Source organism: Tabrizicola sp., assembly GCF_041913445.1.
GTDB lineage: Bacteria > Pseudomonadota > Alphaproteobacteria > Rhodobacterales > Rhodobacteraceae > Tabrizicola.
Window position 1 is genome coordinate 1 of the sequence record NZ_JAYSFG010000008.1, and the last position, 54,590, is coordinate 54,590.

54 protein-coding genes (1 of these 54 running past the window's edge) are annotated in these 54,590 nt (G+C 67.4%); 36 read left to right on the forward strand and 18 right to left on the reverse strand.

Annotation, left to right across the window (positions count from 1 at the left end; translation table 11 throughout):
• The 6 genes from ACE3Q6_RS10860 to ACE3Q6_RS10885 all read left to right on the forward strand — a co-directional run.
• Window positions 1–562: ABC transporter substrate-binding protein (locus ACE3Q6_RS10860; RefSeq protein ID WP_374432229.1), on the forward strand; the 562-nt coding region annotated here is incomplete at its 5' end.
• A gap of 51 nt (window positions 563–613) precedes the next feature.
• Window positions 614–1,483, forward strand: a complete 870-nt coding sequence (locus ACE3Q6_RS10865) for a branched-chain amino acid ABC transporter permease (protein ID WP_374432235.1) — start codon at window positions 614–616, stop codon at window positions 1,481–1,483.
• Window positions 1,484–1,487: 4 nt separating this feature from the next.
• Complete coding sequence (locus ACE3Q6_RS10870) at window positions 1,488–2,468, forward strand: branched-chain amino acid ABC transporter permease (protein ID WP_374432240.1); 981 nt, start codon at window positions 1,488–1,490, stop codon at window positions 2,466–2,468.
• Complete coding sequence (locus ACE3Q6_RS10875) at window positions 2,461–3,204, forward strand: ABC transporter ATP-binding protein (RefSeq protein ID WP_374432244.1); 744 nt, start codon at window positions 2,461–2,463, stop codon at window positions 3,202–3,204. The genes ACE3Q6_RS10870 and ACE3Q6_RS10875 overlap by 8 nt, the downstream gene beginning before the upstream one ends.
• Window positions 3,197–3,898 (forward strand): ABC transporter ATP-binding protein, encoded by a 702-nt coding sequence (locus ACE3Q6_RS10880; RefSeq protein ID WP_374432249.1) that lies wholly within the window; start codon window positions 3,197–3,199, stop codon window positions 3,896–3,898. Before ACE3Q6_RS10875 ends, ACE3Q6_RS10880 begins: the two co-directional genes overlap by 8 nt.
• Window position 3,899: 1 nt before the next feature.
• Window positions 3,900–4,685 (forward strand): class I SAM-dependent methyltransferase, encoded by a 786-nt coding sequence (locus tag ACE3Q6_RS10885; protein ID WP_374432254.1) that lies wholly within the window; start codon window positions 3,900–3,902, stop codon window positions 4,683–4,685.
• A 1-nt stretch (window position 4,686) separates the two neighbouring features.
• Here ACE3Q6_RS10885 and ACE3Q6_RS10890 read toward each other — a convergent pair whose 3' ends face one another.
• Both ACE3Q6_RS10890 and ACE3Q6_RS10895 read right to left on the reverse strand, forming a co-directional pair.
• Complete coding sequence (locus ACE3Q6_RS10890; RefSeq protein ID WP_374432259.1) at window positions 4,687–5,574, reverse strand: LysR family transcriptional regulator; 888 nt, start codon at window positions 5,572–5,574, stop codon at window positions 4,687–4,689.
• A gap of 104 nt (window positions 5,575–5,678) precedes the next feature.
• Window positions 5,679–6,554, reverse strand: coding sequence for a dioxygenase (locus ACE3Q6_RS10895; RefSeq protein WP_374432261.1), 876 nt, complete (start codon window positions 6,552–6,554; stop codon window positions 5,679–5,681).
• Between the two features lie 255 nt (window positions 6,555–6,809).
• Here ACE3Q6_RS10895 and ACE3Q6_RS10900 point away from each other — a divergent pair, with 255 nt between their 5' ends.
• The 3 genes from ACE3Q6_RS10900 to ACE3Q6_RS10910 are packed head-to-tail and all read left to right on the forward strand — an operon-like array spanning window position 6,810 to window position 8,900.
• Window positions 6,810–7,196 (forward strand): hypothetical protein, encoded by a 387-nt coding sequence (locus ACE3Q6_RS10900; protein WP_374432262.1) that lies wholly within the window; start codon window positions 6,810–6,812, stop codon window positions 7,194–7,196.
• Window positions 7,193–8,044 (forward strand): alpha/beta fold hydrolase, encoded by an 852-nt coding sequence (locus ACE3Q6_RS10905; protein WP_374432263.1) that lies wholly within the window; start codon window positions 7,193–7,195, stop codon window positions 8,042–8,044. The genes ACE3Q6_RS10900 and ACE3Q6_RS10905 overlap by 4 nt, the downstream gene beginning before the upstream one ends.
• The gene (locus tag ACE3Q6_RS10910) at window positions 8,037–8,900 is read left to right on the forward strand and encodes a 3-keto-5-aminohexanoate cleavage protein (RefSeq protein WP_374432264.1); all 864 of its coding nucleotides are present in this window, start codon (window positions 8,037–8,039) and stop codon (window positions 8,898–8,900) included. The genes ACE3Q6_RS10905 and ACE3Q6_RS10910 overlap by 8 nt, the downstream gene beginning before the upstream one ends.
• Window positions 8,901–9,023: 123 nt before the next feature.
• Here the strand turns inward: ACE3Q6_RS10910 and ACE3Q6_RS10915 are convergent, their stop codons facing one another.
• From ACE3Q6_RS10915 to ACE3Q6_RS10925, 3 genes are read right to left on the reverse strand one after another with little or no spacing between them, the layout of a single operon-like run.
• Window positions 9,024–9,662, reverse strand: coding sequence for an HAD family hydrolase (locus ACE3Q6_RS10915; RefSeq protein WP_374432265.1), 639 nt, complete (start codon window positions 9,660–9,662; stop codon window positions 9,024–9,026).
• Complete coding sequence (locus ACE3Q6_RS10920; protein WP_374432266.1) at window positions 9,643–12,132, reverse strand: ATP-binding protein; 2,490 nt, start codon at window positions 12,130–12,132, stop codon at window positions 9,643–9,645. Before ACE3Q6_RS10920 ends, ACE3Q6_RS10915 begins: the two co-directional genes overlap by 20 nt.
• Window positions 12,129–12,884 (reverse strand): winged helix-turn-helix domain-containing protein, encoded by a 756-nt coding sequence (locus ACE3Q6_RS10925; protein WP_374432267.1) that lies wholly within the window; start codon window positions 12,882–12,884, stop codon window positions 12,129–12,131. Before ACE3Q6_RS10925 ends, ACE3Q6_RS10920 begins: the two co-directional genes overlap by 4 nt.
• Before the next feature lie 217 nt (window positions 12,885–13,101).
• Between ACE3Q6_RS10925 and ACE3Q6_RS10930 the strand changes: the two genes are divergently transcribed.
• From ACE3Q6_RS10930 to ACE3Q6_RS10940, 3 genes are read left to right on the forward strand one after another with little or no spacing between them, the layout of a single operon-like run.
• Entirely contained in the window at window positions 13,102–14,130 is a 1,029-nt protein-coding gene (locus ACE3Q6_RS10930; protein ID WP_374432268.1) for an ABC transporter substrate-binding protein, read from the forward strand.
• Window positions 14,131–14,189: 59 nt separating this feature from the next.
• On the forward strand, window positions 14,190–16,346 hold the full coding sequence (locus ACE3Q6_RS10935) for an ABC transporter permease (RefSeq protein WP_374432269.1): 2,157 nt from the start codon (window positions 14,190–14,192) through the stop codon (window positions 16,344–16,346).
• Between the two features lie 10 nt (window positions 16,347–16,356).
• Window positions 16,357–17,406: an ABC transporter ATP-binding protein gene (locus ACE3Q6_RS10940; protein WP_374432270.1), complete on the forward strand. Its 1,050-nt coding sequence runs from the start codon at window positions 16,357–16,359 to the stop codon at window positions 17,404–17,406.
• A 101-nt stretch (window positions 17,407–17,507) separates the two neighbouring features.
• Here ACE3Q6_RS10940 and ACE3Q6_RS10945 read toward each other — a convergent pair whose 3' ends face one another.
• From ACE3Q6_RS10945 to ACE3Q6_RS10965, 5 genes are all read right to left on the reverse strand, one after another.
• Window positions 17,508–18,506 carry a cytochrome d ubiquinol oxidase subunit II gene (locus ACE3Q6_RS10945; RefSeq protein ID WP_374432271.1) on the reverse strand — a complete coding sequence of 333 codons (999 nt, stop codon included), beginning with the start codon at window positions 18,504–18,506 and terminating at the stop codon, window positions 17,508–17,510.
• 5 nt (window positions 18,507–18,511) lie between these two features.
• Complete coding sequence (locus tag ACE3Q6_RS10950) at window positions 18,512–19,891, reverse strand: cytochrome ubiquinol oxidase subunit I (RefSeq protein ID WP_374432272.1); 1,380 nt, start codon at window positions 19,889–19,891, stop codon at window positions 18,512–18,514.
• Between the two features lie 237 nt (window positions 19,892–20,128).
• On the reverse strand, window positions 20,129–21,046 hold the full coding sequence (rbsK, locus tag ACE3Q6_RS10955) for a ribokinase (RefSeq protein WP_374432273.1): 918 nt from the start codon (window positions 21,044–21,046) through the stop codon (window positions 20,129–20,131).
• Window position 21,047: 1 nt separating this feature from the next.
• The gene (locus tag ACE3Q6_RS10960) at window positions 21,048–21,500 is read right to left on the reverse strand and encodes an RbsD/FucU family protein (protein WP_374432274.1); all 453 of its coding nucleotides are present in this window, start codon (window positions 21,498–21,500) and stop codon (window positions 21,048–21,050) included.
• Between the two features lie 21 nt (window positions 21,501–21,521).
• Window positions 21,522–22,571 (reverse strand): ABC transporter ATP-binding protein, encoded by a 1,050-nt coding sequence (locus tag ACE3Q6_RS10965; protein ID WP_374432275.1) that lies wholly within the window; start codon window positions 22,569–22,571, stop codon window positions 21,522–21,524.
• A 287-nt stretch (window positions 22,572–22,858) separates the two neighbouring features.
• Between ACE3Q6_RS10965 and ACE3Q6_RS10970 the strand changes: the two genes are divergently transcribed.
• From ACE3Q6_RS10970 to ACE3Q6_RS10985, 4 genes are all read left to right on the forward strand, one after another.
• Window positions 22,859–24,487, forward strand: a complete 1,629-nt coding sequence (locus tag ACE3Q6_RS10970; RefSeq protein ID WP_374432276.1) for an extracellular solute-binding protein — start codon at window positions 22,859–22,861, stop codon at window positions 24,485–24,487.
• 190 nt (window positions 24,488–24,677) lie between these two features.
• Window positions 24,678–25,781, forward strand: a complete 1,104-nt coding sequence (locus tag ACE3Q6_RS10975) for a carbohydrate ABC transporter permease (RefSeq protein ID WP_374432277.1) — start codon at window positions 24,678–24,680, stop codon at window positions 25,779–25,781.
• Window positions 25,782–25,792: 11 nt separating this feature from the next.
• Window positions 25,793–26,758, forward strand: a complete 966-nt coding sequence (locus tag ACE3Q6_RS10980) for a carbohydrate ABC transporter permease (RefSeq protein ID WP_374432278.1) — start codon at window positions 25,793–25,795, stop codon at window positions 26,756–26,758.
• Window positions 26,759–26,843: 85 nt separating this feature from the next.
• Window positions 26,844–27,299: an RbsD/FucU family protein gene (locus ACE3Q6_RS10985; protein ID WP_374432279.1), complete on the forward strand. Its 456-nt coding sequence runs from the start codon at window positions 26,844–26,846 to the stop codon at window positions 27,297–27,299.
• Between the two features lie 18 nt (window positions 27,300–27,317).
• On the opposite strand, the gene ACE3Q6_RS10990 is transcribed toward ACE3Q6_RS10985, so the two are convergent.
• From ACE3Q6_RS10990 to ACE3Q6_RS11005, 4 genes are read right to left on the reverse strand one after another with little or no spacing between them, the layout of a single operon-like run.
• Window positions 27,318–28,058: a creatininase family protein gene (locus tag ACE3Q6_RS10990; RefSeq protein WP_374432280.1), complete on the reverse strand. Its 741-nt coding sequence runs from the start codon at window positions 28,056–28,058 to the stop codon at window positions 27,318–27,320.
• Window positions 28,055–29,530: an FGGY-family carbohydrate kinase gene (locus ACE3Q6_RS10995; protein ID WP_374432281.1), complete on the reverse strand. Its 1,476-nt coding sequence runs from the start codon at window positions 29,528–29,530 to the stop codon at window positions 28,055–28,057. The genes ACE3Q6_RS10990 and ACE3Q6_RS10995 overlap by 4 nt, the downstream gene beginning before the upstream one ends.
• Window positions 29,527–30,615, reverse strand: coding sequence for a M42 family metallopeptidase (locus ACE3Q6_RS11000; protein ID WP_374432282.1), 1,089 nt, complete (start codon window positions 30,613–30,615; stop codon window positions 29,527–29,529). Before ACE3Q6_RS11000 ends, ACE3Q6_RS10995 begins: the two co-directional genes overlap by 4 nt.
• Window positions 30,612–31,424 carry a BtpA/SgcQ family protein gene (locus ACE3Q6_RS11005; RefSeq protein ID WP_374432283.1) on the reverse strand — a complete coding sequence of 271 codons (813 nt, stop codon included), beginning with the start codon at window positions 31,422–31,424 and terminating at the stop codon, window positions 30,612–30,614. The genes ACE3Q6_RS11000 and ACE3Q6_RS11005 overlap by 4 nt, the downstream gene beginning before the upstream one ends.
• 92 nt (window positions 31,425–31,516) lie before the next feature.
• On the opposite strand from ACE3Q6_RS11005, the gene ACE3Q6_RS11010 reads away from it, so the two are divergent.
• Window positions 31,517–32,539 carry an aldo/keto reductase gene (locus ACE3Q6_RS11010; RefSeq protein WP_374432284.1) on the forward strand — a complete coding sequence of 341 codons (1,023 nt, stop codon included), beginning with the start codon at window positions 31,517–31,519 and terminating at the stop codon, window positions 32,537–32,539.
• A 49-nt stretch (window positions 32,540–32,588) separates the two neighbouring features.
• On the opposite strand, the gene ACE3Q6_RS11015 is transcribed toward ACE3Q6_RS11010, so the two are convergent.
• Together ACE3Q6_RS11015 and ACE3Q6_RS11020 are read right to left on the reverse strand one after the other, a co-directional pair.
• On the reverse strand, window positions 32,589–33,551 hold the full coding sequence (locus tag ACE3Q6_RS11015; protein ID WP_374432285.1) for a sugar phosphate isomerase/epimerase family protein: 963 nt from the start codon (window positions 33,549–33,551) through the stop codon (window positions 32,589–32,591).
• Window positions 33,548–34,279, reverse strand: coding sequence for a GntR family transcriptional regulator (locus tag ACE3Q6_RS11020; RefSeq protein ID WP_374432286.1), 732 nt, complete (start codon window positions 34,277–34,279; stop codon window positions 33,548–33,550). The genes ACE3Q6_RS11015 and ACE3Q6_RS11020 overlap by 4 nt, the downstream gene beginning before the upstream one ends.
• 65 nt (window positions 34,280–34,344) lie before the next feature.
• Between ACE3Q6_RS11020 and ACE3Q6_RS11025 the strand changes: the two genes are divergently transcribed.
• A complete protein-coding gene (locus tag ACE3Q6_RS11025; RefSeq protein WP_374432287.1) occupies window positions 34,345–35,856 on the forward strand; it encodes a UxaA family hydrolase in 1,512 nt (503 codons plus the stop codon).
• 142 nt (window positions 35,857–35,998) lie between these two features.
• On the opposite strand, the gene ACE3Q6_RS11030 is transcribed toward ACE3Q6_RS11025, so the two are convergent.
• Window positions 35,999–36,841, reverse strand: a complete 843-nt coding sequence (locus tag ACE3Q6_RS11030) for an amidohydrolase (RefSeq protein WP_374432288.1) — start codon at window positions 36,839–36,841, stop codon at window positions 35,999–36,001.
• 114 nt (window positions 36,842–36,955) lie between these two features.
• Between ACE3Q6_RS11030 and ACE3Q6_RS11035 the strand changes: the two genes are divergently transcribed.
• The 12 genes from ACE3Q6_RS11035 (at window position 36,956) to ACE3Q6_RS11090 (ending at window position 49,269) form a co-directional block, all read left to right on the forward strand.
• Window positions 36,956–37,813, forward strand: coding sequence for a PfkB family carbohydrate kinase (locus tag ACE3Q6_RS11035; RefSeq protein ID WP_374432289.1), 858 nt, complete (start codon window positions 36,956–36,958; stop codon window positions 37,811–37,813).
• Between the two features lie 82 nt (window positions 37,814–37,895).
• Window positions 37,896–38,663 carry an oxidoreductase gene (locus tag ACE3Q6_RS11040; protein ID WP_374432290.1) on the forward strand — a complete coding sequence of 256 codons (768 nt, stop codon included), beginning with the start codon at window positions 37,896–37,898 and terminating at the stop codon, window positions 38,661–38,663.
• Entirely contained in the window at window positions 38,660–39,565 is a 906-nt protein-coding gene (locus ACE3Q6_RS11045; RefSeq protein ID WP_374432291.1) for a MurR/RpiR family transcriptional regulator, read from the forward strand. The genes ACE3Q6_RS11040 and ACE3Q6_RS11045 overlap by 4 nt, the downstream gene beginning before the upstream one ends.
• Window positions 39,562–40,287, forward strand: coding sequence for an SDR family NAD(P)-dependent oxidoreductase (locus ACE3Q6_RS11050; protein ID WP_374432292.1), 726 nt, complete (start codon window positions 39,562–39,564; stop codon window positions 40,285–40,287). The genes ACE3Q6_RS11045 and ACE3Q6_RS11050 overlap by 4 nt, the downstream gene beginning before the upstream one ends.
• Window positions 40,280–41,428, forward strand: coding sequence for a Gfo/Idh/MocA family protein (locus ACE3Q6_RS11055; protein WP_374432293.1), 1,149 nt, complete (start codon window positions 40,280–40,282; stop codon window positions 41,426–41,428). The genes ACE3Q6_RS11050 and ACE3Q6_RS11055 overlap by 8 nt, the downstream gene beginning before the upstream one ends.
• Window positions 41,429–41,431: 3 nt before the next feature.
• The gene (locus ACE3Q6_RS11060) at window positions 41,432–42,346 is read left to right on the forward strand and encodes a sugar phosphate isomerase/epimerase family protein (protein ID WP_374432294.1); all 915 of its coding nucleotides are present in this window, start codon (window positions 41,432–41,434) and stop codon (window positions 42,344–42,346) included.
• A gap of 30 nt (window positions 42,347–42,376) precedes the next feature.
• Window positions 42,377–43,393: an ABC transporter substrate-binding protein gene (locus ACE3Q6_RS11065; protein WP_374432295.1), complete on the forward strand. Its 1,017-nt coding sequence runs from the start codon at window positions 42,377–42,379 to the stop codon at window positions 43,391–43,393.
• 113 nt (window positions 43,394–43,506) lie between these two features.
• Entirely contained in the window at window positions 43,507–44,994 is a 1,488-nt protein-coding gene (locus tag ACE3Q6_RS11070) for a sugar ABC transporter ATP-binding protein (RefSeq protein WP_374432296.1), read from the forward strand.
• A 157-nt stretch (window positions 44,995–45,151) separates the two neighbouring features.
• Complete coding sequence (locus ACE3Q6_RS11075; RefSeq protein WP_374432297.1) at window positions 45,152–46,102, forward strand: ABC transporter permease; 951 nt, start codon at window positions 45,152–45,154, stop codon at window positions 46,100–46,102.
• Complete coding sequence (locus tag ACE3Q6_RS11080; protein WP_374432298.1) at window positions 46,099–47,073, forward strand: ABC transporter permease; 975 nt, start codon at window positions 46,099–46,101, stop codon at window positions 47,071–47,073. Before ACE3Q6_RS11075 ends, ACE3Q6_RS11080 begins: the two co-directional genes overlap by 4 nt.
• Before the next feature lie 13 nt (window positions 47,074–47,086).
• Window positions 47,087–48,163, forward strand: a complete 1,077-nt coding sequence (locus ACE3Q6_RS11085) for a Gfo/Idh/MocA family protein (protein ID WP_374432299.1) — start codon at window positions 47,087–47,089, stop codon at window positions 48,161–48,163.
• Window positions 48,160–49,269, forward strand: a complete 1,110-nt coding sequence (locus ACE3Q6_RS11090) for a Gfo/Idh/MocA family protein (RefSeq protein ID WP_374432300.1) — start codon at window positions 48,160–48,162, stop codon at window positions 49,267–49,269. The genes ACE3Q6_RS11085 and ACE3Q6_RS11090 overlap by 4 nt, the downstream gene beginning before the upstream one ends.
• Here ACE3Q6_RS11090 and ACE3Q6_RS11095 read toward each other — a convergent pair.
• Entirely contained in the window at window positions 49,266–50,117 is an 852-nt protein-coding gene (locus ACE3Q6_RS11095) for a sugar phosphate isomerase/epimerase family protein (RefSeq protein ID WP_374432301.1), read from the reverse strand. The genes ACE3Q6_RS11090 and ACE3Q6_RS11095 overlap by 4 nt on opposite strands.
• A gap of 154 nt (window positions 50,118–50,271) precedes the next feature.
• On the opposite strand from ACE3Q6_RS11095, the gene ACE3Q6_RS11100 reads away from it, so the two are divergent.
• From ACE3Q6_RS11100 to ACE3Q6_RS11125, 6 genes are all read left to right on the forward strand, one after another.
• A complete protein-coding gene (locus ACE3Q6_RS11100; protein ID WP_374432302.1) occupies window positions 50,272–50,751 on the forward strand; it encodes a DUF411 domain-containing protein in 480 nt (159 codons plus the stop codon).
• Window positions 50,752–50,805: 54 nt separating this feature from the next.
• A complete protein-coding gene (locus ACE3Q6_RS11105) occupies window positions 50,806–51,504 on the forward strand; it encodes an SDR family oxidoreductase (RefSeq protein WP_374432303.1) in 699 nt (232 codons plus the stop codon).
• A gap of 54 nt (window positions 51,505–51,558) precedes the next feature.
• Window positions 51,559–52,488 carry an ACP S-malonyltransferase gene (gene fabD, locus ACE3Q6_RS11110; protein WP_374432304.1) on the forward strand — a complete coding sequence of 310 codons (930 nt, stop codon included), beginning with the start codon at window positions 51,559–51,561 and terminating at the stop codon, window positions 52,486–52,488.
• A gap of 11 nt (window positions 52,489–52,499) precedes the next feature.
• Window positions 52,500–53,237, forward strand: coding sequence for a 3-oxoacyl-[acyl-carrier-protein] reductase (fabG, locus tag ACE3Q6_RS11115; RefSeq protein WP_374432305.1), 738 nt, complete (start codon window positions 52,500–52,502; stop codon window positions 53,235–53,237).
• 135 nt (window positions 53,238–53,372) lie between these two features.
• Window positions 53,373–53,606 (forward strand): acyl carrier protein, encoded by a 234-nt coding sequence (locus ACE3Q6_RS11120; protein ID WP_128515501.1) that lies wholly within the window; start codon window positions 53,373–53,375, stop codon window positions 53,604–53,606.
• Window positions 53,607–53,826: 220 nt separating this feature from the next.
• Window positions 53,827–54,590, forward strand: the 5' portion of a protein-coding gene (locus ACE3Q6_RS11125) for an arginase family protein (protein ID WP_374432306.1). Its footprint extends 184 nt past the window's final position; only the first 764 of its 948 coding nucleotides appear in the window; its start codon is at window positions 53,827–53,829; its stop codon lies off the right edge, out of view.

Genomic DNA, 54,590 nt, shown 5'->3' on the forward strand with positions numbered 1-54,590 from the left:
GTATCTGGCGAACGCCAAGGCCAGCGGCGCGGATGCCGTCTACGTCTTCTTCGCGGGCGGCGAGGCGATTTCCTTCGTCAAGCAGTACGACAGCTTTGGCCTGAAGGCCGAGATGCCGCTTTATGGTTCGGGCTTCCTGACCTCGCAGCTTTATGTCGAGGCGGAAGGTCCGGCGGCGGAAGGCGTCATCACCGCGCTGCACTATGTGCCGACGCTGGACAACCCGGAAAACGCGGCCTTCGTCGAGGCGTTCAAGGCCAAGACCGGACGCATCCCGTCGGAATACGCGGTCCAGGGCTATGACAGCGCCCGCGCTTTGGTCGAGGCGGTGAAGGCCGGTGCCACCGACCGCGAAACCCTTGCGGCGGCGCTGCCGAAAGTGGCCTTCACCGGCCCGCGGGGTGAGCTGCGGATTGACCTGGCGACGAACAACATCGTCCAGCCGATCCACGTCTACGAGACCGTCGCCGGTCCCGAGGGCCTGACCCAGAAGGTGCTCGCCACCCTTCCGGCCGAGGCGGACCCGGTCAACGGCTGCGCGATGCCCGTGGCCACGAACTGATCCAACCCGGGGGGCCTGCAGCGGCCCCCCTTCACCCCGGAGGGTTCGACCATGACCGCAGACCTCGGATTCTGGGTGTTGCAGATGCTGAACGCGCTTCAACTCTCGATGCTCCTCTTTCTTCTCTCTGTCGGCCTGACCGTGATCTTCGGGCTGATGCATTTCGTGAACCTCGCCCACGGCTCGCTCTACGCCTTCGGCGCCTATGTCGCGGCCACCTTGGCGGGGGCCTTGGGCTACTGGGGCGGGTTCCTTCTTGCGCCCGTGGCGGTGGCCGCGCTGGGAGCCGTCCTTTACTTCACCCTGATCCGCTCGCAGCGCCGGGCGGGGCCGATGGCGCAGGTGCTGATCACCTTCGGGCTGATCTTCGTGGCCGTCGATGCAACGCGGCTGGTCTGGGGCGACCTGCCCATCGGCATCGCAGTGCCGGAGCTGTTCGAGGGGCAGCTTTCGCTGCTGGGCGTCGAATACCCGATCTACCGGCTGTTCATCATCGCCCTTGGCCTCGCCGTGCTGGGCGTCCTGACCCTGATCCTGACCCGCACGCAAGTGGGGGCGATGATCCGCGCGGGCGTGGACAATGACCAGATGGCCGCCTGCCTTGGGATCAACGTGGAACGTATGTTCTTCCTGGTCTTCGTCGTCGGCTGCGCGCTGGCGGGCCTTGCGGGGGCCGTCGCCGCGCCCGTCCTGTCCGTCACGCCCGACATGGGCTTGCAGATCCTGATCCCCACGCTGATCGTCATCGTCATCGGCGGCCTTGGCAGCCTGAAGGGCGCGGTCGCGGGGTCCTTGATCTTCGGCTTCGTCCAGACCTTCGGCGCGGTCCTGCTGCCCACGCTGAGTTCCGTCCTCATCTATGCGCTTCTCGCGGCGGTGCTTGTCACCCGTCCGCAGGGCCTTCTGCCCGCGAAAGGGTGATCCGATGTTCGCACATACACCGCTTAGAGTGACCACGCTGGCGCTTCTCGCCGCCGGGTCGCTGGCCTATGCCTTCGCCGCCAGGTTCTACGGGCTGGAAATCCTGGCCGAGATCGCGATCCTGGCTATCCTCGTCATCGCTTTGGACCTCGTCGCCGGGTTCGGCGGGATGGTCTCGCTCTGCCACGGCGCGCTTCTGGGTGTGGGTGCCTATGCCTTCACCGTCGCGGCAAATGACGCCGGGCTGACCGCGCTGCCCGCGATGTTGCTCGCCGTGGCGCTGACCTCGGCCCTGTCCTTCGTCATCGGAGCCGTCTGCGCGCGGTCGACGGGCATCTACTTCATCATGGCCACCCTCGCCTTCGGGCAGATGGCCTACAGCTTCGTCTTCCAGTCGCCCCTGTTCGGTGGTGACGACGGCCTCTCCGGTGCCCCGCGCCCGGACCTGAGCGCCCTCGGCATCGACCTGACCGACAGCCGGGCCTTCGCGGTCTATGCGATCCTGCTGGTGGCCATTGCCTACCTTGTCGCCGCCGCCACCCTGCGGTCGGGGCTGGGGCGCAGCCTCGTGGGTCTCCACCACAACGAAAAGCGCCTGCGCGCCCTGGGTCTGACCGTCTGGCGCGCCAAGGCGACGGTCTTCGCCATCTCCGGCGCGCTGGCGGGGCTCGCAGGCTGCCTTGCCGCGCAGCACACGCAGTTCATCTCGCCCGGTCTTCTGTCCTGGACCGTCTCGGGCGAGGCGCTGGTCGTCGTCATCCTCGGCGGCCTCGGCACGCTGGTCGGTCCGCTTCTGGGCGCAATCCTCTTCGTGGTGCTGAAGCACGAGATCTCGGCCATCACCCCCTACTGGCACGCCGTCGTGGGCCTGATCCTGATCGCCGTGGTGATGAGCCGCGCGCCGGGGGTCTTCGGCTTCATCGAGGCCCGCTGGGCCGCCCGCAGCGCCAAACCCGGGATCAAGGAGGCCAAGGCCGATGCTTGAGACGCGCAACCTGACCAAATCCTTTGGCCCGATCCAGGTGACGAAGGGCGTCAGCCTGAAGCTGGAAAAGGGCGAGCGCCGGGTGATCCTGGGCCCGAACGGGGCGGGCAAGACGACGCTGTTCAACCAGCTGGTGGGGGAAATCACCCCGAACAGCGGGACGATCCATCTGGACGGCGCGGACGTCACCGGCCTGCGCGTCGCCGACCGGGCCCGCCGGGGGTTGAGCCGCAGCTACCAGAAGAACACGCTCTTCGACGGGCTGACGATCCGCGAGAACCTCGGCCTCGCCGCCGCCGTCGCGCTGGGGAAGGGCCAGGGCCTCTGGTCCGACCCGCTGCAAAGCGCGGAGGTGCGCGAGACGGTGCGCGAGGTCGCGGCGCAGGTGGACCTTGCGCCTTACCTCGACGCCCGCGTCGACGCGGTCAGCTACGGCATCCGCCGCCAGCTGGAGGTGGGCATCGCGCTGGCCACCCGGCCCAAGGTCATCCTGATGGACGAGCCGACCAGCGGCGTCGGGCCGGAGATGTCGAAGGGCTTCCACCGCCTGTTGAAAGCCCTCCCGCGCGACCTGACGATCCTGATCATCGAACATGACATGGACCTCGCCTTCGACGTGGCCGACACGATCACCGTGCTGAACTACGGCGAGGTGGTCTTCGATGGCCTGCCCGAGGCCGCAAGGGGCAGCCAGCTTCTGAAGGACATCTATCTGGGGGCTTGGGAAGATGCTTGACCTGACAGACCTTTCCTCGGGCTACGGCGAAACGCAGGTCCTGCACGGGCTGTCTCTTAGGGCCGAACCAGGCCGGGTGCTGGCGATCCTCGGCCGCAACGGCGCGGGGAAGTCGACGACGCTGAAGACGATCATGGGCCTGTTGCCCGCCAAGGGTGGCAGCGTGACCTTCGACGGCCAGAAAATCAGCGGCATGACCCCGTTCCAGATCGCCAAGCTGGGCATCGCCTATGTCCCGGAAACCCGCGACATCTTCCGGTCCTTGTCGGTGCGGGAAAACCTCGACCTCGCCGCCCGCCGTTTTCCCTGCCCGCCGGGCGGCTGGACCGTGGCGCGGGTGATCGAGCTTTTCCCCCGCCTTGGCGAACGCCTCGACAACGGCGGCGACCAGCTTTCCGGGGGTGAGGCGCAGATGCTCGCCATCGCGCGGGGCCTGCTGATGAACCCGCGTCTGTTGATCCTGGATGAGCCGACCGAGGGCCTCGCCCCCATCATCGTCAAGCTGATCCACGACAAGCTGGCGGACCTTAAGCGCGAGGGCCTGTCGATGGTGCTGGTGGAGCAGAACTTCGGTTTTGCGACCTCTCTGGCCGACGACGTGGTGGTGGTTTCGAAGGGCAGCATCGTCTGGCAAGGCAGCGCCGAGGCGATCCGGGCGGATACCGAGGCGCAGCACCGCTGGCTGGGGGTCTGACATGACGACCGAGGCGCGCCACGCACATCTCTGGGGCCAGCGCGCCCGCGACTGGGCCGAGGTGCAGGAGGCGATGGTACGGCCGGTTTACCTGGCGGTGCTGGGGACGCTTGATCTAGCTCCGGGGCAGCGGCTTCTCGACATGGGCTGCGGGTCGGGCATGTTCGCAAGCCTCGCCTCTGCGGTCGGGCTGACGGTCGCGGGCATCGACGCCGCCCCGCCGTTGCTGGACATCGCACGGAAGCGCGTGCCCGGGGGCGACTTCCGCAAGGGCGACCTGGAAACGCTGCCCCATGCCGAGGCGAGCTTCGACCTCGTCACCGGCTTCAACGCCTTCCAGTTCGCCGCGAGCCCCGCCCGCGCCCTGGTCGAGGCCGCCCGCGTGGTCCGACCCGGTGGTGCCGTGGTCGTGGTAACCTGGGGCGAGCCGCAGAACATGCCCGCCGCCAGCGTCATCACCGCGCTGCGCCCGCTTCTGCCACCACCACCGCCCAATGCCCCCGGTCCCTTCGCCCTGTCGGACAAGGCGGCGTTGACCGGCTTTGCCGAGGCGGCGGGGCTGCAACCCGAGAGCGTCTTCGACGTGGACAGCCCCTTCACCTATCCCGACCTGCCCACCGCGCTGCGCGGGTTGAACTCCTCGGGCGTCGCGGCGGCGGCGATGGAGCGGGCGGGGGAGGAAGCCGTCAGTGCAGCCCATGCGACGGCCCTTGCGCCCTTCAAGCAGGCGGACGGCAGCTACCACGTCCCCGCGCATTTCCGCTGCCTGATCGCCCGGCGGGCGTAAGTCAGAACGTCTTCCGCGCCACCTTCTGGGCGATGGCCACGAAGTTCCGGACATGCACGCCCTGTTCGTCCAGCCGGTGGTTCACCGACACCCCGGTCTTGGCCAGCGGGTTGACGATGTCGTGGAACCGCACCCCCGTCCGCTGCACCGAGCCCACCGACTGCGGGACGATCGCCACCCCTTCGCCCACCGAGACGAGCGCGATGGCGGTCTGGAAATCCATCGTGAAGACCCTCCGCTTCACCTCGATCCCCAGGGCGGCACAGCTGGTCAGCACGAAATCGGCGAAGGAAGGGCGGGGGAATTCGGGGTAAAGGACAAAGGCCTCGCCCGCCAGCTGACGCAGGTCCACCGGCCCTTTGGGCAGGTCCAAGGTGTCGGGGACGGCCAGGACCAAAGGCTCCTCCCCCAGCTTCCGCGTCGTGATCTCGGCGTCGTCCAGCGCCGGTCGGGCGAAGGCGATGTCGATCTCGCGCCGGATCAGGCTGCGGTGCAGCTGCGCGTTGTTCATCGGGATCAGCGACAGGTTCACGTCCGGGTAGGAGGCGCGGAAGCTTTTCAGGATCGTGGGCAGGATCCCGTAGGTCGCCGACCCCACGAAGCCCACGCGAAGCCGCCCCTCGGCCCCCTGACCGATCCGCCGCACCTCCAGCTTGATGTCGTTGAACTCGGCCAGCATCGCGGTCCCGCGGGCATAGAGCCGTTCCCCCGCTTGCGTAAGGGTGATCGCGTTGCGGCCCCGGTTGAAGAGAAGCGCGCCAAGGTCATCCTCGATCTGCTTGATCTGGCGGCTGAGCGGCGGCTGCGCCATGCCCAAACGTTCGGCCGCGCGTCCGAAGTGCAACTCCTCGGCGAGCGCAATGAAGTACTCCAGCTGCTTGATGTTCATCCGCGTCCCCTCGCGCAGAAACTTAACCCGCCAACGCGCCTTCCCCAAAGGAAAAAGCCGCACCCCGTTTCCAGGGCGCGGCAAGGTCCAACCGGGAGGTTAGATCATTCGGCAGCCAGGGCCGAGGCGGCGGCTTCGGGCTTCAGCGTGAAGTCGAAGCGCAGGTAAAGGTCGGTGCCATGCTCGGGCTTGCCCTTCTGGAAGTTGCCGACCAGGCTGTCCTTCACCGCGAAGACCGAGTCATTGTCCAGCCACTTGGACGAGCTGTCGTAGATCTGGCTGACGAGCGTCCGGTAGCCCTCCTTCGCCACGATGAAGTGCAGGTGGCCGGGGCGGTTCGGGTGGTGGCCCATGTAGCGCAGCAGTTCGCCCGCAGTCTCGTCCGCCGGGATCGGATAGGGCACTGGGCGCAGGGCGCGCAGCGCAAAGTAGCCGTTCTCGTCGGTCTCGAACCGGCCGCGCAGGTTGTAGTCGGGCTGGTCGTGATCGTGGTTCTCGTAAAGGCCGTTCGGCGCGTCTTCCCAGATGTCCAGCGTCACGCCAGCCAGCGGGCGGCCCGAGGTGTCCTTGATGTAGCCTTCCATGAAGACGGTCTCTTCATTGTCGAAGTGCTTCTGCGCGGTCGAGGCGCCATGCGGCAGGACCGGCGGGTTTTCGCGGTAGAAGGGGCCAAGCACGGTGGATTCCGACTCCGACCCAGTGACCGGGTTCGTCAGCATGTCGCACAGGACCTCGACGCCCAGGATGTCGCCCAGCAGGATGAACTCCTGCCGCTTGTCGCTGCAGACGGCGCCGGCGCGGGCCAGGAACATGCAGGCGTCGATGAACTCGGCATGGGTCAGGTTCACGTCCTTGCAGAACCCGTGCAGGTGGCGGATGGCCGCGGTCATGATCTCGCGCTGACGCTCGGTGATCTGGCCGTTCTGGCCCAGCGATGCGACGACCACGTCGGTGACGTTGTCGATGGTAACCTTGCTCATGTGTCCCTCCTCCGGGCGTGGGTCTGATCTGGTGCGGGCTGCCCTGAAGGCCACTCCCTCCCGCCGATGACCCGACTATCCACGCCGTCCGACCCCCCGCCAATGACCGCACGGGTATGGCCCGATACTCCCGCCCCGTGTCCGGCCCCTTGGCCCGGGAAAGGGTATCGCAGGATACCCTGCACGTCATTGCGGGAATGGGCCGGGCGGCGCTTTTTCGGGTCCAGGGCCCCTGTCGGGCCAAGGAGGAACGCCATGCGCGCCACACTGGACAGGATGCAGTCGCGGCTGAACGCGACGCCCTATCTGATCCGACTCGGTCGGCTGTTTTCCGAAACAGTGCTGTTGGAGGTGGACGGGGCGGAATACTACCTGACCTTCCGCGACGGGCGGCTTGAGCAGATCGCCGAGGGCCCCAGCCGCAAGACGCCCTGGCGCTTTGCCCTTCGCACCGATGCCGAGGCGCTGGCGCAGTTCTGGCAGCCCCTGCCGAAGCCCGGTTTCCACGACATCTTCGGCCTGGTGAAGATCGGGCGCGGTCGGATCGACGGCGACATCCTGTGCCTGGTGAAGAACCTGCGCTTCTTCAAGGATTTCATGGCGCTGGGCCGTCCCGATCTGCAAAAGGAGAAACTGGCATGAGCTTCGAGCCCATCACCGGCCGCTACCTGACCGTCACCATCCAGGGCCGCCGCCAGCGGATCCATGTGGAAATGGCGGGCGAAGGCACACCGGTCCTTTGCCTCCACACCGCCGGGGCCGACACCCGTCAGTGGCGGCATGTCCTGAACGATGCGGGCCTGACCAAGGACCACAGGTTCTACGCCTTCGACATGCCCTGGCACGGGAAAAGCCTTCCGCCCGAGGGCTTCCAAACCGACGAATACCTGCTGACGACCGAGGCCTATATCGAGACCGTCCTCGCAGTCTCCCGCGCCCTCGGCCTCGACCGCCCCATCCTTGCCGGTTGCTCGATGGGGGGCCGCATCGCCCTGCAACTCGCGGCGCTCCACGGCGACGCCTTCTCGGGCTTCATCGCCATCGAGGCCTCCGACTTCCAGCCCGCCTGGTACGACATCGACTGGTTCCACCGCCCCGATGCCCACGGCGGCGAGATGGGGGCGGCGCTCGTCTCGGCCAACATCAGCCCCCACGCGCCAGAGGCCGAACGCTGGAACACGCTGTGGATGTTCATGCAATCCGGCCCCGGCGTCTTCCGGGGCGACCTGTCCTTCTACACCCGCGACGACAGCCTGATCGGACGCCTTTCGCGGATCGACACTACCCGCACCCCCGTCCACCTTCTCGTCGGCGCCTATGACCTGACCTGCACGCCGGAGGACGCCCGACGCACCGCCGCCGCCATCCCCGGCGCCACCTGCACGGTGATGGAGGAACTGGGCCATTTCCCGATGTCCGAACACCCCGCCGCCTTCCGGCCCTTCTTCGCCGACGCGCTGGCCCGCATGAAAGTCGCCGCCCATGTCTGACGCCGCCGGAAAACCCTGCATCATCTGCGTGGCCATCACCGGGTCGCTGCCGACCAAGGAGAACAACCCCGCCGTCCCGATCACCATCGCCGAACAGGTGGAATCGACCCACGAGGCTTTCGAGGTCGGCGCCTCCATCGTCCACGCCCATGTCCGCGACGACGAGGGCAAGCCGACCTCGGACCCCGATCGCTTTGCGCGTCTGATGGAGGGGATCCGCCAGCACTGCCCCGGCATGATCGTGCAGCTTTCGACCGGCGGCCGGTCCGGCGCGGGCAAGACGCGGGGCGGGATGCTGCCCCTGCGGCCCGACATGGCCTCGCTTTCCGTGGGGTCGAACAACTTCCCCACCCGCGTCTATGAAAACCCGCCGGACCTGGTGGACTGGCTGGCGGCCGAGATGAAGACCTACGGCGTCATGCCGGAGATCGAGGCCTTCGACCTCTCGCACATCCTGAAGGCGCATCAGATGTGGCAGGCGGGCCAGATCACCGCGCGGCCTTACGTGCAGTTCGTCATGGGCGTGAAGAATGCCATGCCCGCCGATCGTGAGGTGTTCGACTACTATATCCGCACGGTCAAACGCCTGTTCGGCGCGGACGCGCCCTGGTGCGCTGCGGGGATCGGGCAGAACCAGATCACCCTGAACGACTGGGCGGTCTCCTCTGGCGGCCATGCCCGCACGGGGCTTGAAGACAACGTCCGCCTCGACCGCGACCGCCTTGCCCCGTCCAACGCCGCACTTGTGCGCCGCGTAGTGGATCTGTGCGAGCGCTACAACCGTCCCGTGGCCGACTGGCGGACTGCCCGCGCCATTCTGGGGATTGCCCCTGCTATGGTAGAGGATGCTGCATGAAGAAGGTCTAGCCAAACGCCGCGGCGGCCCTTTACGGCCTCCCGCGCGACGGCATGCAGATCGCGGCCGGTGGCTCGGCTCTTGCGGCATCCCTGAGCGCTGATCGCCGCCGCTGGCCCCGCATCAGGCGGCGAGCATGGCCAGAAGCCGGTCGCAGCGATCAGGCCAGTCCTGCGACCGGACGTCTGCCCACATCATGTCGGCCGATCTCGCCGCATCGATGCCCTGATCGCTGTCTTCAAGGACAAGGCAGCTCGAAGGTGGTGCGCCCAGACGCGCTGCAGCGGCCAGGTAAAGGTCCGGGGCGGGCTTTGGGCGCGGGGCTTCCTCTACCGTCACGATGCAGTCAAAAAGCCCGGACAGCTGCGTTTCTGCCAGGACTGCCCGCGCGATGCTGCCTTCGCTGTTGGTCACGACCGCCATCGGCACCCGCCCGAATGCACGACGCGCAAGCCCGGCAACCAACGGGTTTTCGCGCACGTGACCGGTCAGACCCACGGTCAGCGCGATGCTGTCATGGATCAGGCGGTCCATGTCGAAGCTGGTCGAGGCCTCGGCAGCGAAGCGCTGGAAGAGGTCGCGCCGCCCAAGGCCCGTAAAGGACCTGTACCAGTCGCGTGGCATCTCGTGACCTTGCCGTGCAACTGCCCGGGAGATGGCCGTGTAGTGCAGGTCTGCCGTCAGGACGAGCGTTCCATCACAGTCGAAGAGGAGGGCAGCAGGCGCCGGAGGCAATCGCGTGTCAGAGGCCGTGTCGGGCAATCGTCGCATCCTCGATCCTTTGGGTGAACAGTTCGGCCAACGCGCTGGACAGAAGGTCTTGCGTCAGGGGTTTTGCCAGCATCGCGATGCGCCCGGGAAAGCGGGTGGAAAGGGGTTGCACCTCTGGCAGGTGCCCAGAGACGACGATGGCCCTGGCATCGGGCCAGCGTGTCAGCGCCGTCTCGGCCAGACGCCAGCCCTCGATCTGGCCGTGCAGTGTCAGGTCCGTGACGATCAGGCCGACCGGTTCGGCAAGATGGCGCAGAGCGGCGGTCGCGTCCTCGGCAACGAGCATGCGGTCCGTCACGGGGGCAAGCAGCGAGAGGGCGGTCGTCCGGTCGGAGGGATCGTCCTCGACCACCAGAACGGTGCCGAGCAGGGGCAGCCTGGACGGCTCCACGGGCTGCAGCGGCAAGGCAAGCCGGACAGTGGTTCCCTTTCCGGGGGCGGATTCGATGCCGATATCCCCGCCCGACTGGCGGATGAAGCCATAGACCATCGCAAGTCCAAGACCCGTGCCGGTGCCGTCGGCGCGAGCGGTGAAGAACGGTTCCATCGCATGGGCCAGCACTTCGGGGGTCATGCCGGTGCCGGTATCGGCGACCTCGATCAGGGCGAGGTCGCCGTCGCGCCGGACGGACAGGGTAATGCGGCCGGCACCGTCGATCGCCTGTCCCGCGTTCAGGCAGAGGTTCAGGATCGCGCTTTCCAGCTGGCCCGGATCGACCAGCACCGGCAACGGCCCCGGCTGGCAATCGATCACCAGTTCGACCCCGTCGCTCAGGGCGAAGCCGACCAGATCGGCGATGCCGTCGACCAGCGTCGGCAGGTCCACCGTCTCTGGTGCCAGATGCTGACGCCGCGCGAAGGCCAGGAGCCGCCCGGTCAGCGACGTCCCCAGGTCCACCGCCGAGGCGATGGTCTGGCGCAGCATCCCCTGACGTTCCGGCGGGGCGCTGTCCATGAGGTGCAGGCTGCCCGAGATGGTGGACAGGATGTTCCCGAAGTCATGCGCCACCTCGCCCGAGACCTTGCCAAGGGCCTCGATCCGCTGGATCTGGCGCAGGCGGTCCTCCATCTGCCGCCGTTCGGTCGCGTCCGAGACAAGGACCACCGCCCCGCCACCGGGCAGGGGGCTTTCGCGCAGCTCGGCCTGCGGGCCGGTCGGATGGACGAGGCTGCCGGGCGCCTCGCCTGCCTTCCAGCCTGCCTCGGCGATGACATCGGTGAGACGGGGACGCCCCGCAAGGCGGGCGGGATCGATGCGGAGGGTGGGCGCAAGGCGCTGGTTCTGGGCCACGATCTGGCCCTGATCGGACAGGATCGCCACGCCGTCGCTGATCCCGGCCATCATGTTTTCGTAAAGCGCGGTGCGCTGCGCCATCTGGCGGTGCGACCGGTCCAGCCTAAGGGCATTGGCGCGGAAGGTGCGGAAGGCGTGGAAGAGCTTGCCGATCTCGTCTCCTTGCCCCGCGCCGCGCGGGAGGCGGGTCTGCCGGTCGCCCGCGGCGAGCCGCATCATCGCATCGGATATCGCGCGGAGGTTGGCCGTGACATAGCCCGAAACATAGAGCGCCGCCGCCAGGGCCAGGGCTGCGCTGGCCAGAACGACGACAAGCAGCGTCGACTTTGCCACCGCGATCGCCGTGGTGGTACTGGCGCGCTCGGCGGCGATGACGGACTGGGCGGCGGCCGTGTTGGTGGCGGCATTGGCGGTGACCAGCGCCGCCCCCTGACGGATGCGCACCAGCGCTGCCTCGGCGCCGATCTGGCGGGCAAGTTCGATCCGGCGCAGCTCGAACAGACCCTCCGGCCCTTCGGCGATGGTGCGGAGGCGTTGCAGCTCGGCCCCGTCGGAACCGGGGCGTGTGGCGGAAAGGCTGGCGACGAGACGGGTGTATTCACGCTGGAACTCGCCCACGCCGATCAGGTTCTCGGCCCGCCCGGCCCCCAGAAGCGCCGCAGCGATGCGTTGCAGGGTCAGCCAGTCCTGCCGTTCCTGCAAGGGCGCGGCGGAGCGGGCGGAAAGTGCGCCAAGGCGGCGCTCGGTGGCGGCAAGTTCGGCGTTCAGACGCAGCGTGCGGTCGCGCAAGCCGGCGCGCAGAGAGGTGTCGCGAACCAGGTCGGCAATCGCGCGGCGGGTGTCATCCAGCGAGGCGCGCAAGGGGTCGCCCGAGGGCAGGCCCGTGGCGATGGCATCGACCAGCGCGGTGGCGGCCTGACCTTCCTGCGCGATGCGGTAGGGGCTGTCGAGCGTCAGCAGATAGGGCGCGAGCGTCGCAAGGTCGGCGGCGTTGCCCGAAAGGGTGAGCGCGCGGTCTACCCCGGCCAAGGTCTCGCCATGCAGCCGGTCCAGCCGGTCATTGCCACGGCTGAGCGCGCCCCAGGCGATGGCCCCCACGGTCAGCACCGCGACGGCGAGGAGCGCCAGCGCCGTCAGCAGCCTGGCGCGGACGGACAGCGCCTTCATGCCGGGGGCCCAAGAACAAAGATATAGCCCTGCCCACGCCGGGTTTGCAGATGGACGGGCTTTGACGGCACGGACTCGATCTTGCGGCGCAGGCGCAGGATCAGTACGTCGATGGTCCGGTCCATGTATTGCGACAGGTCGTTGCCAAGCTCGGTCAACAGTTCGGTGCGGGGGATGATCCGGCCGGGATGGCGCAGGAAGTAGTCCAGCAGGCGATATTCGGCGTTGGTCAGGGGGATTTCGGCGCCCTCGGCATCCAGAAGCTCGCGCCGGGTCTGGTCCAGCCTCAGCCTCCCGAAGGCGCGGATCGTGCTGGTGCTGCGGTCAGGCGGGGCCATGGCGGGATGACCGGCCCGGCGCAGGACGGCACGCAGGCGGGCGATCAGCTCGCGCGGGTTGAAGGGCTTCATCATGTAGTCGTCGGCCCCGGTTTCCAGGCCGATGATCTTGTCCATCTCGTCGCCCCGGCCCTTCAGCATGACGATGGGAATTCCCATCGTCTCGCGGATGCGGATGGCCAGCGTCAGGCCATTCTCGCCGCGCAGGCGCAGGTCGATCAGCGCAAGGTCCACAGCCGGGCGCGGCCCCAGCGCCAGGAACGAGGCGCCGTCGGGCAGGGGCAGCGGCGTGAAGCCGTTCTCGCCCAAGAGGTCGGCAACCGTGCGGCGCAGGTCAAGGTCGTCGTCGATGATGGCCACGACAGGGCCCGCGCCCGAAGCCGCCGTCCTGTCCGTCATGGAAGCCTGTTCCATGCGTTCGTCCTCCCTGTCCGCATGATGGCCGAACTGCGCCGCGCCGCAATCGCTATCGGGTTTCAATTGTTGTGTCGCAGCCCCGCTTTGTAACACTGTTCATCGAAAAGCCGCGGCGGGGTCAGGCTGTTAACCGAGCCACCCCTCCCCAAAGCCGTACCGCGTGTCAGTCTTGCCTTGGCCGCCCGGGAGAGGCGGTCGAACCGGGAGGATCACGATGAAACCTTACACGATCAGTGCGCTGGCACTGGGCGCGATCATGGCCGCGGGCGCGGCCTCGGCGCAAAGCCTGAACGTGGTCTGCTCGAACGAGCAGGCCTGGTGCGATCTCATGGCGCAGAATTTCAAGATCGATACCGGCATCGACGTAGCCATGGTCCGCAAATCGACCGGCGAGGTGCTGGCCCAGATCCGGGCCGAGGCAGGCAACCCCAAGATCGACGTCTGGTGGGGGGGCACGGGCGACCCGCACCTCATCGCCGCGAACGAAGGACTGACGGTGGCCACGGGCGTAGACGTGTCCGGCCAGCTGGGCTGGTCGCAGAACATGACCGAAATGTCCGGCGGCAAGGCCGTGGGCGTGCATGTCGGTCTTCTTGGCATCCTCTACAACACCGAGGTTCTGGCCGAGAAGGGCCTGCCCGCCCCGGCCTGCTGGAAGGACCTGGCGAAGCCCGAGTACAAGGGCGAGGTGACGGTGTCGAACCCGCAATCCTCGGGCACGGCCTATACGCAGCTGGCCACGCTGGTGCAGCTTTTCGGCGAGGACGAGGCCTTCAAGCTTCTGGCCGACATCGCGGTCAACGTGAACCAGAACACCAAGTCGGGCTCGGCTCCCGGCAAGATGGCGGCGCGGGGCGAGACGACCATCGCGGTCGGCTTCATGCATGACATGGTGAACCTGAAGAAGCAGGGCTTCCCGGTCGAGATCGTCTCGCCCTGCGAAGGCACCGGGTATGAGGTCGGCGCCGTCAGCGTGATCAACGGAACGCCCAATCTGGAAGCCGCGAAGAAGTGGGTGGAATACGTCATCAGCGCCGAGGCGCAGTCGAAGGGGCTTGAGGTGGGCGTGTTCAACATCCCCTCGAACCCGGCGGCGGCGACCGACCCCGAGGCCCCCGACATGGCCGCAGTCAAGCTGATCGACTACGACTTCGCCACCTATGGCTCGTCCGAAACGCGTGAGCGTCTCCTGGCGCGCTGGGAGGCGGATGTGAAGTCGAAGGGCGGCTCCTTCGAGGAGTGAACCTTGACCCCGGCCCGCGCCTCAGGGTGCGGGCCGCCTTCATTTCCGGGAAGAATGCGATGCGGCGCACGGCGGGGCTTTGGCTTCTGATCGGGCTGGGGGCCTATGCCCTGCTGCCCTGGTACATGGTTGCAGAGGGCTTCTGGTCTTTTGGCTGGGTGGCGGACCTTGGCGGCGGGGCGCGGTCAGCGCTGCTGTGGTCCCTGGGGGAACGGGCCTGGCTTTGGCTGCCGCTGACGGGATTTGCAGTTGCCGGGGCGGCGCTGGCCCTCGCGCGGGAGCAGCTGGCGGTCGCGCGGGGGCTGGTGGCGGGCGGGGCGCTCGGGCTGGCCCTGCTGGCCGGGCAGGGTCTGGTGATCCTTGGCAACGGCACCCGCTTCGGCCTGATGGAGGGCGCCAGTCAACCCGGAATGGGCGCCGGGGCCTTTGTCGTGGCGGCAGCGCTGCTGTTCATCCTCACCACCGGGATTTCCGGCCTGGGCCGGGGCAGGGGCGATGCCTTCATCACCGGACTGATCGGGGCGATCATCGCGCTGGTCGGAGTCTTCGTCTTCTACCCGATGAGCTTCATCCTGATCCGCGCCTTCGAGTTGCAGGGCGGCGCGGGCCTTGGCGTCAGCGAGTTCCTGCCCCGCTTCTTCGCGCCCGAAATCTGGTCACCCGCCTGCCTGACCGGACAGGGCTATTGCGGCGCGGCGCTGAATTCGCTGCTCTTGGGGATCGCCACGGCCACCTCTACCACGCTGCTGGGCCTTGCCTTCGCGCTGATCTTCACACGCACCAATTTCCGCGCCAAGCGTCTGTTGCGCGTCCTGACCATTCTGCCGATCATCACGCCGCCCTTCGTGATCGGCCTTGCGCTGATCCTGCTCTTCGGCCGGTCGGGCACCGTGACCGAGTTCTTCGCCGATGCCTTCGGCTGGGAGAAAACCCGCTGGCTTTACGGCTTCTGGGGCGTGTGGCTGGCGCAGACCCTGTCCTTTACCCCGATCGCCTTCCTGGTGCTGATCGGCGTAGTCGAGGGCGTCTCGCCCAGCATGGAAGAGGCGTCGCAGACCTTGGATGCCAATCGCTGGCAGACCTTCCGCTTTGTCAGCCTGCCCCTGATGCGCCCCGGTCTGGCCAACGCCTTCCTCCTCGGATTCATCGAAAGCCTGGCGGATTTCGGCAATCCTCTGGTCCTGGGCGGCAACTTCAACGTGCTGTCGACCGAGATCTACTTTGCCATCGTCGGCACAGTGGCAGACCCGGCAAAGGCGGCGATCCTGTCCCTGATCCTGCTTTCCCTGACGCTGGGGGCCTTCCTCGCGCAGCGCAAATGGCTGGGCAAGAAAAACTATGCCACGGTCACCGGCAAGGGTGACAGCGGTCGGCACGCCGCGCTGAACCCTGGCTTGCGCTGGGCCTGCTACGTCATCGCCTTGCCCTGGGCGGCCTTCACGCTGATCCTATACGCCCTGATCGTCTTCGGGAGCTTCGTGAAGCTCTGGGGCTATGACCACAGCCTGACCTCCGAGCACTACACCCGCGCCTTCGGGATCGTCTTCCGCGACGGCATCCACTTCACCGGGGCAGCCTGGGACAGCTATGTCACCACGATCACCATCGCCGCCATCGCCGCCCCCCTGACCGCCGCCGTGGGCTTGGCGACAGCCTATCTGCTGGTGCGCCAGAAGTTCGCCGGCAAGGACGCGTTCGAGTTCTCGACCATGCTGTCCTTCGCCATCCCCGGCACGGTCATCGGCGTGGCCTATGTCATGGCCTTCAACTTCCCGCCGATCGAGCTGACCGCGACTGGCCTGATCCTGGTCATCGTCTTCATCTTCCGCAACATGCCGGTCGGCGTGCGCGGCGGCATCGCTGCGATGAGCCAGCTGGACAAATCACTGGACGAAGCCTCGATCACTTTGGGAGCCAATAGCGCAACGACCCTGCGCCGGGTGATCCTGCCGCTCCTGGGACCGGCGATCCTGGCTGCGCTGACCTACAGCTTCGTGCGCGCCATCACCTCCGTCTCGGCGGTGATCTTCCTGGTCTCGGCCCGTTACAACATGGCCACAAGCTTCATCGTCGGCCGGGTGGAGAACGGTGAGTTCGGCATCGCCATCGCCTATGCGACGGTCCTGATCTTCACGATGCTGATCGCCATCCTTGCCCTGCAACTTGTCATCGGTCGGCGCAAACTGCGCCGGGCCGACCGTATCGAAGCCCATTGAAGGGGGTGCCATGAAAGGTTCCGTCCGCTTTGAAAACGTGACGAAGACGTTCGGCGAGGTGGTGGCGCTGAAGCCGCTGTCGCTGGACATCACGCCCGGCACGCTGGTCACGCTCCTTGGCCCTTCGGGCTGCGGCAAGACCACGACGCTGCGGCTGATTGCGGGTCTGGAAAGCGCCAGCGAGGGGCGCATCCTGATCGGGGGCGAGGATGTCACGCATCTGTCGGCCACCTACCGCCGCGTCTCGATGGTCTTCCAGTCCTACGCTCTGTTCCCGCACATGACGGTGCTGGAGAACGTCGGTTACGGCCTGTCGGTCAAGGGCATGGCCAAGGGCGAAGTCAAGGCGCGGGCCGAGGCGGGGTTGGAGACGGTGGGTCTGAAGGGCTTTGGCGCGCGGCTGCCGTCCGAGCTTTCGGGCGGGCAGCAGCAACGCGTGGCCGTGGCGCGGGCAATCGTGCTGGAGCCGGAGGTTCTGCTGCTGGACGAACCGCTGTCGAACCTGGACGCTAAACTCCGCCGCCATGTGCGCGAGGAGATCCGCCAGATCCAGCAGCGTCTGGGACTGACGGCCGTCTATGTGACCCACGACCAGGAAGAGGCGATGGCGGTCAGCGACCGGATCATCGTGATGAAGAACGCCGAGATCGCGCAGGAAGGCACTCCGCATGACCTGTACGACCGGCCCGCGAACGCCTTCATCGCGGATTTCATCGGGGACGCGAACCTGGTCGATGTCGAGGTCGTCCGGTCGGGCGCCGAGACGGAGATCGCGTTGCAGGGTCGCCGGTTGCGCCTGCCGCTGGCAAGCACCACGACCGGCCCGGCCAAGATGGTGCTGCGCCCGCATCACATCCGACTGTCGCGCGATCCGGGGCCAGAGCGCATTCCGGCCGAGGTGACCTATGCCGCCTGGCTGGGCAATTCGGTGCAATACACGCTGAGCACCGATGTTGGCCCGATCTTCGCCATCGCCCCGCCGCAGCCCCTGCCGTTCCAGCAGGGCGAGAGCGTGCAGGTGGGCTTTGCACCCGGGGATGCGCGGCTGGTGCCCGCCTGATCCGGCGCGCAGAGTTCGGGGGTTTGCATTCGCGGGACAACACCGGGATGGTCGCATTGGCGCAAGATCGGGCCGGTTCGGGCCCGATATCCGGACCTTGTTCAGTCGTAGCGCAGGGCCGTCGCCTTGCCGCGGAAGATCCAGTAGCTGAGGATGGAATAGGCAAGGATTGTCGGCAGCACGATCATGGTCCCGACCAGGATGATCGCCAGCGACTCCGGCGCGCTTGCGGCCTCATAGATCGTTATGGCCTCGGGCACGATGAAGGGAAAGAAGCTGTAGGCCATTCCAGCAAAACCAAGCGCGAAGAGGAGGATCGTCGCGACGAAGGGCACCCAGGCAAGCCGGTCACCCTCCATCGGCAGGCGCCGCAGGTGCCACCAGATCAGGCCGATCAAGAGGGCCGAGGCGGCCGGCAGGGGCGAGAGGTAGAGAAGCTGCGGCAGTCCGAACCACTTGTCGAAGATCCGCTCGGACACCAGGGGCGTGGCGACAGAAATTGCCCCCATCCCGGCGATAACCCCGAAGATGCCGCCCCTGGACCAGTCGACCGCCTTGCGCTGAAGCGCGCCGTCGGTCTTGGCAATGAGCCAGGTTGCCCCGATGAAGCTGTAGGCGATGGTCAGGAAGAGTGCGGTCAGGAGGGCGAAGCCCACATGCCACCAGGTGTAGCTGAGGCCCATGATGTAGAGCCCCAGCATGAAACCTTGCGACAGGCCGGTCATCAGGCTTCCAAGGAAGAACGCGCCGTCCCAGGCGCGCTTGTGCTTCAGCGCCGCCTTCGCGCGGAACTCGAACGCCACGCCGCGCAGGATCAGGCCCACCAGCATGATCGCCACGGGCAGGTAAAGCTGGGTCAGGATCGCGCCATGCGCCACGGGGAAGGCCACGAGCAAAATTCCGATGGCCAGCACCAGCCAGGTCTCGTTCGCGTCCCAGAAGGGGCCGATGCTGGCGACCATCGTGTCGCGCTCGTCCGGCGTGGCGAAGGGGAACAGGATGCCCACGCCCAGGTCGAAGCCGTCGAGGACGACATAGATCAGGATCGACAGCCCGAGGAGCGCGGCGAAAATGAAGGGGAGGTCGAGGCTGGCGAACATCCCCGTCACTCCGCCGGGACGGCCATGGCTTCGCCGCCCTTCACGCGCTCATCCTTGGGCAGCGGTTCGCCCTTTGCGGCCTTGCGCGCCATGTAGGTGATGACCCCCATGTAGGCGAGGATCAGCGCAGCATAGACGGCCAGGTAGATCACCAGCGTCGACAGGACCATCGGCGCGGGCACATCGGCGACGGCGGCCTCGGTCGTCAGTACGCCCTGCACCAGCCAGGGCTGGCGGCCGATCTCGGTGGTGTACCAGCCAGCAAGTGTCGCGATCCAGCCCGAGAAGGCGAGGCCCGACATGCCGTAGAGGTAGACCCGCGGCATCGCATCCGCCCCGCGGCGCCAGAGAAGGAAGGCCCCCGTCCAGCTGGCGAGAAGCATCAGCATGCCCACGCCCACCATGATCCGGAAGGACCAGAAGACCGGGGCTACGGGCGGGTGCATGACCTCGCCCTCGGCGGTGACGAAGTCGTTCAGGCCCGGCACCACGCCCGCGGGATCGTGCTTGAGGATGATCGAGGCAAGCGAGGGGATGCCGATCTCGAAATGGTTGGTGCGCGCGGCCTCGTCCGGCAGGGCGAAGAGGAGGAGTGGCACATGGCTTCCCGTCTCCCAGTTGCCCTCCATCGCGGCGACCTTCTGGGGCTGGTGTTCCAGCGTGTTCAGGCCATGCATGTCGCCCATCAGGATCTGCACGGGGATCAGCACAGCGCCAAGGATTACGCCGACGCGGAACGTGGTGCGGACGCTTTCGCTGCGGTCCTTCAACAAGAGGCGCAGGGCGCTGATCCCGGCGATCAGGAAGGCGACGGTCAGGCCGCTGGCCAGCAGCATGTGGCCGAGGCGATAGGGCATCGACGGGTTGAAGATGATGGCCCACCAGTCGGTCGCATAGACGATGCCGTCGCGCAGTTCATAGCCTTGGGGGGTATGCATCCAGCTGTTCAGGACCAGGATCCAGAAGGCCGACATGGTCGTCCCGAAGGCCACCAGGGCCGTGGCGGTGGTATGCAGCCACCCGGGCACCCGGCTTGCCCCGAAAAGCATGATCCCAAGGAAGACTGCCTCCAGGAAGAAGGCCGTCAGGACCTCATAGGCGAGAAGCGGGCCCGCCACGTTACCCACAGTTTCCATGAAGCCTGGCCAGTTGGTGCCGAACTGGAAGGACATGGTGATGCCCGAGACGACACCCAGCGCGAAGGAGAGCGCGAAGACCTTGACCCAGAACATGTAGGCGTCGACCCACTTGCGGTCTCCGGTGGCGTTGAAACGCAGCTTGAAGAAGAGAAGCACCCATCCCAGAGCGATGGTGATCGTAGGGAACAGGATGTGAAACGAGATGTTCGCACCGAACTGGATGCGAGACAGGAGAAGTGCGTCCATCACCTTTACGTCCTTCCTGGGTCAGGTCCCTCTGAGGATGCAGGGTAGGTAGGCAGCTCCCCCGCGATTTCCAGCGCTTGGGCCGTGCCGCGGCATGCGGCATTATCGCACTGCAGCATTTGCGCCGGGACGGGTGGGGGGTGGTTTTCCGCGTGGCATGGCGATGGCCCGCGTCGCACGTGACGCGGGGCAGGGCAGGTCATCCGACCGTAGGGAGCGGCCCGAAGGCCGCCCGGGTCAGCGGGCGAGAAGTGCGTCGATCTCGGCCCGCGAGGGCATGGCGGGGGCCGTGCCCGGCCGGGTGACCGATATCCCGGCCGTCGCGCAGCCGAAGCGGACGGCCTCGATCACGTCCCGGCCTTCGGAGAGGGCAACCGCGAAGCCGCCGTTGAAGGCGTCGCCTGCCCCCGTGGTTTCCACCACCGGGCCGGCCGAGATCACCGGGACATGCACCGACTGGCGGGCGTCGTGGTAAAGCGCGCCCTTGTCGCCCAGCGTGATCACCACCGCGCCCACGCCTTTGGCGAGGAGGGCCTCGGCGGCGGCCTTGGCTTCCTCGACCGTGGTGACCGGTTTGCCGGTCAGCGCCTCGGCTTCGGATTCGTTCGGCGTGACATAGTCGCAAAGCGCAAGCATCTCGTCCGGCAGGCTGGCGGCGGGGGCGGGGTTCAGGATCGTGGTCACGCCGGCCGCGCGGGCAATCTGCAGCGCACGCAGCGCCGCCGGGATCGGCTGTTCCAGTTGCGTCACGAAGATCGCGGCCTGGCGGATGAGGTCGGCCTTGGCCTCCACGTCCTCGACCGAGACACGGCCCGCGGCGCCGGGCGCGACGATGATCGCGTTGTTGCCGGTGGCGTTCTCGATGAAGATGTAGGCCGCGCCGGTGTAGCTTTCGCGGTCGACCTTCACTTCGGGGACCACGCCCGCCTTGGCCCAGGTGGCCTGGGCGATGTCAGCAAAGGCATCCGCCCCGAGCCGCGTGATGAAATGGACCTTCCCGCCTGCCATCGCTGCGGCGACGGACTGGTTCGACCCCTTGCCGCCCGGTCCCAGCACGAAAGAGGTGCCAAGGATCGTCTCGCCCATCTTCGGCTGACGCTCGGCGCGGTAGGCGGTGTCGGCGACGAAGATGCCGAGGATCACGATGGGTTTCATCTCAAGCCTCCGGCGGGATCACGCCCTTGCGGAACATGAAGCAGCCGTAGAACCGACGCTCCCCCGTCTGGATCACGGCGTAGGATTTCCGGGCCATGTCATAGAAGGCGAAGCGCTCGATCCCGATCATCGGGCGGGGACGGCCCTCGGCGCGGTCGATCTCGGCTTGGACTTCCTTTTGCACCGGGGGAACTTCCGACGGATTGCCCACGACCTCCATCCGGCCCGCGAAATCGTCGACGAAGGTGTCCAGGGGCAGGACCGAGAGGATCGCGTTCACCGCTTCGGCGCAGGTCAGATTCTCCATCCGCAGAAGCTTGCCGGTCACCGTGGCCCGCGCGACCGAATCCGACGGAAAGTTTGTGTCTGCGACGATCAGCACGTCGCCGTGCCCCATTGCGCGCAGCACGGCCAGCACCTCGGCATTCAGCCGGTTGTCGATTCCCTTGAGCATGTGTCCTCCCTTTGGCGCGCCTTAGATGCGCTTGCCGGTCGCCTTGTCGAATAGATGCGCCACCGCGGCGTCGGGCGCCAGAGTGATCGTGGACCCCGGCCCGAAAGAGACACGGCTGCGGAAGACTGCCGTGACCTCGCGGCCCGGAAGGCGGACGACGACGTGGGTCTCGGAGCCGGTCGGTTCCACGACGGCAACGGTGCCGGTCAGGCCCTGGTCGGACTGGGCCAGGTGTTCGGGGCGGATGCCATAGACGACCTCGCGCCCGTCCTCGACCGTGACGCCGGGGGGCAAGGGCAGCGTCGCGCCCGCGATCTCGACCTTGCCGCCGACGATGCGGCCGTCGAGCAGGTTCATCGACGGACTGCCGATGAAGGCCGCGACGAAGGTGTTGGCGGGGCGGTCGTACAGTTCCAAGGGCGCGCCGACCTGTTCGATCCGGCCGCCCTGCATGACGACGATCCGGTCCGCCATCGTCATCGCCTCGATCTGGTCGTGGGTGACGTAGACCGTGGTGGTCTTCAGCCGCTGGTGCAGCTCCTTGATCTCGGTCCGCATCTGGACGCGGAGCTTTGCGTCGAGGTTCGAGAGCGGCTCGTCGAAGAGGAACACCTGCGGATCGCGCACGATGGCGCGGCCCATCGCCACCCGCTGGCGCTGGCCGCCCGAAAGGGCGCGGGGATAGCGGTCGAGATAGGGGGTCAGGCCCAGGATCTCGGCCGCGCGTTCGACCTTCGCCCGGATCGCGTCCTTGTCCATCCCACGCATCTTCAGCGCGAAGCCCATGTTCGCGGCCACCGTCTTGTGCGGGTAAAGCGCGTAGTTCTGGAAGACCATCGCGATGTCGCGTTCCGAGGGCGGCAGGTTGTTCACCCGCTTCGGCCCGATCATCAGGTCGCCCTCGGTCACCTCCTCCAGCCCCGCGATCATCCGCAGAAGCGTGGATTTCCCGCAGCCCGACGGGCCGACGAGCACCACGAAAGCCCCGTCCGGAATGTCCAGGTCGAGGCCGTGGATGACCTGCAAGCCGCCATAAGTCTTGCGCAACGCGCGGATCGTTACTTCGGCCAAACGCCCGTCTCCCTGGTGCCACGGGTCAAGTGGTAACCCAGCCAGGCGGGGTCTGTCCATCCGCTGACCATACTAACATGTTAGAAACTTGACAGGCCCCTGCCGCCGCGCGAAGCTGACCCTTGGGCAACTTGCCACAAGGGGGAGTGGGAGGAACCAACGACTGCCATTCCGCCTGCGGACCGCGAGAGAACCCCGAAAAGGGCCGGGTCCGGCGACGCTGATTTCCAGACACCAAGCCGTGACGGACACACCGTTGCGGGAACGTTCCAAAGGGAGGAGCTACCTTGAAGGTCGAACTGTACGAGATGATGTCCCGGTCGCGGCTCAGCCGTCGCCGGATGCTGCAGGGCACCGCTGCCCTGGGCGCGATGGCCGCGATGCCGATGACGGCCCGCATCGCCAGCGCGCAGGACAACGTCCGCGCCGAGATCCTGAAGATCCCCGGCGTGGGCATGGGCAGCCCCACCGATGCCGACTGGCAGAAGGTCGGCGAGATGTGCCTTGCCGCCACCAAGGCGAACGTGGCCGAAGGCGAGTTCGCGGGCGTCGAGCTAACGTTCCTCGGCCTCAACAACCAGAACCTGCACAACTTCCTGTTCCGCGGCTTCCTGAAGCCTTGGGAGGCCTATACCGGTGCCAAGATCAACTGGATCGACCTGGCGCAGGCCGACTACAACAGCCGTCTCCAGCAGTCGATCGCGACGGGCACCGTCGACTTCGACATCATCGAGATGGGCGCGCCCTTCGAAGGCGACACGGCCGGCAAGGGCCTTCTCGACCCGATGCCCGACTGGGTGGCGACGCAGATCGAGGCCGACGACCTTGTGGGCTACCTGAAGCCTCCGGTCGGCACCTGGGACGGCAAGACCTACCGGATCACCATCGACGGCGACTGCCATACCTTCAGCTACCGGAAGGACTATTTCGGCGAAGGCGCGATCGGCGGGGCCGAGGTGCCGAAGACCTGGCAGGACGTCAACGCGGTGTCGAAGGCGCTGGTCGGCCAGACCGACCCGCTGACCGGGCTGCCGGCCTATGGCTACCTTGATCCGCTGAAGGGCTGGGGCGGGTTCGGCTTCTACTTCATCGCCAACCGGGCGACCGCCTATGTGAAGCACCCGGACGACCCGGCCTGGCTCTTCGACCCCGAAACGATGAAGCCGCGGGTGAACAATCCGGGCTGGGTCCAGGCGATCCAGGACGTGATGGACCTGATCGCCACCGAAGGCGCCTATCCGGCCGACCAGATCAACGCCGACCCCGGCACCACGGCGTTCAGCCAGTTCCTGGCCGGAACCGGCTCGATGCTGATGTGGTGGGGCGACGTGGGCTCGAACGCGCGCACCTCGGACACCTCGGTCGTGGGCGACGTGGTGGGCTTCGGGATCAACCCCGGCTCGACCCGCCGCTACAACGCGGCCGCCGGTGCCTGGGAGGAGACCGCGAACGAGGCGCCGCTGATGGCCTATATCGGCTGGGGCATCTACGTGACCTCCCGCGTGTCGGGCGACGAGAAGAAGCGCAAGGCGGCCTGGTCGGCGGCGGCGCACCTGGGCGGCAAGGACCTGTCGCTCTGGACGGCGGCCTATCCCTCGGGCTTCCAGCCCTACCGCCAGTCGCACTTCCAGTACGACGAGTGGGAAGCTGCGGGCTATGACCGGGCCTTCGTCGAGGACTACCTCGGGTCGAACGCCGACAGCTACAACCACCCGAACGCCGCGATCGAGCCGCGGATCCCGGGCATCTTCCAGTACTACTCGGTGGCCGAGGACGAGTTGGCCAAGGGCTTCGCCGGGCAGTATGCCAGCGCCCAGGAGACCGCGGACGCCATTGCCGCCGCCTGGGAGAAGATCACCGACCAGATCGGCCGCGACAGCCAGATCGCGCTGTACAAGGCGTCCCTCGGGATGTGACCTGAACATAGGGTGGGCAGGATTGCCCACCCAACCTGATGCGACGCGTCGGACAACCGGCGCGTCCTTCGTCATTTCCGCGCTGGCGACTTTGGGCAGGGCTGGTCGCTACCTCCACGCCAACACCCGCGCCTGCATCTTCGTGCCGGATAGCGCTTGCGTCCTGTCTGGCGCCAGCTAACATGCTAGTATGAGCGGCAGCGATCACCTTCACGTCGTCACCTCGGACGACATCTCGGACAGCCGTCGCCGGATGGGCCAGATGCTCGTCTGGGGGTCGGCTGCATTGATGGCGCTTGTCGCCCTTGCGCAGACCGCGCAGCAGATGGGCTGGCAGGACTTCGGCTTCACCACCTGGCGGCCGACGCTTTACGCCTACTGCCTCTGGGCCACCTGCCTTTGCTGGGCGCAGGTCATCATGCGTGGCGAGCAGGGCAAGCGCACCCTCTTCGTGCTTCCTGCGGCTCTGTTCGTCGTCTCGCTGACCGTCTTTCCGCTGCTCTTCGGCCTGATCATCGCGTTTTCCAGCTGGAACCTTTCCAGCCTGGAGGGCCGCCAGTTCAATGGCGTCGCGAACCTGGTGCAGATGTGGCACGACCCGTTCTACTGGAACGCGCTCGGCAACATGGTCATCTATGTCCTTGCGATCCTTGTGGAATACGCCATCGCCTTCGGCCTGGCGCTGATCCTTGCGGGCCAGATCCGGGCGCGGAAGTTCTGGCGGGTGGCGTTCCTGATGCCGCTGATGCTGTCGCCGGTGGCGGTCAGCTGGATGATCGGCAAGTCGATGCTGGAACCCCGCTTCGGCCCCTTGGCCCGGCTTGCCCGCGCCATGGGGATCGAGAACCCGAGCTTCTTCGAGAGCCCCTGGATGGCTCAGCTGACCATCATGATCCTGGATGCCTGGACCTTCATCCCCTTCATGATGATCATGCTCCTCGCAGGCCTGCAGGCGATCCCGAAAGAGCTGCAGGAGGCCAGCCGCGTCGATGGCGCCACGGGCTGGAAAAGCTTCTGGGAGATCACCTTCCCGCTGATGTTGCCGGTGTCCGTGACCGCGATCCTGATCCGGATCATCTTCAAGCTGAAGCTCGCGGATATCGTCATCACCGTGACCTCCGGGGGGCCCGGCGGGGCGACGGACACGGTGACCAGCTTCATCTTCCGCGAATATCGGGAACGGTCCAACGTCGGCTACGGCACCATGCTTGCAATGGTCTACCTGGTGCTGATCGTCATCGCGATGACGCTGCTCATGAAGTTCGCCAACCGCCTGACGAAGCCCCGGACCTGACGAGGGACATGATGACCGATACCCCCGTCCAGATCTTCCGCGACAGCGACACCGACCGTGGCTTCCGCATGAAGTGGTGGGCGAGCCGGGTGACGATCTATGCCGTGCTGGTCTTCTGGGCGGTGATCTGCCTCTTCCCGATCTACTGGACCGCCACGACCAGCTTCAAGATGGCCCCGAACGTGATGCAGGGCCAGATGGTGCCCTTGCCGCCGTCCTGGACGCCCGAGGGTGACTGGGCCAAGTCGGTCTTCTACGCCCCGAAGTGGAAGGGCTGGGAATCGATCGGCATGTCGCCGCAGACGCTGCAGCAGGAAAGCACGGTGCGGGCCGAGTTCCTGAAGCGGTTCGGAAATTCGGCCGTGGTGGCACTGGTGTCCTCGACGCTGGCGGTGGTGCTGGGGGCTATGGCGGCCTATGGGCTGTCGCGGTTCCGCTACAAATGGGCCTGGATGAAGAACGACGACATCCTGTTCTTCTTCCTCAGCCAGCTGATCCTGCCGCCCGTGGTGCTCGCGCTGCCGTTCCTTGTCCTCTACAAGGAGCTGGCGCTTCTCGACACCCGGATCGGGCTGATCCTCCTTTACACCCTCTCGGTCCTGCCGATCGTCATCTGGATCATGAAGGACCAGTTCGAGACGATCCCGACCGAGCTGGAGGAGGCCGCGCTGGTCGACGGGTTGTCGATCTGGGGGGCGTTCCTGACGATCATCCTGCCCATCGCGCTGCCCGGCATGGTGGCGGCCTTCATCCTGAGCCTTGTGCTGACCTGGAACGAGTATTTCTTCGCGGCCCTCCTGACCTCGACCCATGCCAACACCCTGCCGGTGATGGTGGCGAGCCAGACCGGGAGCCAGGGGATCAACTGGTGGTCGATGGCGGCGCTCAGTTTCGCGGCGATCCTGCCACTGATCGTGATCGGGGTCGTGCTGGAGCGGTTTATCATCAAGGGGATGGCGGCGGGGGCGGTCAAGTAGTGTCCACGGTGGACAAATTGGGAAACCCTTGTGAAACAAGGACTTGGGATTTTCTGTTAGGGGTTTCTTAACCGATGCCGACGTCATGCTGAAAGGGATCGACCAGAGGCTTTCGGCCGAGATCGTCCATGTCCTGATGCTGATGGGGCATGGCGACGATCTGGTGATCTGCGATGTGAACCACCCCGCAGCGACCATCGCGGCCGAGACGACATATGGCCGGCTGATCGACATGGCGGGCTGCGATATTCCGACGGCCGCAAGGGCGATCCTGAGCCTCATGCCGCTGGATACCTTTGTCCCCGCTCCGGTCATCCGGATGCAGGTGGTGGGCAACCCGGACGGACAGGTGCCGATCTTTGCGCGGATGCAGACCGTGGTCGACCAGGCCGAGGGGCGTTCGGTCACCATCCAGGCGCTGGAGCGGTTCGACTTCTATGCCGCGGCCAAGCGGGCCTTTGCGATCATCCGGACCTCGGACTCCGGCCCCTATGGCTGCTTCATCCTGAAGAAGGGCGTGTTGGACCTTCCCGAATTGTAGGGTGGGCGATCCGCCCACCTACCCGGCAAGGCCCAGCACCTGTCGCAGGTGCGCCAGGGCAATTTGAACGCCGCGCTCTCCCAGTTCCGCCGAGGCTTCCGTCGCATCTTCGGTGTACCAGTGGTCCCCGTCTCCGGCGCGGTAGATGTCAACCGTCTCGGGCGCGAGGGCCTGCATGAGCGCGGTCTCGCCTTGTCCCGCATGGTCGAAGGGGAAGGCCGCGCCCTTGGGGAAGAGGGGATGGATCCGAATCCAGTTGAACGGGTCCGCGCCCTCGGCCTGCCGGGCGTAGTAGTCCTGCATCCCACGGTCGCCCCACCAGCCGGGGCCGCGCGTGGCCTCAAGAAACCGCATGATCGCGTTGCGGCCCGCCAGGCGGAAGGCGAGGTCCGTCGGCATCCCCTGGTCGAAGCCCTCGGTCTGGTGGTGAATGACGCCCCGGATGTTGCGGAAGCCTGCCTTGAGGAGGGCAGTGAAAAGGCCCTCGGCCATCGGCAGGATGGCGTTTGCGTCGATGTGGAGCGTCCCGGTCCCCTCGGGTCCGGCGACGGCATGCGAGGCCGCGCCATAGGCGAAGGGCGGGAGAGTGATGATCTGGTCGCCCAGCCGGTCCAGCACCTCGGTCACCGCGAGGAGGTCGACCCCGGCGGGGAGGTGTTGGCCGTGGTACTCCATCACGCCAATGGGCAGGACGACGGGGGTATTCGCCGCGATCGCCGCTTGCAGCTGGTGCGGGCGGAGGCGGGAGAACTCGGTCACGGCAGGGCCTGCATGAGGTCCCTGGTCTGGGTGTAGAGCCGCTTCCACAGCGGGTATTGCGCGGCGTAGGCGGGGACCTGTTCGGGTTGGACGGTCGTTGCCTCGGGGTTCCAGGCCTGGATGTCCTGCGGCCGGGCCGCCCCTATGGCGCAGGCGGCCAGGAAGGCGTCACCGTAGCTTGCCCCGATGGTCTTTTCGCAGACATGTTGCGGGACTTGGCCGAAATCCGAGGTGGCCTGGAGCCAAAGCTGGTTCTTGGTGCCTCCGCCCACCGCCAGCACTCGGGCGGGGGATGCGCCGACTTCGGCGTAGGTCTCCAGCACATGCGCGGTGCCTGCGGCGATGCCTTCGCAGACCGCGCGGAACATATCGGCGCGGGTGTGGGTCAGGTTCAGGCCGAAGAAGCTGCCGCGGGCGTGGGGGTCGTGGATCGGGGTGCGCTCACCCGAGAAATAGGGGAGGCAGAGGAGGCCCTTGGCCCCTTTGGGGCTGTCCATCGCCTCGGTGACAAGGGCCGCGAAATCGGTGTCGCGGGCCAGCTGGTCGCGGAACCAGTGGGTGAGGGTGCCGGAGGTGGCCAGCCCCGCCATCGAGGCGTGAGTGCCGGGAAAGAGCCAGGGCGCATACCACAGGCGCGGGTCGTGGACGGGTTGGCCGGTGACCTGGATGATGAAGATGGTCGAGCCATACATCAGCATCATCTCGCCCGGGTGCTGGACGCCGACGCTGACGGCTTCCGCCGCCGCGTCGATGGTGCCGCAGGTGACGGGGGTGCCTTGGGTCAGGCCGGTCTCGGCTGCGGCAGCGGCGGTGATGTGGCCCGCTATCTCGGTGGACCACATGAGGCGAGGGAGTTTTTCGAGGGGGATGATCTCGGGGGCGAGGTCCGTCGTCCAGTCCTGGGTGGTGACGTCGTATAGGGGCGAGAAGTTCGCGGCGGTGTAGTGGTCGATCACGTATTCCCCGGTCAGCTTCCAGGTCAGGTAGCTGGTGGAGGTGAGGACCTTTGCCGTCCGGGCGTAGATGTCGGGCTGGGTTTCCTTGAGCCAGAGGATCTTTGGCCCCACGGATTGCGAGGTGAGCGCATTGCCGCAGCGCTGGTGGATCGTGGCCTCGCCGATCCGGGCGTTGAGGGCGGCGATCTGGTCGGTCGCACGGGTGTCGACGCCGTAGAGGACGCCGTTCATCAGGGGTTTGCCTTGCGCGTCCACGGGCAGCATGCAGGGGCCGATGGCGCTGGTGGCGACGGCCTTGATCTGGCTGGGTTTCAGGCCGGATTGCTGCAGGAGCGTCTTGGTGATGTGGACGAAATCGCCCCACCAGTCCTCCTCCGCCCGGTGTTCGGCCCATCCGGCGCGGGGGACGATCATCTTGTGCGGTTTGCTGGCTTGCGCCGTGATGCGGCCCTGGGTGTCGACGAGGACGCCTTTGGATTCGAAGGTGCCGATGTCGATACCAAGAGTGTGGGTCATCTTGTGAGTTTGATGTCTGCGGTGATGGCCGAAAGGGCCGTATCGAGGAGGGTGACGAGGCCTTGGAGGTCTTCGGGGTCCACCACTTCGAGGGCGGAGTGCGAGTAGCGCATCGGGAAGCCGACATCGAGGCAGGCGACGCCTTCGGGGCCCATGAACTGGATGTAGGAGAGGTCGGTGAGGGCTCCGGTATGGGCGGAGCGTTGGAGGGGGAGGTTGGCGGTGGTGGCGGCGTCCTCGAACAGGCGGACGAGGGCGGGGTGCGGGATGACGCCGTTCAACGTGCCGCGGCCGTGGAAGGAGTAGAGGCTGATGCCCGGGCCGCCGCCGAGGGTCACGTCGCCTCGGGTGGTCATGTCGGGGGTGTCGCAGGCGAGAAGGAGGTCGATCTGCAGCGCGATGGCCGGTTGCAGGGCGGTGGCGGCGGGCAGGACGCCGCGGAGGTTGTATTCCTCTTGCACCGACCAGACGAGGTGGAGGGTGGGGCCGGGTTTGCCCTTCCGGGCTTCGGCGAGTTTCAGGAGGGCGGCGCAGCCCGCGCGGTCGTCGACCGAGGTGCCGGCGATGCGGCCGTTGGCGAGGGTAAGGGCGCGGGGGAGGTAGGTGACGGGGGTGCCGATGCGGACGCCGGCGGCTTCCGCCTCCGCCTTGGAGGTGAAGCCTGCGTCGACGTAGAGGTCGGCGTAGGGGAGGACCTTGTATTTCTCCTCCGGGCTGGTGGCGTGGTGGCTCTTGTTGGCGATGAGGGCGGGGAGGTCTCCCCTTTCGGTGCAGAGGAGGACGGCTTGCGCGGGCAAGGCGCGTTCGGGGACGCCGCCGAGGCGTTCGAGGCGGATGAGGCCGGTGTGCTCGATCTTGCGGACGACGAAGCCGAGCTGGTCCATGTGGGTGAAGACCAGTACGGGCGGCAGCGCGGGGTCGCCGGGGATCGTGCAGGTCAGGTTGCCGAGGCGGTCGGAGTGGTGTGGGAGGCCGAGGCTGTCGAGATGCGCGGCGATGGCGGCGGCGACGCGGGTTTCATAGCCCGCGAGGCCGGGGATCAGCATCAGTTCGACGGTCAGGTCCGCGACGGAGGGGAGCGTCATATGCCCCCCCGGGCGGCACGGGCGCGGGCCATGAAATCGGCGGCGCGGTCGGGGTCGACGGCGGCCCAGGTGTCCCCGCCCACTTTGAGGGCCGAGCCGACAATGCAGCCGTCGGCCACGGCCAGGACATCGGCCACGGTGGCGTGCTTGACGCCTGTGTTGGCGAGGACCGGGGTGGTGGGCAGGACGCGCTTGACGCCTTCGAGGTCCTCCATCCGCGCGGCCTCACCCGTGATCGCGCCCGAGACGAGGACCGCGTCCGGGATCGAGGAGAAGACGGCGGACCGCGCGCGGTCGGGCAGGGGGCGGCGGTCGAGGCTGTCGGCGAATTCGGCCGAGACGTTGTAGAGGCGGGCGACGCCTCCGGCGCCGAGGCGTTGGGCGTAGCGAACGGCGGCACCGGCGTCGGGGGCCCAGACGCCCATGTCGGAGGCGTAGGTGCCGGTGAAGATCTCGCGGACGAAGGCGGCGCCGGTGGCGGCGGCGACGGCGAAGCTGGACATCGGGTCCCACAGCACGTTGACGCCGAAGGGCACGGTGATCTCGTCCCGCAGGCGGCCGATGATGTAGGCCATCGTGGCGGAGGAGGCGGTGTCCACCCTCAGCTCATAGGGGCGGTCGTTCTCGTTGCCGAACATCACGGCGTCGAAGCCTGCGGCCTGCAAGGCGCGCAGGTCGGCCCGCGCTCCGGCCAGGATGCCCTCCACCCCACGTTCTGCGTCGTAGAGCGGTGCGCCGGGCGAGGCCCCGAGATGGACCATGGCGATGACGGGCTTGCGGTCGCCGAAAACGGCCTTGAAACGTGACATGTGATCCCCCCTTGCGCGGTCACGCTAGCGCGAAAGCCGTTGGACGGGAAGCCGGATCATACTAGCATGTCAGCAGGTGGGGAGGGCAGTAGATGCTGGCGACACGACACTGGGACCGGCTGGGGAACGGCGGGCTGACCTTCACGGAACTGGGCTTCGGGGCGGCCCCGCTGGGCAATCTTTTCAAAGCGATCAGCGATGACGAGGCCCATGCGGTGCTAAAGGCAGCCTGGGACGGGGGCGTCCGGTACTTCGACACCGCGCCGCTTTACGGGTTGGGGCTGTCGGAGACCCGGCTCAACCGGCTTCTGCGCGACAAGCCTCGGGACTCCTATGTGCTGTCATCGAAGGTTGGCCGCCTGCTGAAGGCCGTGCCGCCGGGGCAGGGCGACGGGGCGGGGAAGTGGGTCGACGTGCCCTCGCGGAAGGAGATCTACGACTACAGCTATGACGGCACGATGCGGAGCCTGGAATTCTCCCTGGAACGCCTTGGCGTGGACCGGATCGACATCCTCTATGCCCATGACCTGGACATCTTCAACCACGGCAGTCAGGCCGCGCTGCAGGAGCGGCTCGACGCCTTCATGGCGGGCGGCTACCGGGCGCTGGTGGCACTGCGAGACCAGGGGGTGATCCGGGCTTTCGGCGGCGGGATCAACGAATGGCAGCCCTGCCAGTGGCTTCTGGAGCGTGGGGATTTCGACATCTTCCTGCTGGCGGGGCGATACACCCTGCTGGAGCAGGAGGCGCAGGAGAGCTTTCTGCCGATGTGCGTTGAACGTGGCGTCGGAATCGTGGTGGGCGGCCCCTATAACTCGGGCGTGCTGGCGACGGGTCCGAGGCCCGGGGTGCACTGGAACTATGCCCCAGCTCCGGACTGGGTGCTGACCAAGGCCGCGCGGTTGCAGGAGGTCTGCGAGGGCCATGGGGTGCGGCTGGTCGATGCGGCCTTCCAGTTCCCGCTGCGTCATCCGGCAGTGGTCTCGGTCATTCCCGGAGGGCAGGGTCTGTCGGAGATGGCGTCCAACCTGCAGGCCGCAAAGGCGGCGATCCCGCAGGCTCTGTGGCAGGCGTTGCGGGCCGAAGGGCTGATCCGGGCTGACGCGCCGATCTGACGCCGACTACGCTTTGGGCGCGTCGTTGGGAGTGCAAAAGGCGAGCGGCTCAGCCGCCGTAGAGCGCGGCGAGCACGATCCGCGTGGCGGCGGCGGCGTCCTGGTTCGCCTGCGCCTCGACCAGGTCGGCATTTCCCGCCAAGTCGCGCGCAAGGGCGCGGAGGCGGTCGGTGACGGCGATGTTCGCCCGCGCCTCGCCCACGGGGTCGGTGCCGCCGTGGTCGGGGAAGGTGTCGAAGTAGATCACCCCGTCATAGCCCTGCCGGTCAAGCTCCAGGAACAGCTCCACCGTCTGCACGGGGTGGACAGAACCCGCGATCAGCCCGTCGTCGCGCTTGCCATAGCCGTCGTTCAGGTGGACGCCGAGGATCCGGCTTTTCCGGCCAGCCAGCATCGCGGCGCGGGCCGGCATCTCGCCGGCAAAGAGCATGTGGCAGAAGTCGAGCGTGACGCCGGTGTTGGGCCGCCCGACCTCGGCCAGGGCCAGAAGCGTCGTCGCCATGTCCGGCATCACCACATGGGCGCGGGGCTCGTTGGGCTTGTATTCGATGGCGATGTCCACGGCGGGGTTGTGGTCGGCGACCTCGGCGATGGCGGCAAGGCTGTCGTCCCACATCCGGGCGTAATCGGCCTGGAAGCTGTAATCGAACCCGTCCTGACCCATCCACAGCGTCATCAGCCGCCCGCCCATCGCCGACAGGGCGTCGATCCCGCGTTTCGTGAGGTCGATGGCGGTGCGGCGAACACGGGCGTCGGGGTGGCTGAAGGCCCCGAGGCGGAAGCCCGGATCGGTGTAGTAGCGCATCGCCAGGCCGTTCAGCGCCATCCCGTTTTCGGCAAGGATGCGCGACAGGTCACCCGGGGAATGGTGGTCGAAATGGTCGGGAAAGTTCAGGTCGGCCGCATCGAGCCCGCCAACCCGTCCGGCGGCGTCTATCATCTGCGCCACGGTATCGCCCTTCTGCTTGAACGCGTTCAGGCGGGTGGCGTAGCGGGGTTTGTTCGGGATCATGGGGTGGCGAAAAGCTCTGGGTGGGCGCGTTCCAGCGGCGCGAGATAGGTGAGAAGCTGGCGCAGATGGTGCTGGACGGCAAGCCGCGCGGCCTGCGGGTCGCGGGCTTCGAAGGCGGCCAGGATCGCGTGATGTTCGTCAAGGGTCGCCTGCAACCGCCCCTCGACCGGCAGGATCAGCTGGCGCGCACGGTGGACGGACAGCCAGGCGGTCTGCGCGACCTGCGGCAGGCGGGGGAAGCCGGTGAAGGAGAGCATCATCTCGTGCATCTGGCCGTCGAGCGCCATGAACCCCTGCCGGTCGCCGTCGGCCACCAGGGCCTCTTGCATCCGGACATTGCGGCGCAGGTCCTTCAGCTGGTCGTCGCTGATCTGCCCGGCGACCAGTTCAGCCGCGGCGACCTCGATCGCCTCGCGGATGAAGGCGCCCTCGCGGATGTCGGTCATCGACAGGCGCGTGACGAAGGTGCCTGCCTGGGGGACGACGTCGACCAGGCCGTCGGCGGCAAGCCGCGCCACGGCGTCCGCGACGGGGCTGCGCGAGACGCCGAGGCGGTCGCAGATCTCGGGCTTGCGGATGATGTCGCCGGGCCGGAAGGCCAGCGTCAGGATCGCCTCTTTCAGGCTGAGGTAGACCCGCTGGCCAAGCGAGCCCTGCAGCTTGTCCAGGGGCGTCAGGCGGGACGCTCCATTCAGGTCTTGTGGTCCGGTGGGAGGCGCTTGTAGCATGCTAACATGTTAGACACAGGCAGCCCCCTGTCAACTTAAAGCCGGGCGTGCTGCGGGGGGACGCGATGGCCGATGCTACTATCCGATTGCACGCGACAGACAACCTGGTCATCGCGCTGACCGACCTGGCCAAGGGGGCCCAGGTGCCCGGCGTTTCGGTCCCCCTTCCGGGGCCGGTGCCGCGCGGGCACAAGCTGGCGACGCGGGCGATCGCGAAGGGCGAGATCGTCCTGCGCTATGGCCAGTCCATCGGCCAGGCAACCGAGGACATCGCGGAAGGGGCGCATATCCACAGCCACAACCTTGGCATGGGCCCGCACAGCACGGATTATGCGATGGGCACGCAGGCGCAGGCCCTTCCGCCTTTGCCGGTGCGCGAGTTCATGGGCTATCACCGGGCTGACGGGCAGGTGGGCACGCGGAACTACATCGGCATCCTGACCTCGGTGAACTGCTCGGGCTCGGTGGCGCGCTTCATCGCCGAGGCGGCAGAGAAGGACCCGGTCCTGTCCGCGATGCCGAACATCGACGGCTTCGTGCCCATCGTCCACAACACCGGCTGCGGGATGTCGGGGGTGAACGAGGGCTACGACACGCTGATGCGCACGCTGAAGGGCTATGCGCGGAACGCGAATTTCGGGGGCATCCTGCTGGTGGGTCTGGGCTGCGAGGTCATGCAAGTCCCGGACCTTGTGGGGCAGGGGCGGCTTCGTCCGGACGGCAACTTCCGCTACATGACGATCCAGGGCACCGGGGGCACGCGGGCGACGATCGAGAAGGGACTGCAGGTCCTGCGCGAGATGGCAGAGGTCGCGTCGAAGGTCGCTCGGCAGCCCGCGCCGGTGTCGAAGCTGATCATCGGGCTGCAATGCGGGGGGTCGGACGGATACTCCGGCATCACGGCGAACCCGGCGCTGGGCCATGCGAGCGACCTTCTGGTGCGGATGGGCGGGACGACGATCCTGTCCGAGACGCCCGAGATCTATGGCGCCGAGCACCTGCTGACCCGCCGGGCGGTCAGTCCGGAGGTGGGCGAGAAGCTGATCGACCGGATCAAGTGGTGGGAGAACTACACCGCGATCAACGGCGGTGAGATGGACAACAACCCCTCGCCCGGGAACAAGCGGGGCGGGCTGACGACGATCCTGGAAAAGTCGCTGGGCGCCGTGGCCAAGGGCGGCACCGCGCCGCTGGCGGGCGTCTACAAGTTCGCCGAACCGATCACCTCGCCCGGTTTCGTCTACATGGACAGCCCCGGCTATGATCCCTGCAGCGTCACCGGCCAGATCGCCTCGGGCGCGACGATGATCGTCTTCACCACGGGCCGCGGATCGGTTTCGGGCTACAAGCCCTCGCCTTGCATCAAGCTGGCCACCAACAACGAGATGTATGCCCGGATGGCCGAGGACATGGACATCAACTGCGGCGACATCATCGACGGCGTCAGCATCGAGGCCAAGGGCGCGGAGATCCTGGAGAAGATCATCGCCGTCGCTTCAGGTCAGCGGACGCTGTCCGAGGAGCTGGGCTTCGGCGGGGCCGAGTTCGTGCCCTGGCAGATCGGCGCGGTGATGTAGCCCGCTTTGGGGGCAAGGGCGGGCGGTGCCCCGCCTTGGCGATGGCCGGGGGGCATGAGCCCCGGCAATTGGCCCCTGACAGCGCGACTTTTGCGCTCTGGCACTGCCAATGGTGCCAGAGCGTTGCATTCGCAGGCCGATTTCAGAGCCGGTAGAAGCTTCGCGCCGTGTCGCGGTAGATCTGCCGCTGCTCGGCTTCGGACAGGTCGCGGATCAGGTCGTCCACCACCGCGACCCAGTCCGCGTAGGTGATGGCGAGCGTGGCGACCGGCCAGTCGCCGCCGAACATGATGCGGGACGGCCCGAAGGCCTCGAGCGCCACGTCCATGTAGGGGCGAAGCGACTTTGGCGTCCAGCCGGGGCCGGCCTCCGTGGCCACGCCCGACAGCTTGCAGACGACGTTGTCGCGGCGGGCAAGCTCGCGCATCTGGTCGGCCCAGGGCTGCATCAGGCCCGCCGCGATTCCGGGCTTGGCGATGTGGTCGAGGACCATCGGCACGTTCGGGCAGGCGTCGGCCAGGCCGATGGTCGCCCCAAGGTGCGGGTGCTTGAGGCAGAGGTCGAACGACAGGCCATAGTCGGCCAGCGCCCGCACTCCGGCGACGAAGTCCGGCCGCAGGCAATAGGTCAGGTCCGGCTGGTCCTGGTAGATGCGCCGGATGCCCCGGACCTTCGGGGTCGCGGCCAGGCGGTCCAGCTCGGCCCGGACCGCATCGCCCCGTTCCAGGGGCGCGTTGCAGACCATGGCGGCGATGCGCGGCTCTTCCTCGGCCCAGGCAAGCACCTGCTGCGCCTCGGCGTAGGCCTGGTCGATGGCCGCGTCGCATTCGAGGAAGACCAGCGCCTCGATCTCTACCCCGGCGCTGGCGGCGCGGAAGTCCGCGGGCAGGAAGGGGCGGTCGAGCGGCGGAAAGAGCCAGGGATAGGTCAGGCGCTGCGGGTCCCACAGGTGCAGGTGGCTGTCGATGATCGGGAAGCGGGGCATGGCATTCTCGCGCAGTCTGGTCGCGCGATGCTACACCCCGGCGGGCATTTGGGAAGAGCTTGCGCTTTGGCCGCGCCTGCCTAACCTTCAGGACCGAAGAATGGAGCGACCCGCGTGATCCCCACCGTCCTTGTCGCAGGCAGCCTGCACCATGACATCATGGTCGAGGCCGACCACCTGCCGCGCCGCGACGAAACGGCCATCGGCCGGCGCTGGTATCCGAAGTTCGGCGGCAAGGGCGGCAACCAGGCCGCCGCGGTGGCGCGTGCGGGGGCGACCAGCCGGATGCTGGGCGCGGTCGGGGACGACGGGTTCGGCACCTTCCTGAGGGACGGATTGCGCGCGGGTGGGGTCGACGACCGATATGTCGCGGTGCTGCCCGGGGTCGGATCGGGCATGAGCGTCGCCATACAGGATGCAAGCGGCGATTATGCGGCCACCATCGTCTCGGGCGCGAACCTTTGCATCGACCCCCTGGTGTTGGAGGACAGGGACCTTTGGCAGGAGGTGAGGCTCCTGGTCCTGCAGAACGAGGTGCCCGAGGCGCTGAACCTGGCTGCGGCAAGGGCCGCCCGTGCGCGCGGGGTGGCGGTCCTGCTGAATGCCGCCCCGGCGCGGGCATTGCCTGCGGCGCTGGTGCCGCTGATCGATGTCCTGGTCGTGAACGCGGTCGAAGCCGAGATGATGGGGGCGGGTCCCGTCACCGATCTTGTCAGCGCGGCGGGGGCAGCGCGGTTCCTGTCGGACCGGTTCCCCACCGTCATCGTCACTGCGGGAAGCCGGGGACTGGCCGCGGTCACCCCCGACCAGTCTTTCACACTTGCCGCCGAAGCGGTCACCGTCGTCTCCAGCCACGGCGCTGGGGATGCCTTCGTCGGTGCGCTGGCGGCGGAACTGGCCCGCGGGCAGGACTTCCGCGCGGCGGTCGGGGCGGCCTCGCAGGCGGCGGCCCGGCATGTCGCGGGCGGCTGAGCGGAATTTCCGCGTCCGGACCCACGCAGGGCCTTCCCAGACGGCGGCCATCGGCTAACCTGCGGCCCAGGGGAGGTCGCACATGGAACTGGGGCTTCAGCGGCAGGCGGTCATCGTCACCGGCGCGGCAAGCGGGATCGGCGCAGCCATCGCCCGGATGCTGGCGGCCGAGGGCGTGGGCGCGCTTTTGCTGACCGACCGTGACGGCCCGGGGCTGGACCGCATCACCGACGAACTTGCCGGGACGGCCCGCGCCACCGTCGTCGCCGACCTTGCCGATGCCGCAGCCCCCGCCGCCATTGCCGCCGCCGCCGCGGACCGCTTCGGCCGGATCGACGGGCTGGTCAACGCCGCGGGCCTGACGACGCGCGGCTCTTTCCTGACCGGGACGGCTTTGCTTTGGGACCAGCTTTTCGCCGTGAACGCCCGCGCGGGGTTTCTTCTCATGCAGGCGGCCATCCGGGACATGACGGCGCGCGGGGCAGGCGGTGCCATCGTCAACATCCTGTCGATGAACGCCCATTGCGGCATCCCGGACCTGGCCATCTACGCGGGCAGCAAGGGCGCGATGGTCACCCTGACGAAGAACGCCGCCCATGCGCATATGGCCGACCGGATCCGGGTCAACGGGATCAACCTCGGCTGGGTCGCCACCGAGACCGAGGACCGGCTGCAGTCGGCGCTTCTGGGTCCCGACTGGGAGGCGCAGGTGGCCGCGGCCGAGCCGCTGGGCCGCCTCGTCACCGCCGAGGAATGCGCCCGGCTGGCCACGTTCCTCTTGTCCGACGCCTCGGTCCCGATGAGCGGGGCGGTGATCGACTTCGAGCAACGCGTGGCGGGGGCGCGATGACCGAGGCGACCCCGCCCCGTGATTTCGAGGCGCTCCGGGCGGCGCTGGTCGCGCGGTCGGGGCGGCTGTCGAAGCGGCTGTCGCAGGTGGCGCAGTTCTTCCTGAACCACCCCGAGGAGGTGGCGGTATCCACACTCGTCCGCCTGGCGGAACTGGCGGATGTGCCCCCCGCGACGATCACCCGCTTTGCCAAGGAGCTGGGGTTCCAGGGCTTTGCCGACCTGCAGCAGGTCTTCCGGGAACGGCTTCTGGGCCCGCGCCTGCCCTATGCCGAGCGGGTCGCCGGGGCAGGGGACAGCGACCTCGACCAGCCGGGCGTGGTGTTTGGCAGCTTCGTGCAGGCGGCTGTCCAGTCTCTTCTGCGCATCGAAGAGGCTCTGGACCGCGACCAGCTGGCGGCTTGCGTCGAGGTGCTGGCGTCCTCGGAGGTGGTGCATGTCGCAGCGGCGCGGGGGGCGTTCGGCCTTGGGGCCTACACGGTCTATGGGCTGGGGTCGATCGGCCGGCGGGCGCAGCTCATCGACAACCTCGGCGCGATGCGGGCGATGCAGGTGGGGGCGATGGGGCCGGGGGATACGCTTCTGGCGATGACCTTCGACGACTACACGGCTGAGACGGTAGAGGTGGTCCGGATGGCGGCAGGGCGGGGCCACAGGGTGCTGGCGATCACCGACAATGCGCTGTCCCCCGTGGCCGGGCTGGCGACGCATGTGCTTTACGTGAACGAGGCGCGGCTTGGTCACTTCCGCAGCCAGATCCCGGCGATGGTGGTGGCGCAGGCGATGATCGTCGGGCTGGGTCGGCGACTGGGATCGGTTGGAAATCCCCATATTCAGGAAAATGAAAATTCCGTTGCATCGACTCGGAAGCTGGCCAAGGATGGCCGGGGGAGGACGTCATGATGCACAGCCGGTTCGACTTTGCGGGGGCCGAGGTCGTGGTCGTCGGGGCCAGCCGGGCCGGGATCGGGGCCGCGATCGCGCGGGCGTTCCAGGAGGCGGGGGCGCGGGTGGAGATCACCGGGGCTGAAGCAGAACCCGCGCCCGAGGACGCGGCGCGGTTCGGCTATACGCAGCTGGACGTGACGGACGGGGTGGCCGTGAAGGACTTCGCCGCGCAGCATGAAAAGGTCGATGTGCTGGTCAACTGCGCTGCCATCACCGCGCGGGGCGAGGAGATGGCTCCGGATTTCTTCTCGCACGTGGTCAACGTGAACCTGACCGGCACCTTCCGCATGGCCGAGGCGTTCCACGCGCAGCTGAAGACCGCGAAGGGGGCGCTTATCAACATCGCCTCGATGTATGCGATGTTCGGCAGCCCGAAGAACCCGGCCTATGGGGCGTCGAAGGCCGCCGTGGTGCAGCTGACCAAGTCGCTGGCGATTGCTTGGGCCGGGGACGGTATAAGGGTGAACGCGGTCGCGCCGGGCTTCATCGTCACCCAGCAATCCGCCCGCAGCCGGACGGACCCGGTGCATGTCGCGAATGTCTCGGCCCGGACGCCGATGGGCCGCTGGGGCGAGCCCGAGGATATCGCGGGGCCGGTGCTGTTCCTGGCCTCCAGCGCGGCGGCGTTCATGACCGGCACCTGCCTTGCCATTGACGGGGGATATTCCGTTGTCTGACCTTTCGACGATTGGCGCGGCCGTCATCGGCACCGGCTTCATCGGCGCGGTGCATCTGAGCACTTTGCGGCGGTTGGGCATTCCCATCGTTGGCGTTCTTGGGTCCAGCGCCGCACGGGGGGCGGAACGGGCGCGGGCGCTGGGCGTGGCGAAGGCCTACTCCTCGCTGGACGAGCTTCTGGCCGACCCCGCGGTGCAGGTGGTCCACGTCACCTCGCCCAACGTGGCGCATTATCCGCAGGTCAAGGCGATCCTGGCGGCGGGAAAGCATGTGATCTGCGAAAAGCCGCTGGCCATGACCTCGGCGCAGTCGGCGGAAATGGTCCAGATGGCCCGCGCGAGCGGAAAGGTCGCGGCGGTCTGCTACAACACGCGCTTCTACCCGCTGAACCAGCACGCCCACGGGATGATGAAAGCTGGGGACCTGGGCGACCTCCGCCTTATCACCGGGCATTTCCACCAGGACTGGCTGGCCAAGGAGACCGACTGGAACTGGCGGCTGGAGGCGTCCGAGGGCGGCCCGCTGCGGTCGGTCAGCGACATCGGCACGCATTGGGTGGACCTGACGAACTTCATCACCGGCCAGAAGCCGGTGGCCGTCATCGCGGAACTCGCGACCTTCATCAAGGAGCGCCAGAAACCCACCGGCCCGGTCGAGACCTTCACCGCCACGAAAGGCCCCACGGAAACCCGCAAGATCGAAACTGACGACGCGGCGACGATCCTCCTCCGCTATGGCAACGGCGGGCGGGGGATGATGTCGACCAGCCAGGTCAGCCACGGTCGCCGGGGCCTCCTCTCCTGGGACATCTCCGGCTCCAGGGCCTCGGCCGCCTGGTCGGCGGAGCACCCCGAGGACCTGTGGATCGGCCACCGCGAGGGGCCGAACCAGATCCTCCTGCGCGACCCGTCGCTGATGAACCCGACCGGAGCTGCCGCCGCCTTCATGCCCGGTGGCCACCCCGAAGGCTTTGCCGATACCTGGGCCGCCTTCTTCACCCAGGTCTACCGTGACGTCGCGCGCGGCGGCAGGGGGGCGGACTCCACCTGGGCCACCTTCGACGATGGCCATTACGAGATGCTGTTCTGTGACGCGGTCCTCGCCAGCGCCGCCAGCGGAACCTGGGTCAACGTGGGATAAGACATGCAGCTTGGCATCCTGACCGCACCATTCCCTGACACGCCGCTTGAGGCGGTCGCCGACTACGCCGCGAGCGCCGGGTTCGAAGCGCTGGAAATCGCCTGCTGGCCGCAAGCCGGGGGCGAGAAACGGCGCTATGCGGGCACAGCGCACCTGCCCATCGAGGACATGACCGCCACGCGCGGGTCCGAGATCATGGGGATGCTCAAGGCAAAGGGGCTGACCGTCTCGGGCCTCGGCTACTACCCCAACCCGCTCCATGCCGACGCGGGCCACCGCGAGGCCGTCATCGGCCACCTCAAGAAGGTCATCACGGCTGCCAGCCTGATGGGCGTGAAGGTCGTCAACACCTTCGTCGGCGGTGACCGCAGCCTGACCGTGGACCAGAACTGGACCCGCGCCACCGAGATCTTCGCCCCCATCGTCGCCCTTGCGAAAGCCAGCGGTGTCACACTGGCGTTCGAAAACTGCCCGATGATCTTCAGCCACGACGAATGGCCGGGCGGGCACAACATCGCCTATTCGCCCAAGGTCTGGCGGCGCATCTTCGACACCTGGGGCGATGCCGTGGGGATGAACTACGACCCCTCCCACCTCGTCTGGCAGATGATCGACGCCGCCCGCTTCGTGCGCGAATTCGGCCCCCGCATGGTGCATGTCCACGCCAAGGACCTGATGATCGACCGCGACGGGCTTTACGACCACGGGATCATGTCCCTTGGCATGGGCTGGCAGGTTCCGCGGATGCCGGGCCTCGGCGAGGTTGACTGGCCGGATTTCTTCGCCAACCTGTACCGGACGGGCTACGATGGCCCGATCATCATCGAACACGAGGACCGCACCTTCGAAGGCACCGACGACAAGGTGAAACGCGGCTTCGCCCTCGCCCGGGACGTGCTGCGTCCTTACGTGAAGTAACCAACAACCAACGATCTGGGAGGATCACCGATGAAGAAGCTGCTTCTGGGAACCGCGATGGCGATGGGCCTTGCGGGCATGGCCGGGGCCGAGGGCTACAAGATCGGCATCTCGAACACGGTGCAGGGCAACGGCTGGCGCGAGCAGATGGTCTGCGCGATGAAGGCCGAGGCGCTGGCTTCGGGCAAGGTCGAAAGCCTGAACATCGCGCACCGCAACACTGATGCGGCGGGCCAGCTGGAAGACATCCGCAACCTGATCCAGGCGGGCGTCAACGCCATCGTCGTCAACCCCTCGAACGCCGACGGCATCAACGCGGCGATCAAGGAGGCCACGGACGCAGGCATCGTCGTGGTGGCCGTCGACCAGGCGGTGACCGAGCCTTCGGCCTACATCCTGTCGAACAACCAGGAGGAATACGCCTATCTCGGCGCCAAGTGGCTCTTCGAGCAGATGGGCGGCAAGGGCGCCGTGGTCTACATGCGCGGCGCGGCCGGTGCGGGTGCCGACAACGACCGCGACAAGGGCTTCAAGCGGGCGATGGCCGAATTCCCCGAGATTACCATCGCGCAAGAGGTCTTCACCGGCTGGCAGCAGGATCAGGGCAAGCAGCAGATCAACGACATCATCGCGGCGGGCGTGCCCTTCCAGGGCATCTGGACCTCTGGCATCGACAACGTGATCGTTGACGCGCTGGTCGAGTCCGGCGCGCCGATGGTCCCGGTCGTGGGCGCCGACAACGCGGGCTTTGTAGGCCAGCTCTCCTCCGTCGAGGGCCTCCAGGGTGCCGCTGTGACCAACCCCGGCTCGGTCGGTGGCGCCGGTGTGGCGCTGGCGATCCAGATCCTGGATGGGAAAGCCCCGGCCGAGAAGACCGTGCTCGTGAACCCCGAGCTTTGGGACAACGTCTCGGACGAAGGCAAGGCCAAGCTCGCCGCCGCGGCGAACCCGAACCTGTCGCCCGAGTGGCCGGTAAGCGTGTCGATCCCCGGCTGGACCACCTACACGATGGACCAGATCATCGCCTGCAAGGGCCCGGGCGAATAAGTCCTGGACCGACGGCCTGATCCAGGCACTTCCCTCCCCCTCGTGGGGAGGGAGAGGGTGGGGGGCCACGCTGGTCCCCCGCGCCACAGCAACCGAAAGAGACTGAACTCCGCATGACCGACGCCTCCGACGCCGTTCTCGACGCCACGGGAGTCGCCAAGCGCTTCGGCGCGGTCCAGGCCCTGAAGAACGCCTCGTTGCAGGTGAGGGCCGGACAGGTCGTGGCCCTGATGGGCGCGAACGGCGCGGGGAAATCCACCTTCGTCAAGATCCTGACCGGAGTGCTGAAGCCCGACTCCGGCCACGTGAAGATCAAGGGCCGCGACAGCACCGTCGCCAACCCTGCCGGGGCGCGCCGCTGGGGGCTGGTGCCGGTCTACCAGGAGCCGTCGCTGATCCCCGACCTTTCCGTCCTCGACAACCTCCGCCTCGGCGACACGCCGGTCGATCCCTTCCGACACTGGGTCAGCGAACTCGGCCTCCCCGACCTCGACCCCGAGGCGGTGATCCGGTCGCTGCCGCTGGCCTCCCTCCGCATCGTCGACCTCGCCCGCGCGCTGGCCATCGAGCCGGACGTGCTGCTGCTGGACGAACTCACCGCCGCCCTGCCCACTGACCTCGTCGACCGCGTCCTCAGGACCGTCCGCGCCCAGGCCGACGCGGGCCGCTCCGTCATCTACGTCTCGCACCGCTTCAACGAGATCGCCGCGATCTGCGACCGCGCCACCGTCCTGCGCGACGGCCTCACCGTGGGCGACGTCGCCATCGAACCCGGCATCGAGGAGCGCATCGTCGAGATGATGCTCGGCAGCACCGTCGCCGCCGCCGTGACCGAGGACCGCCCGGCGAAACCCGTCCCCGCAACCGTGCCCCGCCTCCGCGTCAAGGGCCTGAAGACCGGCACCCGCCTTACCGACGTCTCCTTCGACCTCCACAAGGGCGAGGTCCTGGGCGTGGTCGCCCTCGAAGGCCAGGGCCAGGACGAACTCTTCGACGTCCTCGCCGGCAACCGCCGCGCCAGCGCCGGGACGGTGGAAGTCGACGGGAGCCCAAAGACCTTCCACCACCCCGCCGACGCCATCGCCGCGGGCCTCACCCTCGTCCCCGGCGACCGCGCCCATGCGCTTCTGATGTCCCGCTCCGTCCGCGAGAACATCGCCGTGCCGCTGCTGGCCCGCATCAGGAACTGGGGCGCGATCCGGATGGGCGAGGAAGCGACCAAGGTTGGCCAGGCCATCGAGACCCTGCAGATCGACACCCGCGCTCAAGGAGAGGTCCGCCGCTTATCGGGTGGCAACCAGCAGAAGGTCACCATCGCCCGCTGGATCGCCAAGGGCGTGCAGACGCTCCTCCTTTTCGACCCCACGCGCGGCATCGACATCCGCACCAAGCGGCAGATCTACGGCCTCGTCCGTGACCTTGCCGACCAGGGCGCGGCGGTCCTCTTCTACACCTCCGAACTTGCAGAAATCCGCCTCGCCTGCGACCGCGCCGTGGTGATCTTCAACGGCCGCGTGGTCGACGTGATCGACGCCAGGGACGCCGACGAACCCACCCTGATGCGCGCCGCCTATGGCCTGACCGAAAAGGCCCCGGCATGACGCACCTGCCTTCCAACCCTTTCACCTTGCTTCAAATATCCCCGCCGGAGGCATACCCGAGCCGCTTTGCGTCCTTCACGCAAAACGGCGAGACAAAAGGCTCGCGCCGCAAGGCGCTCAATTTGACAAGCGCCCGAACCCGCGCGAAGGCCGCAGAATGAAGCGCTGGATCGAAGCCAACTCCTGGACCCTGGGACTCGCCGTCCTCCTCGCGGCGCTCCTCCTCATCACCAAGCTGATCCAGCCCGACTTCGGCGCTTCAGGCCTCGACAGCCTTGCCCGTGCCGCGCTGCCCTTCGCGCTTGCCACCGTCGGCATGGCCATCGTTGTCATCGCCGGCGGCATCGACCTTTCCATCGCCGCGATGATGGCCGTCGCCAGCGTGACCGGGGCCGTCCTGATGGACGGGGCCACTGACGCGCAGTCCGTCCCCATCGTGATTGGAGTCCTTCTCCTTGGCCTCCTCATGGGAGCGATCAACGGCACCCTGATCGTCGTGACCCGCGTCCCCGACATCGTCGTCACCCTCGCCATGCTCTTCGTCTGGCAGGGCGTGGCCCTCCTCATCCTCAACGCCCCCGGCGGAGCCGTCGCGCCCTGGCTCCGCAATCTCATCACCGGCAGCTTCGGCCCCGACTGGCTCCCGCGCGCCATCGTCTTCCTCGCCGTCGTGACCGCCGTGATCTGGCTCCCGATCCGCCGCTCCAAGCTTGGCCTCCGGCTCTACGCCATCGGCTCTGACCCACTGGCCGCCTTCCGCTCCGGCGTTCCCGTCGGCCAGACCCGCATCATCGCCTACGCGCTCTGCGGCCTCTTCGCGGCCCTCGGCGGCCTCAGCGTCAGCATGGGCACTGGCATCGGCGAGCCGATCCCTGGGCCCTACCTCCTTGCCTCCGTGGCCGCCGTCGTGCTGGGAGGCGTCGTCCTTGGCGGCGGCAGGGGAGGCCTTCTTGGTCCCATCCTCGCCGTCCTGATCCTGCGTACGGTGCGGCTGGACCTGACGCTTCTGTCGGTGGACCCCAACGTCGCGGCGATCATCGAGGGCACGATCATGGTCGCCGTCGTCATGTTCGGCGCGGTTCTGGCAACGCGGGCGAGGCGCACATGACGATGACCGACACCCCCACCGCGATGAACCGCCTTGGCCGCCTGATGGTGGACCGGCCCCTCTTGCCGCTGATCGGCCTCCTGATCCTCCTCATCGCCGTGCTCGCGATCCTGAACCCCGGGGTCCTGAGCCTCTTCTGGGCCTCGAACACGCTGAAGATCGCGATCCCCCTGGCCATGCTCGCCGCCTGCCAGACGCTGACCATGCTCACCGGCGGTATCGACCTTAGTGTCGGCACTGCCGCCACTATCGCCGCCTATCTGACCGCCACGCTTGCGCCGCTGATCGGGGTCCCCCCGGCCATCGCCATCGCCATCGCCTCGGCCCTGGTCATTGGCCTTGTGAACGGCTTCGGCATCGCCATCTGCCGCGTCCACCCCCTCATCATGACGCTCGGCACCGCGCTCATCGCCACGGGCTGCCTCCTCGTCTACCAGCGCTACGTCATCGCGACCGGGGTCCTGATCCCCGACGCCCTCCTCTGGCTTGGCACCGGCCGCACCTGGGGCCTGCCGAACAGCCTGGTCCTCTTCATTCCCTTCGCCATCCTCGTCATCTGGGCGCAAAGCCGCACCGGCTTTGGCCGCCTCCTCTACGCCATCGGTGCAAACGAGGCCGCCGCGCGCCTGTCGGGCGTCCGCGTCTGGCAGGTCCACTTCACGCTCTACACGATCTCAAGCCTGATCGCGGGCGTGACGGGCCTCCTCTACCTCGGCCAGATCAAGACCGCCTCGCTGTCGCTGGCACTCCCTCTCGACCTCCCCTCTGTCGCCGCGGCCGTCATCGGCGGCACCTCGATCTTCGGCGGGCGCGGTGGTTATGGCGGCACCATCGTCGGGGCGCTGATCCTGACCGTGCTGACTTCGATGCTTACCCTGATGCAGATCCCCGAGGGCGGGCGGCGCATCCTCTTCGGGCTCATCATCCTCGCCGTCACAGCACTCTTCATCCGCCTGACCGAACGCAGCTGAAAAGGCTTTACACATGGCAAAGTTCCGCATCGTCGGCATCAGCTTCGACCACATGCACATGGGCGACTTGCTGCGCTGCGTGCATGACCACCCCGACGCCGAGATCGCCGGCATCTTCGACCCCGACCGCAGCACGATGCAGCGCGCCATCGACACCTTCGGCATCCCGGAGGACAGGGTCTTCACCGACTTCGACGCCTGCATGACCACGGCCAAACCCGACCTCGCCATCCTCTGCGCCGCCACGGCAAACCACGCGGACTACACCAAGCGCCTCGCCGCCTACGGCGTCCATGTCTTCGTCGAGAAACCCTTCGCCGCCTCCGTCGCCGACGCCCGCGCGATGATCGAGGCGGTGCAGCCCACCGGGAAATACCTCGCCATCAACTGGCCGCTCCGCTGGGTGGAAAGCCATGTCACGGCCAAACGGCTGGTGGACGAAGGCCTGATCGGCGAGGTGATCGAGATCCACTCCTATGGCGGCAACCGCGGGCCGCTCTATCACCTGGCCGACAAGATCGAGGTCAGCCGGGAAGAGGTGGAGCGCCAGAAGCCCACCTCCTGGTGGTACAAGCGCGCCAGCGGCGGGGGGAGCCTCCTCGACTACCTCGGCTACGGCGCGACGCTGGGCACCTGGTATCGGAACGGCGAGGCTCCGCTGGAGGTCACCTGCGTCACCGACGAGACGCCGGGGATCGAGGTCGACCAGCACTCCGTCACCATCTGCCGCTATGCCAAGGGCTTGTCCAAGATGGAGACCCGCTGGGGCACTTTCACCGACCCATGGGTGATCCAGCCGCAGCCGAAATGCGGGTTTATCCTGGTGGGAACCGAGGGCACCATCGCAAGCTGGGACTATGCCGACCACGTCACGGTCCAGACCCGCGCCAATCCCGAGCCGCACCCGATCCCCTGCGACCCGTTGCCGAAGGGTGAACGGAACGCCATCGAATACGTCCTCGGCTGCATCGCACGGGAGGAACCCCTGACCGGCCCCCTGGACCCCGCCGTCAGCCTGATCGGCCAGCGCATCGTCGACACCGCTGCTGACTCCGCCCGCCAGAAGCGCACGCTCCCGCTCGTCCCATGAGGGAACCTGACGCCGACAGCTATGCCCTGAAGTCCACGGCTCCGGACGAGGTCGCGGCACCGGACCTGCCTTACCTGCCGCCCATGCCGCGGGCCTACCGGCCGAGAATCGGGGTGATCGGGGCAGGGGGCATCGTCTCGGCCCATCTCGACGCCTATCGCACCGCCGGGTGGGAAGTCGCCGCGATCTGCAACCGCACGCGGTCAAAGGCGGAAGCAAAAGCCGCCGAGTTCGCCCCAAATGCCCGCGTCACCGACCGCTGGGAAGAGGTGCTCGCCGACCCCAGTATCGACGTGGTGGACATCACTCCCCACCCCGCCGACCGCCTGCCCATCATCGAGGCGGCGCTGAAGGCCCGGAAACACGTCCTGTCGCAAAAGCCCTTCGTCCTCGATCTGACCGAGGGTCGCCGCCTTGTCACCCTCGCCCGCGACAAGGGCGTGAAGCTCGCGGTCAACCAGAACGGTCGCTGGGCCCCCCACCTGGCCTGGATGCGCGAAGCTGTCCGCGCCGGGCTGGTGGGCGAGGTCATCTCCACCCACGCGTCGATCCACTGGAACCACGGCTGGGTCTCCGGGACGCCGTTCGAGAAGATCGAGGATCTGATCCTTTACGACTTCGGTATCCACTGGTTCGACTTCCTGCGCAGCGTCATCGGCCCCCGCGCCGTCTCGGTCTTTGCCTCATCTGCCACGGCAAGCGGCCAGACCGCCAAGGCACCGCTTCTGGCGCAGGTGCTGGTTCGGATGGAGGGCGGGCAGGCCTCGCTGATCTTCGATGGTGCGACGCCGTTCGGGCCAAGGGATACCACCTACATCGCGGGTACGCGGGGCAGCCTGCAAAGCGACGGGCCGGATCTTGGGCAGCAGTCGGTGACGCTGACCACGGCCGCAGGGGTCGCCCGGCCCAGGTTGCAGGGCACGTGGTTCAACGACGGGTTTCGCGGCGCGATGGGGGCGCTCTTGGTGGCCATCGAGGACGGGACGGAGCCGGCGAACGGGGCCGAGGAGAACCTGGACAGCCTGGCGCTGGCCTTTGCCGCAATCGCCTCACGCCGCACCGGGCAAGAGGTTCGCGTGGGAGAAGCCGCGCGCCTGACCCTTTAGGACCAGAGCCGATACTGTCGCGCCTTGTTGCGCAGGAAGGGCAGGCCGCGCTCCAGCACCACGTCTCTGCTTTCCGCCACCGGGCGCCAGACCGACAGGCCGAAGGACACTTCGGGCGGCATGTCGATGAAGCTTTCCATCGCCATCCCGCCCGAGAAGCCCACCGCCTGCAGGGCTCCGAAGACCTCGTCCCAGCGCACGTTGCCTTCCCCCGGAGTGCCCCGGTCGCTTTCCGACAGGTGGATGTAGCGCAGGTGCGGGCCGGCATCGAGGATGCCAAGTGCCATGCCGCGTTCCTCGATGTTCATGTGGTAGGTGTCGAGGTGGATGAAGACGTTGTCCGCGCCCACCTTCTCGATCATCTCCACGGCCTGCCAGCCGGTGTTGAGGATGTGGTTCTCGTAGCGGTTCACCGGCTCGATCCCGAAGGCGATGCCCCTTTTTCGGGCGTGGGCTGCGGCGGCACCGAGCACGCGGGCCACGTTGTCGCGCTCGGGTTCTGTCGGCGGAAAGCCGGTGCGCTCGCCGATCCCGCCATAGGTGACGCCGGTCAGCGCCTGGGCGCCGATCGCGGCGCACTGGTCCAGCGCATGGGTCAGGAAGGCGATGGCGGCCTCGGGGTCCGAGGAGGCGCGCTTGCCCTCGGGCAGGCCGAGAGAGCAGACGGCGGCCATCCCCTCGCGATCGAGGAGGCGGCGGGAATGGTCGGTGTCGACCTTGTCGGGCGAGAGAAGCGCGATCTCGATGAAGTCGAAGCCAAGCGCCTTGCAGGCGGTGACGGCCCGTTCCGCCCCGGGACGGTCCCAAGCCATCGTCCACATCGAGGTATGGACGCCAAATCCCTTCATCTTGCGCACCCCTGCAACCGCCACGGCAAGGGCAGATTGTGACAGGGACGCCTGTCTGACAAGCGGCTTGACCCGTCCCCTGCGCCGATTTCGCCCATGTCGCCGGCGCGGCGGCTGTGGCATTCTCTTCCGGCAACTTCCGGAAGGATGCCTCATGTCCCATTCCCGTCTTTCCCGCCGCGACCTGCTGCTCTCTGGCGCGACCCTTGCCGGTCTTGCGGCGGTGCCGGCCCTGGCCGCCAGCGAGGCGGTGCCGGTGCATGTCCGCAAGGACCCCGACTGCAGCTGCTGCACTGCCTGGATCGACATCCTGCAGGCCGATGGCTTCGACGTCACGGTCGAGATGGTCCCGCCCGCCGAACTTGCCGCCTTCAAGGCGTCCCGCGGCATCCCCGCAGCGATGGTTTCCTGCCACACCGCCGAGGCGGGAGGCTACCTGATCGAGGGCCACGTGCCGATGGCCGACCTCCGCCGCCTGTTGGCCGAAAAGCCCGATGCGCTGGGCCTTTCCGTCCCCGGAATGCCCTGGGGCTCGCCGGGAATGGGCCCGGAAGCCGAGCGCGAGGCTTATGACGTCCACCTCATCGCCCGCGACGGCAGCACCACGGTCTTCACCAGCTACCCCGCCGCCTGAGCCTTTCCGCTCGTCCGCCCAGGTGCTAAGCCAAGGCGAAACGGGAGGATTGCGATGGACAAGGTGGCTCTGATCACGGCGGGCGGCTCGGGCATGGGCGCGGCGGCGGCGCGGCGGCTGGCGGCGGATGGCTACCGGGTGGGGATCCTGTCCTCCTCGGGCAAGGGCGAGGCGCTGGCGGGCGAGCTGGACGGTGTGGGCGTCACCGGGTCCAACCAGAACGCCGACGACGTGGCGCGGGTGGTGGAGGCGGTTGTCGCGAAATGGGGGCGGATCGACGTGCTGGTCAACAGCGCGGGCCACGGGCCGCGGAAGCAGATCCTGGAACTGACCGACGCCGACTGGCAGGGCGGGATGGACGTCTACTTCCTGTCCGCCGTCCGCCCGATCCGGCTGGTGACGCCCCTCATGCAGGCGCAGAAGTCCGGGTCGATCATCAACATCTCGACCGCCTGGGCCTTCGAGCCTTCGGCCATGTTCCCGACCTCGGCCGTCGCGCGGGCAGGCCTTGCGGCCTTCACCAAGATCTACGCCGACACCTATGCCCCCGACGGCATCCGCATCAACAACATCCTGCCGGGCTGGATCGACAGCCTGCCGGCGACCGAGGAACGCCGCCAGTCCGTGCCGATGGGCCGCTACGGCAAGTCCGAAGAGATCGCCGCCACGGTGGCCTTCCTCGCCTCGGACGGGGCGGCCTACATCACCGGGCAGAACCTGCGCGTCGACGGCGGGATCACCCGCAGCGTCTGAGCGTTGCATGAGGCGCGCCCTCGGGGTATCCCCGGGAAAACAGGTGGGGGTAACATGAGCCGCGCATTCGTCTTTCCAGGGCAGGGTGCCCAGACCATCGGCATGGGCAAGGCGCTCGCCGAGGCCTATCCGGCCGCCAAGGCCGTCTTCGAAGAAGTGGACGCCGCGCTGGGCGAAAAGCTCTCCTCCCTGATCTGGGAGGGCGACATCGCCGAACTGACGCTGACCCAGAACGCGCAACCGGCCCTCATGGCCACCTCCATCGCCGCGCTGCGCGCGCTGGAAAGCGAGGGCCTTGGTCTCGACCAGGCGAGCTTCGTGGCCGGGCATTCCCTGGGCGAATATTCCGCCCTTTGCGCGGCCGGGGCGCTTACCCTCTCCGACACCGCCCGGCTCCTGAGGATCCGCGGCCGTGCGATGCAGGAAGCCGTCCCCGTGGGCGAGGGCGCGATGGCCGCCCTTCTGGGCCTGGACTTCGAGACGGCCACCGCCGTCGCGCTTGAAGCCGCCCAGGGCGAGGTCTGCCAGGCAGCGAACGACAACGACCCCGCGCAGGTCGTCGTCTCTGGCCACAAGGGCGCCGTCGAAAGGGCGGTGGAGATCGCCAAGGCCAAAGGTGCGAAACGCGCGCTGCTTCTGCCCGTCTCCGCCCCCTTCCACTGCGCCCTCATGCAGCCCGCCGCGCATGTCATGGCCGAGGCGCTGGCCGCCGTCCCGATCGCGAAACCCGCCGTCCCCGTCGTGGTCAACGTCCGCGCCGAGGCGGTGATGGAGCCCGACCGGATCATGGACCTGTTGATCGCTCAGATCACCGGCTCGGTCCGCTGGCGCGAAAGCGTCCTCTGGATGGAAACCGCGGGCGTGACCGAATTCTGGGAGATCGGCGCGGGCAAGGCGCTGTCCGGCATGATCAAGCGCATCGCCAAGGATGCCACTACCCGCGCCATCGGCACGCCCGAAGACATCGCCGCCCTCAAGGCGTGAAGGAGACACATATGTTCGATCTGACCGGCAAATCCGCCCTTGTCACGGGCGCCAGCGGCGGCATCGGCGCCGATATTGCTCGCGCGCTGCACAAAGCCGGGGCCAATGTGGGTCTTTCGGGAACCCGGGTGGAACCGCTTGAGGCTTTGGCCAAGGAGTTGGGCGACCGCGCCCATGTGCTCCCGTGCAACCTGTCGAACCCCGAGGACGTGGAAAGCCTGGTGAAGCGGGCGACCGAGGCGATGGGGGCGGTGGACATCCTGGTCAACAACGCCGGGATCACCAAGGACGGCCTCGTCATGCGGATGTCGGACGAGGACTGGCAGTCGGTCATCGACGTGAACCTGACGGCGACTTTCCGCCTGTGCCGCGCTGCGATCCGGGGGATGATGAAGGCCCGCTGGGGGCGGATCGTCAACATCTCGTCCGTCGTGGGAACCACGGGGAACGCGGGCCAGGTGAACTATGCGGCGTCCAAGGCCGGGATGGTGGGCCTGTCGAAGTCGCTGGCCGCCGAGGTCGCAAGCCGTGGGATCACGGTGAATTGCGTCGCCCCGGGCTTCATCGAGACGGCGATGACCGGCAAGCTCAACGAACAGCAGCGCGCCGCGATCCTGGGCGTGGTGCCTGCGGGCCGCATGGGCCAGCCGCAGGAGATCGCCGCCGCGGTCCTCTACCTCGCCTCGCCGGAAGCCGCCTATGTCACCGGCGCGACGCTGCATGTGAACGGCGGGATGGACATGGTTTGACCGGGCGGAGCGCAAGTCAGGTTAAAGCGTTTGCCATGTAGCGCGACCCTTGCTATAGGCGCGCAGGATTGAGGCCCTGTAGACGGGCGGAACGAAAAGGCCGGGATTCGACCGGCCCAAGATAGAGGAACGGACATGAGCGACATCGCTGATCGCGTGAAGAAGATCGTCGTCGAGCATCTGGGCGTCGAAGCCGACAAGGTGACGGAATCGGCCTCGTTCATCGACGACCTGGGTGCGGACTCGCTCGACACGGTCGAGCTGGTCATGGCCTTCGAGGAAGAGTTCGGGATCGAGATCCCGGATGACGCCGCCGAGACCATCCAGACCTTCGGCGATGCGGTGAAGTTCATCTCGGAAGCCGCCTAAGGCATTCGGTCCTTCGCAGGACAGCGGGGCACCCTTCGGGGTGCCTTTTGCTTTTGCGGGTGGCGGGGGGGCGCAAATCTTTTCGAAAAGATTTGCAAAATCCTTCGAAGGATTTTGGCCCGGCCGCGCCGTCTCGGCGAAGGTGCGCCGCAGCGCCTGTTATCGGCCTTGCCAGCCTATCGGCCCAGCCGCAGACTGAGGGTCGCAACAGGAGGCCCGCATGACCGGCAACTCGGCTCTTGGCACCATGTTCGGCGCGTCCGGCGTGGAGACCTTCATGGGTATCCCACGGACCCGGGACCTGTCGCGGCTGTCGGCGAAGATGGCGTTGATCGGGGCGGACGGGTGCACACCGTACACAAGCGTGGGTTTCTACTGCGCGGGCGGTCCGGCGGCGATCCGGGCGGCGGGGGCGGTCTATGCGGCGAACCTGCACCACATGAACTTCGACTTGGGCGGGCCGGTCTTTCCGGGCGGCGTCTCGGCGGTGGACGCAGGCGACCTGCCGCAGGACCTGAATGACCCGGCGGGCAACCGGGCGCGCATCTTCGGGGCGGTGAGCCAGGTGCTGGACCGGGGCGGGGTGCCGATGCTGATCGGCGGCGATGACAGCCTGCCGATCCCGATGCTGGAGGCATACGGGGCGCGGGGGAAGGGCTACACGATCCTGCAGATCGACGCGCATATCGACTGGCGCGATGAGGTGCAGGGCGAACGGCTGGGCCTGTCCTCGACCATGCGGCGGGCCTCCGAGATGGACCACGTGGATGCAATCATCCAGGTCGGCCAGCGCGGCATCGGCAGCGCCCGGCTGCAGGACGTGGCGGATGCCGAGGCCTGGGGCGTGGGCTTCGTCCCGGCGGGCGAGGTGGCGCGTTTCGGGATCACGCGCGCGTTGGACATGATTGCCGAGGGCGCCGAGGTGATCGTGTGCCTCGACCTCGATGCGCTGGACCCCTCGTTGATGCCGGCGGTGATCGGCCG

What these genes read in the sequence shown, in the direction of transcription:
- ACE3Q6_RS10865 (WP_374432235.1), top strand. Translation starts at nt 614, where the DNA reads ATGACCGCAGACCTCGGATTCTGGGTGTTGCAGATGCTGAACGCGCTT.
- ACE3Q6_RS10870 (WP_374432240.1), top strand. Translation starts at nt 1,488, where the DNA reads ATGTTCGCACATACACCGCTTAGAGTGACCACGCTGGCGCTTCTCGCC.
- ACE3Q6_RS10875 (WP_374432244.1), top strand. Translation starts at nt 2,461, where the DNA reads ATGCTTGAGACGCGCAACCTGACCAAATCCTTTGGCCCGATCCAGGTG.
- ACE3Q6_RS10880 (WP_374432249.1), top strand. Translation starts at nt 3,197, where the DNA reads ATGCTTGACCTGACAGACCTTTCCTCGGGCTACGGCGAAACGCAGGTC.
- ACE3Q6_RS10885 (WP_374432254.1), top strand. Translation starts at nt 3,900, where the DNA reads ATGACGACCGAGGCGCGCCACGCACATCTCTGGGGCCAGCGCGCCCGC.
- ACE3Q6_RS10890 (WP_374432259.1), bottom strand. Translation starts at nt 5,574, where the DNA reads ATGAACATCAAGCAGCTGGAGTACTTCATTGCGCTCGCCGAGGAGTTG.
- ACE3Q6_RS10895 (WP_374432261.1), bottom strand. Translation starts at nt 6,554, where the DNA reads ATGAGCAAGGTTACCATCGACAACGTCACCGACGTGGTCGTCGCATCG.
- ACE3Q6_RS10900 (WP_374432262.1), top strand. Translation starts at nt 6,810, where the DNA reads ATGCGCGCCACACTGGACAGGATGCAGTCGCGGCTGAACGCGACGCCC.
- ACE3Q6_RS10905 (WP_374432263.1), top strand. Translation starts at nt 7,193, where the DNA reads ATGAGCTTCGAGCCCATCACCGGCCGCTACCTGACCGTCACCATCCAG.
- ACE3Q6_RS10910 (WP_374432264.1), top strand. Translation starts at nt 8,037, where the DNA reads ATGTCTGACGCCGCCGGAAAACCCTGCATCATCTGCGTGGCCATCACC.
- ACE3Q6_RS10920 (WP_374432266.1), bottom strand. Translation starts at nt 12,132, where the DNA reads ATGAAGGCGCTGTCCGTCCGCGCCAGGCTGCTGACGGCGCTGGCGCTC.
- ACE3Q6_RS10925 (WP_374432267.1), bottom strand. Translation starts at nt 12,884, where the DNA reads ATGGAACAGGCTTCCATGACGGACAGGACGGCGGCTTCGGGCGCGGGC.
- ACE3Q6_RS10930 (WP_374432268.1), top strand. Translation starts at nt 13,102, where the DNA reads ATGAAACCTTACACGATCAGTGCGCTGGCACTGGGCGCGATCATGGCC.
- ACE3Q6_RS10935 (WP_374432269.1), top strand. Translation starts at nt 14,190, where the DNA reads ATGCGGCGCACGGCGGGGCTTTGGCTTCTGATCGGGCTGGGGGCCTAT.
- ACE3Q6_RS10940 (WP_374432270.1), top strand. Translation starts at nt 16,357, where the DNA reads ATGAAAGGTTCCGTCCGCTTTGAAAACGTGACGAAGACGTTCGGCGAG.
- ACE3Q6_RS10945 (WP_374432271.1), bottom strand. Translation starts at nt 18,506, where the DNA reads ATGTTCGCCAGCCTCGACCTCCCCTTCATTTTCGCCGCGCTCCTCGGG.
- ACE3Q6_RS10950 (WP_374432272.1), bottom strand. Translation starts at nt 19,891, where the DNA reads ATGGACGCACTTCTCCTGTCTCGCATCCAGTTCGGTGCGAACATCTCG.
- rbsK (WP_374432273.1), bottom strand. Translation starts at nt 21,046, where the DNA reads ATGAAACCCATCGTGATCCTCGGCATCTTCGTCGCCGACACCGCCTAC.
- ACE3Q6_RS10960 (WP_374432274.1), bottom strand. Translation starts at nt 21,500, where the DNA reads ATGCTCAAGGGAATCGACAACCGGCTGAATGCCGAGGTGCTGGCCGTG.
- ACE3Q6_RS10975 (WP_374432277.1), top strand. Translation starts at nt 24,678, where the DNA reads ATGAGCGGCAGCGATCACCTTCACGTCGTCACCTCGGACGACATCTCG.
- ACE3Q6_RS10980 (WP_374432278.1), top strand. Translation starts at nt 25,793, where the DNA reads ATGACCGATACCCCCGTCCAGATCTTCCGCGACAGCGACACCGACCGT.
- ACE3Q6_RS10985 (WP_374432279.1), top strand. Translation starts at nt 26,844, where the DNA reads ATGCTGAAAGGGATCGACCAGAGGCTTTCGGCCGAGATCGTCCATGTC.
- ACE3Q6_RS10995 (WP_374432281.1), bottom strand. Translation starts at nt 29,530, where the DNA reads ATGACCCACACTCTTGGTATCGACATCGGCACCTTCGAATCCAAAGGC.
- ACE3Q6_RS11000 (WP_374432282.1), bottom strand. Translation starts at nt 30,615, where the DNA reads ATGACGCTCCCCTCCGTCGCGGACCTGACCGTCGAACTGATGCTGATC.
- ACE3Q6_RS11005 (WP_374432283.1), bottom strand. Translation starts at nt 31,424, where the DNA reads ATGTCACGTTTCAAGGCCGTTTTCGGCGACCGCAAGCCCGTCATCGCC.
- ACE3Q6_RS11010 (WP_374432284.1), top strand. Translation starts at nt 31,517, where the DNA reads ATGCTGGCGACACGACACTGGGACCGGCTGGGGAACGGCGGGCTGACC.
- ACE3Q6_RS11015 (WP_374432285.1), bottom strand. Translation starts at nt 33,551, where the DNA reads ATGATCCCGAACAAACCCCGCTACGCCACCCGCCTGAACGCGTTCAAG.
- ACE3Q6_RS11020 (WP_374432286.1), bottom strand. Translation starts at nt 34,279, where the DNA reads ATGCTACAAGCGCCTCCCACCGGACCACAAGACCTGAATGGAGCGTCC.
- ACE3Q6_RS11025 (WP_374432287.1), top strand. Translation starts at nt 34,345, where the DNA reads ATGGCCGATGCTACTATCCGATTGCACGCGACAGACAACCTGGTCATC.
- ACE3Q6_RS11030 (WP_374432288.1), bottom strand. Translation starts at nt 36,841, where the DNA reads ATGCCCCGCTTCCCGATCATCGACAGCCACCTGCACCTGTGGGACCCG.
- ACE3Q6_RS11040 (WP_374432290.1), top strand. Translation starts at nt 37,896, where the DNA reads ATGGAACTGGGGCTTCAGCGGCAGGCGGTCATCGTCACCGGCGCGGCA.
- ACE3Q6_RS11045 (WP_374432291.1), top strand. Translation starts at nt 38,660, where the DNA reads ATGACCGAGGCGACCCCGCCCCGTGATTTCGAGGCGCTCCGGGCGGCG.
- ACE3Q6_RS11050 (WP_374432292.1), top strand. Translation starts at nt 39,562, where the DNA reads ATGATGCACAGCCGGTTCGACTTTGCGGGGGCCGAGGTCGTGGTCGTC.
- ACE3Q6_RS11060 (WP_374432294.1), top strand. Translation starts at nt 41,432, where the DNA reads ATGCAGCTTGGCATCCTGACCGCACCATTCCCTGACACGCCGCTTGAG.
- ACE3Q6_RS11065 (WP_374432295.1), top strand. Translation starts at nt 42,377, where the DNA reads ATGAAGAAGCTGCTTCTGGGAACCGCGATGGCGATGGGCCTTGCGGGC.
- ACE3Q6_RS11070 (WP_374432296.1), top strand. Translation starts at nt 43,507, where the DNA reads ATGACCGACGCCTCCGACGCCGTTCTCGACGCCACGGGAGTCGCCAAG.
- ACE3Q6_RS11075 (WP_374432297.1), top strand. Translation starts at nt 45,152, where the DNA reads ATGAAGCGCTGGATCGAAGCCAACTCCTGGACCCTGGGACTCGCCGTC.
- ACE3Q6_RS11080 (WP_374432298.1), top strand. Translation starts at nt 46,099, where the DNA reads ATGACGATGACCGACACCCCCACCGCGATGAACCGCCTTGGCCGCCTG.
- ACE3Q6_RS11085 (WP_374432299.1), top strand. Translation starts at nt 47,087, where the DNA reads ATGGCAAAGTTCCGCATCGTCGGCATCAGCTTCGACCACATGCACATG.
- ACE3Q6_RS11090 (WP_374432300.1), top strand. Translation starts at nt 48,160, where the DNA reads ATGAGGGAACCTGACGCCGACAGCTATGCCCTGAAGTCCACGGCTCCG.
- ACE3Q6_RS11095 (WP_374432301.1), bottom strand. Translation starts at nt 50,117, where the DNA reads ATGAAGGGATTTGGCGTCCATACCTCGATGTGGACGATGGCTTGGGAC.
- ACE3Q6_RS11100 (WP_374432302.1), top strand. Translation starts at nt 50,272, where the DNA reads ATGTCCCATTCCCGTCTTTCCCGCCGCGACCTGCTGCTCTCTGGCGCG.
- ACE3Q6_RS11105 (WP_374432303.1), top strand. Translation starts at nt 50,806, where the DNA reads ATGGACAAGGTGGCTCTGATCACGGCGGGCGGCTCGGGCATGGGCGCG.
- fabD (WP_374432304.1), top strand. Translation starts at nt 51,559, where the DNA reads ATGAGCCGCGCATTCGTCTTTCCAGGGCAGGGTGCCCAGACCATCGGC.
- fabG (WP_374432305.1), top strand. Translation starts at nt 52,500, where the DNA reads ATGTTCGATCTGACCGGCAAATCCGCCCTTGTCACGGGCGCCAGCGGC.
- ACE3Q6_RS11120 (WP_128515501.1), top strand. Translation starts at nt 53,373, where the DNA reads ATGAGCGACATCGCTGATCGCGTGAAGAAGATCGTCGTCGAGCATCTG.